The sequence below is a fragment of the Croceibacterium aestuarii genome (genome assembly GCF_030657335.1).
Taxonomy (GTDB): Bacteria; Pseudomonadota; Alphaproteobacteria; order Sphingomonadales; family Sphingomonadaceae; genus Croceibacterium_B; species Croceibacterium_B aestuarii.
Window position 1 is genome coordinate 1399421 of the sequence record NZ_CP131039.1, and the last position, 40580, is coordinate 1440000.

Genomic DNA, 40580 nt, shown 5'->3' on the forward strand with positions numbered 1-40580 from the left:
GGAGCAGGGAAGTCTCCAACGCCGAGTACGCTCGGGGTCTGGCCCGGGCTGCTGCGGGGGCGCTTATTTTCAGCTTCCCGCTGATCATGACCATGGAAATGTGGTGGCTGGGCTTTTACCTCGACCGTGTGCGGCTGCTCCTGTTGCTGGTCCTCACGTTTGCCCTGCTCGTTCCCCTATCCCGGTTGGTGGGTTTCGAGAGGACCAACTCGGTCGCGCACGACGTCATCGACGCGCTGGCGGCCTTCGCGATCGGCGGGATCACCTCGGCGGTGCTGCTGGCCGTTTTCGGAATCGTCGACGCCTCGATGCCGACATCCGAAATAGTGGGCAAAATTGCATTGCAGACTGTGCCCGCGAGCATCGGCGCGCTTCTCGCCCGCGGCCAGTTGGCTGGCGAGTCCGATGGGGAAGGAGAAAGGAACAAGGGCGATTATGCCACCGACCTGTTCATCATGCTGGTGGGTGCGATATTCCTGGCTTTCAACGTCGCCCCGACGGGTGAAATGATCCTGATCGCTTTCAAGATGAGCTATTGGAATACGCTGGTCCTGATCTTCCTGTCGATCGCCCTCCTGCACGCCTTCGTTTATGCGCTCGGCTTCGCGGGGCAAAAGGACGCCCCCGAAAACACCAGCTTTATTGCCTCCGTCGTCCGATACAGCGTGGTCGGTTACGGCATCGCCGTCCTGGTCAGCCTCTATGTGCTCTGGACGTTCGGCCGCATCGAGGGAGCGGCGCTGGAGCAGATAGCGACAATGACCGCCGTGCTCGGGTTCCCTGCCGCTCTGGGCGCGGCCAGCGCCCGACTGATCATCTAGGAGATTCGCGCTTCATGACCGAACAGACCGGTTCCTATACTTCACGACCCCTGCTGGAATGGGTCGCGGTTGCCATCGGCTCGCTCGTGACCGCGGCCCTGGTTGGCTACATCGGCTGGAAGGCCGCAACCTCGGACCAGGAAACGCCCCCCATGGTGGCGGTCGAACAGGGCCAGACGACACCATACGAGGGCGGCTGGGTCGTCGAGGTTCGGGCGCGGAACCTGTCGCCTTCGACGGCGGCCAACGTCGAAATCGAAGGAACGCTGCATAGCGGCTCGTCGGAGACGACCGCCACGACCACAATCGATTACGTGCCTGGGGATTCAGTCCGCAAGGCCGGGCTGTTCCTGCCAAGCGATCCTGCGCGAGGCGTCCTGGAACTTCGCGCCAAAGGCTACGCCGCTCCGTGATCCTGTGTATCGGCTAACGGGAGCGGGCCGCGAGCTTCTCGCCCGCGCCCCGCTCCCATCGTCCGATGGAAAGAAAACCCCCGCGAACCTTGCGGTCCGCGGGGGTCGTTTCAATGTCAGTCGTCGTCCTTGAGGAACGCCGGCAGGTGGTCGGGGTCACCCCCTTCCGCCTTGGGCCCGCGGTCGTCGCGGTCGCGGCGCGGACCGCGATCGCGGCCACCGCCGCCGCCTTCACGGCGCGGGCCACGGTCGCGACCGCCACCGCCTTCACGGCGCGGGCCGCGATCGCCACGGTCACCGCGCGGTTCGCGGGGAGGACGCGTGTCCTCGAGTTCCGCTCCGGTTTCCTGGTCGACGACGCGCATCGACAGGCGAACCTTGCCGCGGTTGTCGATCTCGAGGACCTTGACGTAGACCTCCTGGCCTTCCGACACGACGTCGGTCGGCTTTTCGACCCGCTCGTTCTTCATTTCGGAGACGTGGACGAGACCGTCCTTGCCGCCCATGAAGTTCACGAAGGCGCCGAAGTCGACGATGTTGACGACCTTGCCCTTGTAGACCTTGCCGACTTCGGCTTCCTCGACGATGCCTTCGATCCACTTGCGAGCGGCTTCGATCTGGCTGACGTCCGAAGACGAGATCTTGATCAGGCCTTCGTCGTCGATGTCGACCTTGGCGCCGGTCTCGGCGACGATCTCGCGGATCACCTTGCCGCCGGTGCCGATGACGTCGCGAATCTTCGCCTTGTCGATCTGCATCGTCTCGATACGCGGCGCATGGGCCGAAAGCTCGCTCCGCGCGGAGCCCAGGGCCTTGGTCATCTCGGCCAGGATATGGGCGCGGCCGCCCTTTGCCTGCTCGAGCGCCTTGCCCATGATCTCCTTGGTGATGCCGGCGATCTTGATGTCCATCTGCAGGGACGTGATGCCCGCTTCGGTGCCCGCCACCTTGAAGTCCATGTCGCCGAGGTGATCCTCGTCGCCGAGGATGTCGGACAGGACCGCAAAGTCGTCGCCTTCGAGGATCAGGCCCATGGCGATGCCCGAGACCGGGCGTTCGATCGGAACGCCGGCGTCCATCATCGACAGGCAGCCGCCACAGACCGTCGCCATCGAACTCGAGCCGTTGGACTCGGTGATGTCCGACAGGATGCGGATGGTATAGGGAAAGTCGTCCTTGCTCGGCAGCACCGGATGCAGCGCGCGCCAGGCGAGCTTGCCGTGGCCGATTTCGCGGCGGCCCGGGGCGCCGAAGCGGCCCACTTCGCCGACCGAGTAGGGCGGGAAGTTATAGTGCAGCATGAAGTTCGAGTAGGAGAGGCCCTCCAGCCCGTCGATCATCTGCTCGCTGTCCTTGGTGCCCAGCGTGGTGGTGCAGATGGCCTGCGTTTCGCCGCGGGTGAACAGCGCCGACCCGTGGGTGCGCGGCAGGAAGCCGACCATCGCCTCGATCGGGCGGACCTGGTCGAGCTTGCGGCCGTCGATACGGCTGCCGTCCTTGAGGATCGCGCCGCGAACGATGTCGGCTTCGATCTTCTTGACGAGCTTGTTGGCGGTCATGCCGGTCTGGCCGTCGGCCTCGGCGTAATGCGCCTTCACCTTCGCACGCGCCTCGTTGAGGGCGTCCGAGCGGGCCGACTTGTCGGTCAGCTTGTAAGCCTTGGCGATGTCGTCGCCGACGAGCTTCTTGATCTCGGCCTTCATCTCCGAGTTGTCGGTGATGTTGAGTTCCCAAGGATTCTTGGCAGCCTTCTCGGCAAGGTCGATGATCGCGCCGACAACTTTCTTGCATTCGTCATGCGCAAACATGACCGCGCCGAGCATCTCGTCCTCGGTCAGTTCCTTGGCCTCGGACTCGACCATCATCACGGCGTCGTGGGTAGCGGCGACGACGAGGTCGAGGCGGCCTTCTTCCAGCGCGGTGGTCTGCTTCGGGTTGAGTACATACTCACCGTCGATGAAGCCGACGCGGCAGCCGCCGATCGGGCCCATGAAGGGCACGCCGGAAATCGTCAGCGCGGCCGACGCGGCGATCATCGCCACCATGTCCGCTTCGGTCTCACCGTCGTACGACAGGACCTGGCAGATCACGTTGATCTCGTTGTAGAACCCTTCCGGGAACAGCGGGCGGATGGGGCGGTCGATCAGGCGGCTGGTCAGCGTTTCCTTCTCGGTCGCCCCGCGTTCGCGCTTGAAGAATCCGCCCGGGATGCGCCCGGCGGCAGAGAATTTTTCCTGGTAGTGGACGGTGAGCGGGAAGAAGTCCTGCCCTTCCTTCACCGACTTGGCGGCCGTGACGGCGCACAGCACAACGGTTTCGCCATAAGTGGCAAGGACCGCGCCGTCAGCCTGACGGGCAATGCGGCCGGTTTCCAGAGTGAGGGTCTTGCCGCCCCACTCCAGCGATACGCTTTTCGTGTCGAACATTGGTTTTCCTTCGTGAACCCGCCGGGCCGTATTGCGCAGGCGGGGCCTCAGTGCCGGGTAATCCGTCCCGGTCCGGTGCGGGGCCTTTCGGTGCCCCAAGGCCCCTCCACCGAATTGTGAAGGAAGACCATACGAAAAGGCGGCCCGCTCTGGAGCCGCCCTCGCAAACTCTTATTTGCGCAGACCGAGCTTCTGGATCAGGCTGTTGTAACGCTCTACGTCCTTCTTCTTGAGGTACGCGAGCAGGCTGCGGCGCTTGTTGACCATCATCAGCAGGCCGCGGCGCGAATGGTTGTCCTTGTGGTGATCCTTGAAGTGCTCGGTCAGGTTGCGGATGCGCTCGGTGAGGATCGCGACCTGGACTTCGGGAGATCCGGTGTCGCCCTTGGCCTGGGCGTTGTCCTTGATGACCTCTTGCTTCTTTTCGGCGGTAATCGTCATTCATTTCACTCCGCGGTATCGGGCAGGTTGAAGCCCCTGACGACTTTCGCCGTCCCGTCCGAAATCTCGATCAGCGCCACGGGGACGTTGCGGTCCTTGGCGAGATGGAGCCCATCGGGTTGGGGCAGTCCGGAAACGACACGGCCGTGGCGGACCGCCTGCGCGCTTTCCGGATCGAGGGTGAGGGCCGGGATACCGTCCAGCCCCGCCTCCAGCGGCAGGAGTATTGCGTCGAGCGCCGCGCCCTTGCCGATCTCGTTCAGTTTGTCCAGCGAAATCGCCTGAGACTCGGTGAACGGACCGGCCTTGGTACGGCGCAGGTAGGTGACGTGTCCCACGGTTCCAAGGGCGTGCGCGATGTCCCGTGCCAGGCTGCGGACGTATGTGCCCTTGCTGACGTTCGCCGTCAGCGTGACAGCATCGGCGAGTTCGAGCGGCGGCTCGGGATCGAACGGGTCGGGCCGTCCGGCGGTGTTCGCGAAGGCGGAATCGAGCGACTCGCGCGCCCCATCCCCGCCAGACAGCGTCAGCGAGTGCACTGTTACCTTGCGGGTTTCGAGCCGCACGTCCTCCCCGGCGCGGGCGAGGTCGTAGGCACGCCGGCCCTCGACCTTCAGCGCGGAATACTTCGGCGGCACCTGCTCGATGTTCCCCGTGAAGTGCGCGAGGATTGCCTCGACCGCAGCGAGAGGCGGGCGCCGCTCGCTGGTGGCGACGACCGCACCCTCGGCGTCGAGCGTGTCGGTCTCGCTGCCGAACTCGATCGTGAAGACATAGGTCTTGTCGGAATCGAGCATCCGACCTGCAAGCTTGGTCGCCTCGCCGAGCGCGATCGGCAGCACGCCTTCGGCCAGCGGGTCGAGCGTACCGCCGTGGCCGATCTTGGTCTTGGGGTACCCGGCTTCGCGCAGGTTGCGCTTGACCGCGGCAACCGCCTGTGTCGAGCCGAGGCCGCGCGGCTTGTCGAGGATGATCCAGCCGTTGGCGACGCCAATCACGCAGCGAACGCCAGCTCGCGGCCGTGACGGCGGACCGCCTCGGGCCAGTCGTAGGTGAAGTGATCGTATCCCACCGGGTTGCCGGCGTAGATTTCGCGCACCGCGTCTTCGAATTTCGGCAAGTCGCCCGCCATCACGCTCAGGAAGCGGTATGCGGCATCGCGGCATTCTTCCGTGGTCCGCCCCTGTTTCATCGCTTCTTCTACCAGCTTGCGCAGCGTTGCCGAAGCGCCTCCGCGACGTCCTCTGAGCCAGTTCCAATGCCGCGGCAGGAGGGTGACCTCCTTCGAAACGACCCCGAGCGAGGGGCGCCCGCGCGGGCGGGCTTTTTGCGCGGATGCGCGCAAGTCGAAATCGACCTGCCGCCCCGACTGGTCGTCGAACGCGAGCAGGTCCGACGCCCGCTCGGGAGGGCCGATTTCGCGCATCGCCGCGACCACGTCGGCCTCGCTCCCGCGCGACAAGACCTCGCCCTTGTAGAATGCAGTGTAGGCCATGCGGCGAATCCCTTCGCCGCTGCCAATATTACCCGGATTAAATTAAGTCAATAAAACCCGGGTTAAAAAGCCCGACTGCCCTCAGCCGCGCCGAGCTTCGTGCGCGGGCGGACCTTCGACGCGGACGAGCGACTGCAACGGATAGCGCTGGCCCTCGACCACGACGCTCGAGAAATGGTCCAGGCGGTCCATCGGCCCCACGTCGAAGCCGATCGCCCAGGCATAGGGCGGCTCGAACGCGGGACCCATCAGCTCTGCCTTGTACCACTGGCGATGCCGGTCCTGCAGGTAGAGCGTGCTGCCGCCCTCGCTGCGCCAGTCGCGAATGCCGCCGTGGTTCACGAACGGGATGCTTGCCTGCTGTTCGCGCGCCTGGGGAGGGGTGTCGGCCGTCGCCGGCGAAGCCGCCAGGCCGAGCGCCGCAAGCGGTGCCAGCCAGGCCATGCGTTGGATGTTCAAAATGTGTTTCATAATGCAACCTTTATCCCACGGCGGGGTTGAACAAAGGCTGAACTTTCGGCGCGCTCCGCCGTCAGCCGCGCAGGGCGGCGATCGACTGGGCGAGGCTCAGATACTTGCCCAGCACCCATTCGGCGATCGGCCAGATGGTGTTCTGCAGCACGCCGAGCTGCGGCGCGAACCAGCTCAAGGCGATCAGCCCGAAGAACAGCAAGAACCCGTAGGGGCGCAGCTTGCCGTAAGCCTGCGCCAGCTTCGGCGGCAGCAGGCCCTCGACGATGTGCGAGCCGTCGAATGGCGGAATGGGCAGCAGGTTGAAGATCGCCAGGAAGACGTTGATCAACACGAAGAACAGGAGCGAGGAACCGACGAGGTTCGGCGCCTGGTCGGCGCTCATGATCATCGGCAGGCCGCTCGGCGACATGTCCAGGTAAGACCCGCCGGGGATGACGATACCGATCAGAATCGCGGCCAGCGCGGCAAGGATCAGGTTCGTGCCCGGGCCGGCGGCGGCGACGGCCATCATGCCGTAGCGGGGATTGTCGAGCCGGTACTTGTTGACCGGCACCGGCTTGGCCCAACCGAACACGGGCGCGCCCGAAAGCGCGAGCATTCCGGGCAGGATCAGCGTACCGAAGGGGTCGACGTGACGCAGCGGGTTGAGGCTCAGCCGGCGCTGTTCACGCGCGGTCGGGTCGCCGAGCGCCAGCGCGGTCCACCCGTGCGCCACCTCGTGAAAGACGATCGCGAAGACCAGCGCCGGGATCAGCGCCAGGGCCGTGAAAAGCGTTTCGTTCATTGCGGGTAGATAGGAAGCGCGCTGTCAGCCCGCCAGCGCCTCGCGGAAATGTTTGCGGCACAGCGCGACGTAACGGTCGTTGCCGCCGATTTCGGTCTGCGCCCCCTGCCGGACGGCCTGGCCCCGCGCATCGACCCGCAAGTTCATCGTCGCTTTGCGGCCGCACTCGCAAACCGCCTTGAGTTCGACGAGCTGGTCGGCGATGCCGAGCAGCACCGCCGACCCGGGGAACAGGTCGCCCCGGAAATCGGTCCTGAGCCCATAGCACAGCACCGGGATACTGGCCTCGTCGGCGAGCCGGGCGCATTGCCAGGCCTGGTCGGCGGTGAGGAACTGGGCCTCATCGATCAGCACACAGGCAAGCGGCGTCTGTTCGTGCTGGGCCAGCGATTCACGGTAGATATTCGTCCCCGGGGTAAAGCGCCGCGCGTCGGCTTCCAGGCCGATGCGGCTGGCGATCGGCAGGCCCTCGCTGCGGTTGTCGAGCGCCGCGGTCCACAGCATCGGCTCCATGCCGCGTTCGCGATAGTTGAAGGCCGCCTGCAGCAGGGTGGTCGATTTCCCCGCGTTCATGCTCGCGTAGTAGAAATAGAGTTTCGCCATGAGCGGACTTTGCGCGGCGAACGTTTCCCGGCAAGCTCAGGTCGTGCGGAATCGGTGGAACACTTCACCCGATCGGGTGGAGGCTAATCGGAGGAGATCGGGCTCTTCGAATCGATCTGCGGCGGCGCCGGGCTGCGGTGGATTGCGTCTATCCGGCAAGAGAAATGCATCGTTCCGCCGCCCGGGCTGACCAACACCTTGGTGAAGTGGTCGATGCGATTGAAACCGTCCGAATACCCGAATGCGAGCGTGAAATCGCGCCGAGTGTTCTTGAGGCAGCCATCATTCAGGTCGAGACGGTACCAGCGCGCGGCGCGGTCTTGCACGTAAAGAACGTCGCCCTTGCCCCGGAAATACTGTACAACTTCACCGCCAGGGATCGAAGGCACTTCTTCGCCGAAAACGGCTGCTTGCGTCGTGTCATCCGGCGCAGCCGCCAGCGGCGTTGCGGTCGCGGCGACAGTCAAGACGACCGCAGTTTTTGCCCATCTATTCATGATCTGAATTTGGCTTATCGATATTTACTGGCGCTGAATGCCCGCGCTCAGCCCTCTCCGAGATCGCGCGCGACCTTGGGGTCGCCGAGCAGCTTCTCGATGCGTTCGGCCTCGTCGAAGCTTTCGTCGGGCTTGAACTGCAGCTTGGGCGCGAACTTGAGGCCGAGGCGCTTTGCCACCTCGCGCTGGAAGAAGGCGGTGTTTGAGCGCAGCGCCTTGAGCACCGCATCCTCGTCTTCGCCGAGCAGCGGCTTCACATAGGCGGCCGCGTTGCGCAGGTCGGGCGTCATGCGCACTTCGGTGACCGAGACCGCGTGCGCGGTCAGCGTCTCGTCGTGCGCCTCGCCGCGGGCGAGCAACTCGGACAGGATGTGCCGAACGCGCTCGCCGACCTTGAGGACGCGGACCGATTGCTGTTCAGGAGTGGAGCTGGTGCGGGCCATGGGCGCACAGGTGGGGCGCTCAGCCCATCTTGTCCAGTATCCGGCGCAGCGAGTTGATGTTGCGCGCGGTGGCGCGGCCGCCAACCTTGGCTTTGTTCATTGCCTGGCCGAGCTTCGAATCCCCAACTCCGGCGCAGAAATCGACGAAGATCTCGCGCGTCCCGGCGGCGAGGCGTTCGGGCCCTTCGTAGTTCTCGGCAAACGCCTCGAACGCCTTCACATCGAGCGGTTCGGCTAGGAACAGCGTGTGCACCTGCTTGGGCTCGCCGTCGTGGGCGAACGGGTTGTCGGCGACGGCTGCCGCCAGTTCGTCGCGGCTGCGCACGGCTGCGAACGTTCCGAAACCGAAGCGGTCCTTCACGACGTGTGCGATCTTTTCGCCGAGTCCGTCGGACGGACGCTCCTCGTGCGAAAACAGCACGTTCCCGCTGGCGACGACCGTCTCGACATCGGCGAAGTCCTCGCGTTCGAGAGCATCGCGCAAATCCGCCATCTTGAGCCGGTTTCCGCCGACGTTGATTGAGCCGAGCAGGGCGACGTAGCGGGTCATTTGGGGCCGGCAGCGGCCGCCCGGACAACGAGCACGATAGCCATCCGGCCGAGGTCCCTCTCGGCGAACTCAGCTAGGCCATAAGGCCGGTGTCCGTCGTCATGCCGGCTCACAGCACCCGTTCGCGTTCCTCGACTTCGTACACCTCGAGCTGGTCGCCCGGCTTGATGTCGTTGGTGTCGGCCAGCACGACGCCGCATTCCAGCCCTGCGCGAACTTCGTCGACATCGTCCTTGAAGCGGCGCAAGCTCGAGATCGTGGTTGCCGAAACGATGACGTCGTCGCGCGTGAGGCGGGCATGGAGGCCTTTGCGGATGACGCCTTCCTCGACGAGCAGCCCGGCCGCCTTGTCCTTCTTGCCGGACTTGAAGACTTCCTTGACCTGGGCGCGGCCGATGACGTTCTCGATCTTGAGCGGGCCGAGCACGCCGGCCATTTCCTTCCCGATCTCGTCGGTCAGGTGATAGATCACGTCGTAATACATCATCCGCGTCTTGTTGCGGGCGACCAGTTCGCGCGCCTTGGGATTGGGGCGTACATTGAAGCCGATGATCGGCGCGCCACTGGCCGCGGCCAGCGTCACGTCGCTCTCGGTGATGGCGCCGACGCCCGAGTTCAGCACGCGGACCTTGATGTCGTCGTTCGAGAGGTTGTGCAGCGCGCTGACGATGGCTTCGGCGGAACCCTGCACGTCCGCCTTCACGACGACCGGGAATTCGACGACGTCGGACTGCAGGTTGTTGAACATCGTGTCGAAGTTCGTCGGGGCCAGCGCGGTGCGCTGCTCGGTGGCCTTTTCCTGGCGATATTGCGCAACTTCGCGGGCGCGCTGCTCGTTCTCCACCACGGTCAGCTGGTCCCCTGCCTGGGGCACGCCGCCGAGCCCAAGGACCTCGACCGGGAAGGCAGGGCCGGCTTCCTTGACCTGCTTGCCCTGGTCATCGACCAGCGCGCGCACACGGCCGCTCTCGGTGCCGACGACGAAGGTGTCCCCGCGCCTCAGCGTCCCGCGCGTAACAAGCACGGTAGCGACCGGGCCGCGGCCCTTGTCGAGCTGCGCCTCGATCACTGTCGCCTCGGCGTCGCGATCCGGGTTGGCTTTCAGCTCGAGCAGTTCGGCCTGCAGTTCGATCTTCTCGATCAGGTCGTCGAGCCCCGCCCCGGTCTTGGACGAGACCTCGACGTCCTGCACGTCACCTGACATTTCCTCGACAATGACTTCGTGTTCGAGCAGGCGTTCGCGCACCCTCTTGGCGTTGAATTCCGGCTTGTCGGACTTGGTGATCGCGACGATCATCGGGACGCCGGCGGCCTTAGTGTGATTGATGGCCTCGATCGTCTGCGGCATGATCGCATCGTCGCCCGCCACGACCAGGATCACGATATCGGTCACGTTGGCACCGCGTGCGCGCATCTGCGTGAACGCTTCGTGGCCCGGGGTGTCGAGGAAGGTGATCTTCTTCTTGTCCTTGGTGGTGATCTGATAGGCGCCGATGTGCTGGGTGATGCCGCCCGCTTCGCCCTTGACGACATCGGTGCCGCGCAGCGCGTCGAGCAGACTGGTCTTGCCGTGGTCGACGTGCCCCATGATCGTGACCACCGGGGGCCGCGGCTTCAGCGTCTCCTCGGGATCGGTGTCGGTCGAGCTGTCGATGTCGACATCGCTCTCGGAAACGCGCTCGATGTTATGGCCGAATTCCTCGACCAGCAGTTCGGCGGTATCCTGGTCGATCGTCTGGTTGACGGTAACCATCATGCCCATGTTGAACAGCGCCTTCACCAGGTCCGCGCCCTTTTCGGCCATGCGGTTGGCCAGTTCCTGAACGGTGATCGCCTCGGGAACAATGACATCGCGGACCTGCTTTTCGCGCGGCTTGTTGGAGCCGCCGCCGTGCAGACGGCGTTCCTTCTCGCGGGCGCGCTTGAGCGCGGCGAGCGAACGGGCGCGAGCGCCCTCGTCGTCGTTGAGCGCGGTCTTGACCGACAGCTTGCCGCCACGGCGCTTGTCGCCGCGATCGGGCCCGCGGGCCTCGGCGCGGCCCGGCTTCTTGTCGTCGCGCTTCTTGGGTTCGGGCCGCTTCGGCTCGGGCCGAGCGACCGGGGTGAAACGGCGCGGAGCGGGGGTCGCATCGTCGGCCGCCGGGGCGGGAGCCTCGGTCTCACCCGCCTCAGCTTCGGGCGCAGGCTTCGCTTCGGCCGCGGGAGAGGTCTCGGCTTCCACCTCCGCTTCCGCTTCGGACTTGCGGTTGACCTCGGCGCGGCGCTTTTCCTCTTCAGCCGCCTGCCTGGCTTCCTCTTCCTCACGCTTGCGCGCTTCCTCGGCCTGGCGAAGGCGATCTTCCTCGGCTTCGCGCTGCAGGCGGGCGACCCGTTCCTGCGGCGTCTCGTTCGAGGCAGGAGCCTTCCTGGCCGGCGCCTTCTTCGGTTCGGGCGCCGGCGCCGGTGCGGGCGCGGGTGCCGGTGCGGGAGCGGGCTGGGGTTCGGGCGCCGTCGCTTCGCCGGGCTTGGTCAGCTTGCGGCGGCGCTTGACCTCGACCGCGACCTTGTTGGTGCGGCCGTGGCTGAAGGTCTGCTTGACCTCGCCCGCGTCAACCGACCGCTTCAGGCCGAGCGGCTTGCGGGTGCGGGGGGTGTCGTTGCTATCGCTCATGTGCGTTTATTAGTCCTTCAAAATCAATCGGTCGTCGCGGCCTTGCAGCCACAGTCTTCGTTCGCCTCGGCGGCGCCCAGAAAGGTCAGCAGGCGCTGGAGCGGCGCGGCAATCCGCTCGGCCGACCGTGGATCGGCCAGCGCCAGGTGGACGACATTGTCGCGGCCCAATGCCACAGACAGTGCCGCGCGGTCCAGTGGCAGTCGGACGCCGCAAAGGCCAGTGCCTTCCGCCTCCTGCCCAACGCGCCAGGCCTGGTCGAGCTTGCGGCTCCCGTCCTCGCTGGCGTCCGCCGCATGGTAAAGTGCCGCCACGCCGCCGGATCGTGCTTCGCCCGCTATCCGGTCGGAGCCCAAGATAAGGCGTCCCGCGCGCATTTCGAGGCCCAAACGGTCGCAGAACGCGCGCCGCAGGGCAATTTCCGTCTTCTCGGCCAGATCTGCGGGGATCGCCAGCGGCGTACCCTTGAAGGCGCGTGCGAGCGCGCCCTTGAGTTTGCCGTTGTCGATGGCCGCTTGCAGCTCGGCCCGGCCGACCCCGATCCAGGCACCGCGTCCCGGGGCACGGGCGAGGGCGTCGGGAAGGACTTCACCTTCGGAAGAGATCGCCAGCCGCACGAATTCATCGCGCGAACCGGTCCGGCCGGTCAGCACGCAGCGCCGTTCCGGCCCCGATGCGGGACCGGCCGCGCCGGCGGTGTCAGGATCCCCTAGCGGCTCATTGCGAGGATTCCGCATCAGCGGCCTCCTCTGCTTGGGCCGGCGCCTCGGCGGTTTCGGGGGCGGAGTCTTCGTCCTCGAACCAGTGCGCGCGCGCAGCCATGATGATCTCGTTGCCCTGCTCTTCGGTCAGCCCGAATTCGCCGAGCACGCCGCCCTTGTCGTCGGGACGCGGGCGATCGCGGCGCAGCGGCGGGCCGTCGGTCGGCTGCTGGCGGCGGCGCGGTGCCTCACGCTTCTTGGCGATCAGCTCGTCGGTCGCGAGGTCGGCGAGATCGTCGAGATCCTTGATCCCGGCCTTGCCCAGCACCACCAGCATCTGCTCGGTGAGGTGCGGGATTTCGGCCAGGGCGTCGTCGACGCCCAGTTCCTTGCGTTCGGCGCGGTGCGCCGCTTCCTGCCGCTCGAGCGCTTCGAGCGCGCGGTTCTGCAGTTCCTCGGCCAGCTCGTCGTCGAAGCCTTCGATCGCAGCCAGCTCGTCGAGTTCGACGTAGGCCACTTCCTCGAGCTCGGCGAAACCTTCGGCGACGAGCAGCTGCGAGAGCGTCTCGTCGACGTCGAGCTCTTCCTCGAACATCTTCGAGCGTTCGGCGAACTCGCGCTGGCGCTTCTCCGAGGCTTCCTCCTCGGTCATGATGTCGATCTGGCTGTCGGTCAGCTGGCTGGCGAGGCGCACGTTCTGACCGCGGCGACCGATCGCCAGCGACAGCTGGTCGTCGGGAACCACCACCTCGATGCGGCCCTCGTCCTCGTCGAGTACGACGCGGCTGACGGTCGCGGGCTGGAGCGCGTTGACGACGAAGGTCGCAGTGTCCTCGCTCCACGGGATGATGTCGATCTTCTCGCCCTGCAGCTCCTGCACGACGGCCTGCACGCGGCTGCCCTTCATGCCGACGCAGGCGCCGACAGGGTCGATGCTGCTGTCATGGCTGATGACGCCGATCTTCGCACGGCTGCCCGGATCGCGCGCGGCGGCCTTGATCTCGATGATGCCGTCGTAGATTTCGGGCACTTCCTGCGCGAACAGCTTCTTCATGAATTCGGGGTGCGCGCGGGTCAGGAAGATTTGCGGGCCGCGATTGTTACGCTCGACCTTCATGATCAGCGCGCGGACCCGCTCGCCGACGCGGGCGGCCTCGCGCGGGATCTGCTGGTCGCGGCGGATCACGCCCTCGGCACGCCCGAGATTGACGATCACGTGGCCGAATTCGACCGACTTGATGACCCCGGTGATGACTTCGCCGGCGCGGTCCTTGAATTCTTCGAACTGACGCTCGCGTTCGGCATCGCGGACTTTCTGGAAGATCACCTGCTTGGCGCTCTGCGCGTCGATGCGGCCGAGATCGACCGGCGGCAGCGGATCGACGATGTAGTCGCCAACGACGGCGCCCGGCTGGAGCTTCTCGGCCTGCTTGAGGTCCACCTGCTTGAAGTAGTCCTCGACCTCTTCGACCACCTCGACCACGCGCCACAGGCGCAGGTCACCGGTGACCGGATCGAGCTTGGCGCGGATGTCGTTTTCGGCGCCGTAGCGGTTGCGCGCGCTCTTCTGGATCGCTTCTTCCATCGCCTCGATGACGATCGCCTTGTCGATCATCTTTTCCGAGGCGACCGAATTGGCGATCGCAAGCAGTTCGGCCTTGTTGGCGGAAATCGGACTGGCCATCAGTCTTCGACCTTCTCTTCGTCTGGTGTTTCTTCGAATTCGTCGGCACCGCTCATATCGAGCGGCTTGGTGGCGGCGATCAGCTCGTTGGTGAGGACCAGCTTCGCCGAGTGAACAATGTCGAGCGGGGCGGCGATGCGGCCGAACTTGCGGTCCTCCACTACCACCTCGCCATTCTCGAGGCCGAGCAGACGCCCGCGCAACTTGCGGTGGTCGCCGACCTTCTCCGTCAGGGCAATATTTACCTCATGCCCGGCCCAGTTGGCAAAGTCCTTCGGCCGGGTCAGCGGGCGGTCGATTCCGGGGCTGCTGACTTCGAGGTGATAGGCGCCTGCGACCAACTCCTCGCCGGAGTCCTCGACCGCGTCGATCGCGGCGGAAATGCGCCGCGAGAGGGCCATGCACTGCTCGACGATCAGCTGCCCGGTCGCCGGGTCCTCCGCCATGACCTGCAGCGTGCGTTCCTCGTCGCTGCCGGTCATCTTCACGCGCACGAGTTCGAAGCCGAGGGCGGTTGCCTCGGGTTCGATCACTTGCGTCAGGCGCGCGATATCGGCCATGCATTCTCCAACCGGGGGACATTGGGACTTGAACCGGGTTCGGGCCGGCCCCCGGAGGCGCCAGCACCAGACTCTGTTACCAATGTCGGGATGACGGCCAGATAGGCGCGAGGCGGGAGGAAAGCAAGATGCGTATTGGCATAACGGCAATTTGCGCTGCGAGCCTGGGACTGGCCGGGTGCAGCGGTGGCGGGAACGAGACGGCCGGCGAGGCCAATCAGGCAGAGGCGGTGCCCGCAGGCCCGCGCGTCGGCGAGGCGCAACTGCCCGAAGGAGGTCTGCCGCCTTTCGGCGAGCGCGCCGCGCTGAAGCGCGCCTCCGGCTCGTGGGACCAGCGACTCGAACCGCAGGCGAACCCGCTGTGCTCTTTCACCGAGCATCCGGTGTCGGAACGGCCGCGGGGATGGGTCGTAACGGCGTGGAGCGGCAACACGGACCTTTACACCGACGGCTACGTGCTCGGGAAAGACCCCTCGGCGCGCTGGATCGAGGCGATGTTCATGCGCGACAAGCCGGTCATCGCCGCGCGCGAAGGAATGTCCGACGTGTGGATCGAGCCGCAGGGCGACTACGGCCAGACCCTGCTGGTTATCGACGACAGGCGCTTCACTTGCACGGGGCTGCCCAAACCGCGCTGAGCGGGTTAGGATTGCTGCGCAAACCGCTCTGCGGTCCGGCGGATCAGCGCCATCATGTTGGGCACGCCCTGGGTGCGGTTGGAGCTGAGCTGGTTCCTGAGGTCGAAGGGCTCGAGCGCGGCGGCCACGTCCATCTGCGCCACCTCGGCGGCGGGCTTGTCCTGCACCGCCGACAAAACCAGCGCAACGATGCCCTTGGTGATCGCGGCGTTGCTGTCGGCCAGCCAGTGCAGAGCCTCGCCCTCTTCGACCGGATAGATCCACACTTGCGCCGAGCAGCCCCGGACCAGCGTGGCGTCGGTCTTGAGCGGCGCCGGCATCGGCTCGAGTTCGCGGCCGAGTTCGATCAGCAGGCGGTAGCGTTCGTCGGCATCGAGGAAGTCGTATTCCTCGGCAATGTCTGAAAGCGGGCGCATGGCGCGCCAGATGGCAGTGCGCAGGCGCTGCGTCCAGTCCGCGTTAGCCGGAGATCCCGCCCGGCCGCGTGATGGCGTAGTAGATCACGTAGAACCACGAGAAGATCCCGTGGATGATGGCCCAGACGATCGACTTGTTGACGCTCCACGAGATGGCCACCGCAATCGCGCTGCCCAGCCCGATGCCGGCGCGCGTGGCGTGCCCGGTGGCATTGTTCACAGGTCGACCCCGCTGGCGATCGCCTCGAGCTTGCGGATGCGTTCCTTGAGGTCGGCGATTTCGATCCGCGCCGCGCCTTCGCCGGCGCCGCCTTCAATCTCGCGGCCGGCACGGTTCTGCGGCTTGTGCAGCTCGAGTTCGCGGTCCTTGAGGGCGAGCCAGCCCTGCCAACCCTTGAGCAGGGTGGCGGCGATCACGAGCAGCCCGATGAGCGAGCTTCCGGCGATGAGAACTTCCTGATCCAGCATGGTGTGAATCCTTTCCGCAATCACTTGTCGCGCAATTTGTCGATCTCGTCGGCCAACAGGCGCGAGCCGCGGTCGTCGGTCGCAATGCGCTCGAGCACCTTGACCCGTTCGCGCAGGTCCTCGACCTCGCGCTGCAATTCCTTCTCGCGGGCCGAAGACTGCGCCAGGCGTTCGGCCTGCTCGACGTCGTAACCACGATCGCGCCGGCCGTAGCGGCCGTAGCCGTGCTTTATCTTCCAGGCGCTCAAGCCCATCCCGGCCAGGACAATGATCAGAATGAATTCGGGCGGGTTCACTGAAAGTTCTCCTTGTCGCGCAAGCGGTCGATTTCGTGGCCGAGCTGGTAGCCGCTGTCGGTGACGATCCGTTCGACGATGGCCAAACGGTCCTTCATCGAGCCGAGTTCGGCGCGCAGCTGGGCGTTTTCCTGCGTGACGAGCTTGACCCGCTCGTTCGCCTCGTTGGTCAGCTGCGGGTGCATCGGCTTGCCCCACATGCTTTCGAGCGGATAGCCGTTCTTGATCTTCTGCCGGGTGTTGTAGACCCAACCGGCGATGCTGATGCCGACGATCGCTACGGTGCCGGTGATGCCCAGCATGATGATTTCCATGATGTCGTTCGGGCTCATTGGTCCATCTCCGTCTCGTGCGCACCGGCCGGAAGCGCAACGCGGCCCCGCAGCGCCTCGATCTCTAGGGCCACGTCCTGGCCGCGATCGGTGACGATGCGTTCGAGCACACGGACGCGCTCTTCGAGCAGCTCGTGGTAGGCTTCGCCGCGATCCGAAGACGCCGCGCCGCGGGCCTGCAGTTCAAGGTCGGCGCGGTGGCGCTTGTAATCGATCCACTTGTGCAGCGTGGTGCCGATCGTGATCAGCACGCCGACCGCGACACCGGCGATGGCGACCATCGCGATCGTTTCACCGGGTCCCATCAGGCGTTCTCGCGGCGGTCGCGCAGCTGTTCGATTTCGCTGGCGAGGTTGTAGCTGTTGTCGGTGACGATCCGTTCGAGCACGCGGACGCGGTCCTCGCAGGATTCGAGCCGGTTGGTCAGGCGGGCGTTGTCCGCGCGCAAGTCGGCGATCAGCCCGGCGTTTTCGTCGCGCATCAGGGCAATCTCGGTTCCGCGGACCTCGCGTCCGGCGCGGCGGGAATGCGGTTCCTCCATACCGTGCCGGGCGCGGATCGAGGTCTTGAGCACCCCGGCGAACATCGCCATGGCAACGATCGAAAGAACGAATTCGGGGCTGCCGAAATCCATCTAGGTTCTCCTCAGTTGCGCGACGGTTCGCGCAGGTCGTCCAGCCGCTCCTCGATCCGGCGCTGATCGCGCAGCGCCTCGATCTGTGTGGCGACGTCGTAGCCCTTGTCGGTGACAATTCGCTCGAGCACGCGGACGCGGTCCTCCAGCTCCTTCACGTGGCCGACGTACTGGGCGGCACGTTCGGCAGTTTGTTGCGCGGTCGTGTCGACCTGCATTTCCGCGAGCCGCTGCTGGTGCTTCGCCCAGATGGCGACGATCGGAATGCCGCAGCCCATGACGATACTGACGATTGCAACGAGTTCACCCACGTTATTCCTCCATCAAACCCTGTTTCGTCTCACCGCGTGCCGGTGCGGTCTTCGAGTCGCTCCTCAACGCGGCGCTGGTCGCGTAGCGCCTCGATTTGCGTCGCGACATCGTATCCCTTGTCGGTGATGACGCGTTCCAGGACCCGCAGACGATCTTCCATCGCAGCCATCCGCGTGGCGTAGTGCGTCGCCTTCTCGGCACTGTCCTGGGCGGTGATGCTCATGCGCTTCTCTTCCAGCCGGTTCCGGCCTTTGATCCAGACGATCCCGAGGACCATCAGAAAGGGAGCAAGCATGGGAAGAATATCGTCGAGCACCTGAATTCTCCTCAGCGCAGCCGTTCGATTTCGGCGGACAGACGCGGGTTGCTGGAGACGTAGTAGGATTCGACCTCGGCCAAGCGGCGGTCGACGTCGCGGAAGCGAGCGCGGATCTCGCGTGCGGTGCGCTGAGGCGACTGGCGCACGCGCTGCCAGTATTTCTGCTCCTGCGCGTCGACGTAGAGATGCGCGGGCTTCTTGCTCAGCAGCAGGCCGGCGAAGAAGTAGAGCGGAATGCCGAACCCGGTCGCCAGGGTGAGCAGGATCGCGCCCAGCCTGACCCACAGGACATCGATGCCGGTATAGTCGGCGATCCCGGCGCAGACGCCCATAAGCTTGGCGTTCTGCTTGTCGCGATAGAGCGTGGTGTGCTTGCTGGTCACTTGCGGTCTCCCCGTTCGGCCAGCAGGCGATCCAGCTCGCGCAGCGGCTCGTTGTCGATTTCCTTGTCATGCTGGATTCGCGCCGGCTTGAAGTCGGGATTGTCGCTGGCGACCAGCCGCTCGACCGTGTCCATCCGCTCGTCGAGGCGCTTGGCGAGGCTGTAGAGTTCCTCGAGCAGCACTTCGTCGTCGCTGGTAATGGTCGCCGCGGTCTTCCAGCGGGTGATGTAGTGGAGGATGATCCACGGCAGCCCGATGAAGATGGCTGCTACAACGAATACAGTGTCCACGGCTTAATCCTCCTGCTTGTCTTCGGTGCCCGTCATGCCGAGCGCACGTTTCATGGCCTCGAGCTCGGCATCGACCTTGTCCGAGCCTTCGAGCGCGGAAATCTCGTCGGCCAGGCTGGGCTTGCTCGTGCCGTCGGCGATCGACAGCGCGTCGGCCCGGCCTTCGGCATAGTCGACCCGGCGTTCGAGCTGGTCGAACCGGGCGAGCGCGTCGTCGACTCGCTCGTTGGTCATCAGGCTGCGCAACTTGACACGGTTTTCCGCGCTTTCCAGCCGGGCGGCAATCTGCGTCTGCCGGCTGCGCGCCTCGCGCAGGCGGTTCTGCAGCTTGGCGATGTCCTGTTCGTAGGCGCGCAGCGCATCGTCGAGTACGGCGATTTCCTGCTTGAGCTGGTCGGCCATGTCGGCGGCGCGCTTCTTCTCGAGCAGCGCGGCGCGGGCAAGGTCCTCGCGGTCCTTCGACAGCGCCAGTTGGGCCTTGTCCGCCCAGTCGGCCTGGAGCTTCTCCAGCTTGACCGTGTGACGGTGCATTTCCTTCTGGTCGGCGATTGTCCGTGCCGCACTGGCGCGGACTTCGACCAGGGTTTCCTCCATCTCCATGATGATCATGCGGATCATCTTGGCCGGGTCGTCTGCCTGGTCGAGAAGTTCGTTGAAATTGGCCGCGATGATATCGCGGGTACGCGAAAAGATACCCATCCAGACGCCTCCGGAAGCAAAGGAATTAGAAGTTGGTGTGGGGCTGGTGCGCAGCCGTTCGATCTCGCGGTCGAGACGCGAGGCCTCGGCGCGGGGTCGTGGGATCGGCCGCAGCGGGCCGTTGTCCTCGCTCATGCCAGCACCACCAGCGGGAGACCCAGGGCCGATCCGGCAGCGGTCGCCGCCGCCGGGGCCGCCGCGACATGCTGGATGTTCAACGCATAGACGTTGAAGATCACCATCATGGCCGCGCTTACCAGCGCGGCGATGCCGAGCTTGCTGGTGAAGAAGTTGCGGTCGAACATGGTCGTTTTCTCCTGAGCCAAACCTTGTTCATTGTATAGCAACCTGCGTGCCAATCCGAGAAAAAGACCTAATATCAATGCTATATTAGGCTTTCCGCAAGTCTACAGAGGTGCATATTGCCATGACTTGGCAAAATTCGCTAAAGGTTGGTCAATGGATCGGGAAAAGCAGTTCGTGGGCCAGTCGGGAGCGTTCCTCGATGCGGTGGAGCGCGCCAGCCGCGCCGCGCCGATGCGCCGTCCCGTCCTGGTCGTGGGGGAGCGCGGGACCGGCAAGGAACTTATCGCCGAGCGCCTGCACCGCCTGTCCAACCGCTGGGAAGAGCCGCTCGTCACGATGAACTGCGCGGCGCTGCCCGAAACGCTGATCGAGGCCGAGTTGTTCGGCCACGAGGCCGGAGCCTTCACCGGCGCTACCAGATCGCGCGAGGGGAGGTTCGAGCAAGCCGACCGGGGCACGCTATTCCTCGACGAACTGGCGACTTTGTCGATGGGCGCGCAAGAGCGCCTGCTGCGCGCGGTCGAATACGGCGAGGTGACGCGGATCGGTTCCAACCGCCCGGTTCGGGTCGATGTTCGGATCGTCGCTGCGACAAACGAGAATCTCCCCCGGCTGGCGGCCGACGGACGGTTCCGCGCCGACCTTCTCGATCGCTTGAGTTTCGAGGTGATTACGCTTCCGCCGCTGCGGGTGCGCGAGGGCGACGTGCTGGTGCTGGCCGACTACTTCGGCCGCCGCATGGCCGCCGAGATCGGCTGGGATCGCTGGCCCGGCTTCGCCGACCATGTGCGCCGCGAGCTCGACGAGTATTCGTGGCCCGGCAACGTGCGTGAGCTGCGCAATGTCATCGAACGGGCGGTTTACCGCTGGGACGAATGGGACGAGCCGATCAGCCACGTCCAGTTCGACCCCTTCGACAGCCCGTGGATTCCCCAGGGGGAAGCGTCGCACAAGGTGACGCAGGAGGACCACAAAGCGTCCCAGCGCGCTCCCGCGGGCCCCGACTACGCCTCGGTCGAGGACCTGCGAGCGGCGGTCGATAATTTCGAGAAGTCGATCGTCGAGCATCACCTCGGCGCCAATCGCTGGAACCAGCGGCAGACCGCCAAGGCGCTTGGGCTGACCTACGATCAGCTGCGCCACTGCATCAAGAAGCACGGGCTGACCGACGACAACTGACCGTTCCCGGTCTCCGGCGGACGAATCGAGCGCGTCATTCGCGCCCTTGCGTCACGCCCGCAGGCTCTCCAGCCGCTTGAGGTATCGCGCCACCGTGTCGATTTCGAGGTTGACCTCGGCCCCCTCTTCCAGCGCGCCGAGGGTAGTGACCTCGGCGGTGTGGGGGATGATGTTGAGCCCGAAGCGGACAGAACCGTCGGCCCGGTCCTCCACCGAATTGACCGTCAGCGAAACCCCGTCGACCGTGACCGATCCCTTTTCGGCGAGGAACGGGGCAAGCTCACTCGGCGCTTCGATCGCGAAGCGGACCGAATCCCCTTCCGCCGCCTTCGCCACCACCGTGCCGACCGCGTCGACATGGCCCGAAACGATATGCCCGCCGAGCTCGTCGCCGAGACGCAGCGAGGGTTCGAGGTTGACGCTGGCCCCGGCGGCCCAGGCGCCCTTCGCGGTGCGCGAGAGGGTTTCTGCGGAAAGATCGACCGCGAACCACGCGGAACCGGCCTCACCGCCCTTCTCGACCACGGTCAGGCACACCCCCGCGCAGGCCACGCTGGCGCCGATGGCGATGGCGGCCGGGTCCCACGGACAGGCGATGCGCAGCCGCAGGTCGCCGCGCTCTTCGCGCGCTTCGATGGTGCCGATGGCGGTGACGATCCCGGTGAACATGGATGCTCCCTAGCGTGCCGGCTCGAGGATTTCGAGAGTATCGCGACCGAGATTGCGCTGTCCGGTCACCCGCCACCCGGCGGGCAGCCCATAGGGGAAGGGCGCAATGCCTGCGCCGAATGTCACCGGGGCGCGGTAGAGCATGATCCGGTCGACCAGCCCGGCATCGAGGAACGCGCGCGCGACCTCGGCGCCGCCTTCGATCATCAGATACTGCGCGCCTTCGAGGTCGCCGATCGCCTCGGGCGAGGCAATCGCCCGCCAGCCTTCGGGCGCCGCGCCGCGGGTGAGCACCAGCCGCTGGGGGCTGCGCGCCTCGAGCCCGGGCAGGCGCACGTCGAGCCGCGGGGCGTCGGCGCGCAGCGTGCCGCCGCCGACGAGAATGGCATCGCTGCGCGCCCGTTCGCGGTGGGCGTGTGCGCGCGCCACTTCCCCGGTGATCCACTTGCTCGAGCCATCGCTCCGGGCGATGAATCCGTCGGCAGTCAGCGCCAGCTTGAGCGTGACGAAGGGCCGCGCCGAATGCGCCCGGGCGAGGTACCCGGCGAGGCTCGCGCGGCACGCCGCGTCATCCGCCAGGTCGACCGCAATGCCCGCTTCGCGCAGGCGGGCGATGCCGCTGCCGGCCGTGCGCGGATCCGGATCCCCGACGCCGACGACCGCGCGGCCGATGCGCGCCTGGACGAGCAAATCCGCGCAGGCCGGTCCGCGCTCGCTGCGATGGGCGCAGGGTTCGAGCGTCACGTAAATCGTTGCGCCGCGCGCCAGCTCGCCGGCCCGCTGCAGCGCGAGCGCCTCGGCATGGGGGCGGCCGCCAGGCTGCGTCCAACCGCGGCCGAGGACGATCCCGTCCTTGACGACGATCGCCGCGACGGCCGGGTTGGGCCGGCTCAGCGGGCGCGCGCGCTCGGCCAGCGCGGCTGCGGCGGAAAGCCAGCGCGAATCTGCGTCAGGTGCCGGCGGGGTCATTCACCCGGGGCGGACTGGATCGGAAGCGGTGCCTGACCGGCGGCCTCGCGCCGGGCTTCCAGCGCTTGCTCTTCGCGCGCTCTGGCGGCGGCCCTGGCGGCTTCTTCCTGCTTGGCCTCGCGCTCCATCTTGTCGACGTCGAGCCCGGTGGCACGGCCCAGTTCGCGGTAGAATTCCTTGCGGATCGCGTCGCGCTTGGCCTGTTCGGCCTGCAGTTCTTCCTTGCGCTGCTGGTTGGCGATGTTGGATGCGACGATTTCGGCTTCGCTGCGTCCGTCCTGCCAGGTCGTGATGTAGGTGATGTCCGGCTTCTCGGGGGGAGCCCGCTCGCTCTTGGGGATGAGCAGCATCATCAGCGCAAAGGTCGCCGCCACCGAGACGCCGAAAATCTGCCAGCGGTAAGGCTGCGGTCGGCGCCATTCCTCGACGAAATCGGTCACGGCGCGGCGCGGGGAGATCATCCGCCAGAACTTCATGATCGCAAGATAGGGACCGGCGCCGCGCTGCGCCAGCCCGATACGATGTAACGTCAGAAATAGTTGACGCGGATCGGGATCCTGCCGCGGAACTTCCCGCCCGTGGCGTTGTGGGAATCGAGCTTGGCGCCGAAAGAGAATTCGAGCCGGCCGTCGGCGTCGAGCAGTGCGACACCGGGCAGGTCGGTGGTGAATTCGGTGAGCCGCGCCTGCGAGCCGTCCGGGCTGTGCAGTACCACCTGGGTCGGCAACTCCACTCGGATCGGCCGGAGCGGCTGGCCGGTAATCACCGCCTTGCCCTGGAACGAAAGGCCGCCGAGGTTAATCATGTTCGGCCCCGGGCGAGTCTCTCCGCTCACCGGGTCGATCAGAGCGTCGCCGTCGACCGGACCGCGCAGCGCCAGCAACGAGAAGCGGATCCCGGCGTCGATGGAAATCGCCAGTGGCGCGGCGTTGCCCTTGCCCTTGCCATTCCCGTCGGTCGGGGCTCCGAAGGCGGTGAGCGGGGTGTCGAGGCCGTGCGCCGCGCCGCCATCATCGGTCGCGGCGGCCCTATCGGATTCGCGGGCATCGGCTTCCGCTTCGAGAGGCGGAACGCCGGCCAGCAACACGGCGGCCGCAAGAAGGACGAAACGCGCCATGTGCCCGTCTTGCCAAATCAGGGTTAACAGGTGGTTAGGGCGAATCCCGTAACGGTGTCGGGCCGGGCGGCGGGACGGACCGCCCGGCCCGAGTGCTAGTCTTGCGCGGGGGTTGCGGGTTCCGCCGGCGTAGCCGGGTCCGCGGGCGTAGCCGGCTCGGCCGGGATTGCCCCACGTTCGCCGCCGCTCTGCCCGGTTGTACCGGGCTCGCCATCACCGTCTGGGTCGGCCGGGTCCGCGCCCTTGTCGCCGTTTTCGTCCCAAAGATCGGCCTTGCGATCGCCATCCCGATCCCATGCGCTGGAATTGCTGGTCGACGGCGGGACTTGTGGCGGCGCCTTGTCGGTCGAGGCGGGCGGCGGCGGGGTTGCAGCTTCGCTGGGCGGGGCGGGCGGCGCATCCGCCGATTGCGCCGCGGCGACGGCGGGCGCTCCCATCAGGGCGGCGGCGAGCGCCAGTGTAGAGATCGTCTTGGTCATCGGTCATCTTCCAATTCAGGCAATCCCCTGTCGCACGCGATCCTGTGAAATCGGCGGGGTCGCACCACGACAATGCGACCACCCGCCCGATACGCAATGACGAGATGAAAACGCGCAGCAGCCTGTCTTTCAAAGAGAACCGGCCATCGGGCCGGCAATTCTCGGAGAGCGTTGCAGAGCCGGAGCGAATCGCGCCTCCGAAGCGGTCGGGCCGGGGATCAGTCGACCAGGCTCGAAGGCCAGCCGACGCGGACCAGCAGGTCGTCCGGGCCGGCGAGGCCGACTTCGTAGAGCCCCCACTCGCGGTGCCGCAGCACGCCGCCGGGACGAATTACCCTGTCTTCCATCCGCGCGGCAATCTCTGCGACGTGCGGCGTACGGATGAAGACTCCGAACGGGTTGTTCGCGGGAACGTCCCACGGCGGCGGATCGGCGGGACGCAGGTGAATTTCACAATCCCACCCGGTCATGATGACGTAAGTCGGCTCGCCGCCGGTGCGCGCGAATCCCATCTGCTCCCAGAACGCGATGGCACCGGCGAGATCGCCGGTCGGGACGATGGCGAAGGCGCCGGCAGGTGGAGCATCGGGCATCTGCTTGGCCTATCCGAACGCCGCGTAAAGCTCGCGGCCACGCTCCTTCAGCCAGCGGTCTGCCGCCTTGATGTCGCCTTCGTAGAGGCGCGCCAGTTCGGCATGGAAAGCCGGCGAATGGTCGAAGTGGGCGAGGTGGGCGACTTCGTGGGCGACGACCGAGCGGCGCACGTGGTCCGGGGCCTGCACCAGCCGCCAGTTGATGCGAATCGTCGCCCTATCCGAGCACGAGCCCCAGCGGCGTTGGGCGCGCGACAGGCGGATCTGCGGCGTGCTACGGCCGGCCCGCGCGCAGTAGAAGGCGAGATCTTCGGCGCACAGGCGCTCCGCCTCTTTTTCCAGCCAGCGCCGGAGCCGGACTGCCAGGCTCTGTTGCAGCCCGCCGACCAACAGGCTGGCACCGTCCAGTCTCGGCGCGCGGCGATGCCCCGTGTCCCAAACTATGGCGAGCTCGGTACCGCGATAGCGTAGCGTGCCGCCGGGCGCGGGAGGCTCGCTACGCGGCACCGCGGCGAGCTGGCGCTCGAGCCAGTCGCTGCGGGCATGGGCGAAGACCAGCGCGTCGGCGGTTCGGCACCAGCGCGGCAGGGTCACGCGGACCTCGCTCCCGTCGGGCGCCAGCCGCATGGTCAGGCGCTTGGCGCGGGCATGGCGGCGGATGGCGAGGGGCAGTGCTCGTCCGCCGACCTCGATGACGGGGTCCTCGGCCGGGCCGCGCAGCCAGTCGATCACGCCGGCTCCTCCCATTCGACGACGTGGTTTTCGAGATCCCCGGCCTCGCGTTCCGAGACGACCTTGCCGGCCACGCTCGCTTCAGCCGCGATCATCGCCTCGCGGCTCCCGGTCAGCAGCGGATGCCATTCGGGCAGCGGGCGGTTCTCCGCCCGGCGGCGATAGGCGCATGTCTCGGGCAGCCACGGCACGGTGTAGACCAGCTTCAGCGTCAGCCGCAGGCAATCGGGCACGAAGGCTTTTCGGTGCCGGTAGTCGGTACAGCGCGCGGTCTCGGTGTCGAGCAGCTTGCAGGCGACGTTGGTGTGATGGATTTCGCCGGTGTCCTCGTCCTCCAGCTTGTGCAGGCAGCAATGCCCGCACCCGTCGCACAAGGCCTCCCATTCCTCGCGGTCGAGATCGGCAAGCGGATGTTCCCAGAAACGGTCTCTCAATGCACCCACTTGGCCAGTTCCGCAGCGATCGCCGTTCCATCGTCGACGGTCTCGACCGGCAACAGCGCGATCGGTTCGCCCTTGCGGCCCATCAGATATGCAGCCGACGAATGGTTGACGAGGTATCCGCCTTCCTCGTTGGCTTCGCCCTTCTCGACGTAGACCGCGAATTCCTTCGCCGCCTGGTCGACTTGCTCCTGCGTGCCCGTCAGGCCGATCAGATCGTCGGAAAAGGCGTTGGTGAATTCTCCAACCACCGCGGGCGTGTCGCGCGCCGGGTCGACCGAGATGAACAGCGGCACGACCTGCTTGGCCAGTTCGGGCTTTTCGGCCTTGAATTTGGCATAGCCGCGCATGATCCGGCCGACGTCGGTCGGGCACACGTCGGGACAATAAGTGTAGCCGAAATAGACGACCCGATACTTGCCGTCGAAGTCGCTCCAGCGCACGGTGTCGCCTTTGCTGTCGACCAGCGTGAACGGCCCGCCGATGGCCGCGCCGGCGAGCGGGGGTGCCCCGCTGGCCGAGTCCTGGGCCTGGCAGGCGGCGAGGGCGAGGGGCAGAAGCGCGGCGGCGAGAAAGGTACGAAGCATGGCGCATCGGTTCATGCTCTGCTAACCGCCGTGCGGCAAGGGTCGGCTGCGTCAGGGGCGCGGCTGTCCGCTGGAAAATTTGGAGGTAAGGTCAAGGTGGCTCTGGTCCATCGCATCAGGCGGGCGGGTCTCGCCCTTTCATTGGCGTTGGGATTTGCGCTGGCGACGACGCCGGCGGCGGCCCAGCTCTATTCGGACGGTTTCAAGTTTCTTCAGGCGGTCGAAAAGAAGGACCGCAACACGGTCGTCGAGCTGTTCAACAAGAACCAGACGATCATCGATTCGCGCAACCTTTCGACCGGGCGCACGGCGCTGCACATTGCCGTCGAACGGCGCGACTTGCCGTGGATCGACTATCTGCTCGGGCTCAATGCCAATCCCAACATCGCCGACAAGAAGGGCGTGACCCCGCTGATGCTCGCCGCGCAAATGGGCTATATCGAGGGCGTCCAGCTTCTGGCCCAGAAGGGGGCCGAGGTCGACGTGGCCAGCAGCACCGGGGAAACCCCGCTGATGTCGGCGGTTCACCGGCGCGACATCGGCTTGCTGCGGGCGCTGCTCGCCGCCGGGGCCGATCCCGACCGGACCGACAACTCGGGTCGTTCGGCGCGGCAATACGCGGCGCTCGACGGGCCCAGCAACGCGGTCCTCGCCGAAATCGACCGGCGCGACAAGGACGGCGACAATACGGCGAAGAAGCCGGCCAAGGTCTATGGACCGTCGTTCTGACAATGGCCGGCGCTGACGATCCGACGCTCGACGAAATGCGCATCGCCCTCGCGCCGCGAATTGCCACCGCGGCGGTCTTCGACGGCTGGAGCGATACCGCGCTGGTTTCGGCGGCGGCCGCGGCGGGCGTGGATCCGGCCGTGGCACGGCTCGCCTATCCGGGCGGTTCGATGGACATGATTGCTGGGTGGATCGGGTGGGTCGATGCGCGCATGGCCGAATCCTTCAAGCCCGAAGTTCTCGCCCAGATGCCGGTTCGCGAACGGATTCGCGCGCTCGTCTGGTTCCGCCTCGAAGCTGTCGCCGGTCTCGAAGAGGCGCTGCGCCGCGCGTTGGCCATCGAGGCCATGCCGCAGAATCTGGCCCGCACCGCCAGGCTCGGCTGGTCGAGTGCCGACGCGATCTGGCGCCTCGCCGGCGATACTGCGACCGACTACAACCATTACACCAAGCGCGCGATCCTCGCTTCGCTCTACGCCGCGACGCTGGCGGTGTTCGTCGGCGACGAAAGCGAGGACAAGGCCGAGACCAGGGCTTTTCTCGACCGGCGGATCGAGGGGGTGATGAAGTTCGAGAAGGCCAAGGCCCGCCTGCTGCGCGACCGCGATCGCTTCGACGTCATGCGGTTCTTCGGCCGGTTGCGCTATCCCGCCCGGTAAATCCTAATGAGAACCAGTTGCAAAAAGCGCGCGGTTCTGTCACCGGGCCCATGATGACGCTCGACCAATTGCCTCCGCGACGCCGCGCGACGATTGTCAAGATCGACTGGGCCGTCCTCGCGCCCGAGGAAGCCAAGCGGTTGCGTGCGCTGGGGATCGACGAGGGCGCGCATGTCGCGATTGCCCATCGCGGTATGTTCGGCGGCCGCGACCCGATCGCGCTGCTGGTCGGCCGCATGACGCTGGCGCTGCGCCGATCGCACGCCCTGGCGATTCAGGTGCAAGAGGCCTGACCGCATGACCCGACTGCGGACCGCGGCCCTCGTCGGCAATCCGAACTGCGGCAAGAGCGCGCTGTTCAACGTGCTGACCGGCGCGCGCCAGAAGATCGCCAATTACGCCGGGGTGACCGTCGAGCGTAAGTCCGGAAGGATGATCCTGCCGAGCGGCGAGCCGCTCGAACTGGTCGATTTGCCGGGCTCCTATGCGCTTGACGCCAGCAGTCCCGACGAGGAAGTCACGCGCCGCGTGGTGCTCGGCGAATTTGCCGGCGAGGCGCAGCCCGAAGTGCTGATCGTCGTGCTCGATGCGGCGAACCTCGAGCAGCATCTGGTGTTCGCGCAGGAGCTGATCGAACTGGGCCGCCCGGTCGTCGTCGCGCTCAACATGGTCGATCTCGCCGAGCGCGACGGGCTGGTGCTCGATGCGCGGGCCCTGGCGGAATCGCTCGGCGTGCCCGTCATCCCGACCGTCGCTGTGCGCCGCAAGGGCATCAGCGAGCTTGTCGCCGCAGTCGACAAGGCCGAAGCCACCGCAGAGCTCGACCAGCACGCGCACCGCCGCCCGCATCTGACCCTGCCCGAGCGGCGGCTCGCGGCGCAGAACATCGCCAAGGGCGCGATTCTCTCCGAAACCGCGCGCCATCGGCTGCACGCCCGGCTCGACAAGCTGCTGCTGCACCCCTGGCTCGGCCCCGTGATCCTGTTCGGCCTGCTGTTCGTCATCTTCCAGGCAGTCTTTGCCTGGGCGACGCCCTTTGCCGACGGTATCGACAGCGCCATCACCGCGTTGATTGGCGCGGCCAAGGCCAACTTGCCCGCCGGCGTGCTGCGCGATCTCCTGACCGACGGCGTGCTGACCGGCGTCGGTTCGGTCATCGTCTTCCTGCCGCAGATCATCACTCTGTTCGCCTTCATCCTGGTGATGGAGCAATCGGGATACATGGCCCGCGCGGCTTTCATCATGGACCGGCTGATGGCGCAGGTCGGGCTGTCGGGCCGCAGCTTCATTCCTCTTCTTTCGAGTTTCGCCTGCGCCATTCCGGGGATCATGGCGACGCGCGCCATCGCCGATCCGAAGGACCGGCTGACCACGATACTCGTCGCTCCGTTGATGACCTGCTCCGCGCGGCTGCCGGTCTACGCCGTGATCATTTCCGCCTTCATCCCGAACCGCGCCGTCGTGCCGGGGGTGGGGCTGCAGGGACTGGTGCTGTTCGGGCTCTATGTCGCCGGGATCGTCGGCGCGTTCTGCGCCGCGCTGGTGCTGCGCCGCACGGTGACGCGCGGCGACGCATCGGGCTTCATCATGGAACTGCCGAAATACCAGTGGCCGCCGCTGCGCGACGTGCTGCTCGGCCTGTGGCAGCGTGCCTGGGTGTTTCTGCGCCGGGCCGGCACGATCATCTTCACTGCCACTGTGGTGCTGTGGCTGCTGCTGAGTTTCCCGCGCGCGATGCCCGGCGAAAGTCAGAGCGAAGCCAGCTTTGCCGGCAAGATCGCCAGCGGGCTGCATGTCGTCGTCGAACCGATCGGCTTCAACAAGGAGATCGCGCTCGCCCTGATCCCGGCGATGGCGGCGCGCGAAGTCGCCGTGTCGGCCCTCGCCACGACTTATGCCGTCGATGCCCCCGACGACGATGCTGCGGCGCAGGGCCTCATGCCCAAGCTCCGCGCCAGCTGGAGCTTGCCGACGGCGCTCGCGTTCCTCGTCTGGTTCGTATTCGCCCCGCAGTGCCTGTCGACCATTGCCGTCGCCCGGCGCGAGACGAACGGCTGGAAATGGCCGGCCTTCATGGTCGGATACCTGTTCGCCCTGGCCTACATTTTCGCCGGACTCACCTTCTGGCTTGCAACCGCGCTCGGACTCTGACGCTTGTGGAAATGGCCGCGCGGGGCTGGCGACTCTGTCCCGCATTCGATAGGCCGCTGTTCAAGCTAGAGAGGAATCGAAGACATGGCCGGCAGCCTGAACAAAGTGATGCTCATCGGGAATCTCGGGGCCGACCCGGAAATCCGCAGCTTCCAGAACGGCGGCAAGGTGGCCAACCTGCGCATCGCCACCAGCGAGACGTGGAAAGACAAGAATACCGGCGAGCGGCAGGAGCGGACAGAGTGGCACAGCGTGGCCATCTTCTCCGAAGGTCTCGTCGGCGTGGTCGAGCGGTATCTCCGCAAGGGCTCGAAGGTCTACATCGAAGGCTCACTACAAACGCGCAAGTGGCAGGATAACAGCGGCAACGACCGCTATTCGACCGAAGTCGTGCTGCGCGGCATGAACGGCACGCTGACGATGCTCGACGGCGCACCCGGCGGCCAGGGCGGCGGCGGTGGCAGTCGCGGGGGCGGCGGCGACTGGGGCTCGGGCGGTGGCTCTTCGGGCGGCGGCAGCCGCGGCGGCGGCAACGATTGGGGATCGAGTGGCGGCGGGTCGAGCATGGGCGACGACCTCGACGACGATATTCCGTTCTAGGATCGGGTGGATTAGCCCTTCTTGAGGGCCGAGAGCGCTGCGGCAAGCGGACCCTCGGCCGGCTCGTCGTCCAGCCCCACTTCCTCCCGCACGCGGTCGGCATTGGGGCCGGTGGCGTAGGGGTCGACGGCCAGCGCCAGGGTCTGCGCGACGGCCTCGCCAAGGTCGAATACGTTGCCGCTGAAGACGATCTCGTCGAGTTCGTCCTCGTCCAGCTCGATTTCGTCGCCCTCGCCATAGTTGGCGTCCGTGTCTGCAACGAACCGCAGCGTGAGGCTCTCGTCGATGTCCGCCGGCAGATCCTCGCCGGTCACCGCGCAGCTCTGGACGATGGCCGCTTGCAGCCTGCCGTCGGCGTCGATCCCGCCGCCCTCGGCGGTCAGTTCGACATCGGCGACCAGCCGGTCGATCGAAACCAGGCCGAAGCGTTCGGCCAGGGCTTTGCGCTCGGCCTCGTTGGCCTCGAGGTGCAGCGGTCCGGCCGGGAGATGGCGCCGGTCGACCGGTCGGGGAAATTCTGCCCGGCTCATCGCTCGATCCGTCCGGCGACAAGATCATCGGGCGCGGTCGCATCGAGCTTGGCGGCCAGTTCGCGAATTCGCCGGGCCAGCGGGCCGGGTTCGGCGCCGTCTGTAAGCGTGACGTTGCGGGACAGGGTCGCGGCCAGCGCGCCGCCGCCGGCATCCTCCATTGCGCCGCGATAGGCGCCGAGACGCCCTCCGAGAGCCTCCATCAGCCGTCCGACGCGTTTGCCGACGACCAGATCGCCGACCCCGCTCTCGCGCAATTGGCCGTCCATGTCCTCGACGAACAGCTCGGTGAGCAATGCCGTTTCGCCCGTCTTTCCCGCCGCCTCGAGCCGCATCAGGACCAGCGAGAGCACCAGGGTGATCATGTCGAAACGGCCGCCCACCGTGTCGGCCACGCCGCATTCGGAATACCACTCGCGCTGGCGCGAGACGAGCACCGTGCTGTGCCACAGGGGGCGCAGCGCGTCGCGGGGATCGGGTGTTCCCAACAGGCGGGCGAGCAGGCTCATCGGCGGGCAACTGTCCATTCAGCGGCGGTTCAACGCCCCGGGGCAAAGCGCGACGTTGCACAGCGGCGCGCCAGCCCCTAAGGCCAGCGCCGATATAGTCGCACAGGCCACGCTGGCAATGTGCGCAGGAATGTTCGGAGATCGTTTCGCCCATGACGGTAAAGCTTTGCACGGCGCTGTTGCTGGGGACGCTGGCGCTTACCGCTGGATGTTCGACCATCAACGAGCATCGTGGCTACATTATCGACGAAACTCTGGTCCAGGCTGTCCAGCCGGGCATCGACAATCGCCAGTCGGTCGAGGCGACGCTGGGCCGGCCGACCTTCACCAGCATGTTCGGCACGCCGACCTGGTACTACGTCTCCAATCTCAGCGCGCAGAAGCCGTTTACCGATCCGAAGATCAGGCAGCACACGGTGCTCGCCGTCACTTTCGATGAAGCGGGCAATGTGACCGCTGCCGACCGTTCCGGCATGGACGCGATCGTGCGGATAGATCCCGAAGGCGACAAGACGCCCACCCTGGGCCGCGAACGGAACTTCCTGCAGGACCTGTTCGGCAACATCGGTCAGGTCGGAGCAGGCCCGGGCGCTGCCGGCGGCGGCCAAGGGCAATAATCCGCCCCGCTTCTTGGCTTGAAGCCATTCCGTGCGGGCCCCATATCGCGCGGCATGGACGGACAATCTGACAGCCACGGCGCACCGCGCTGGCACGGGACGACGATCATAGGCGTGGCCAGAGGCGGCAAGACCGTGATCGCTGGCGACGGCCAGGTCTCGATGGGCAACACGGTGATGAAACCGAACGCCCGCAAGGTGCGGCGGCTCGGCAAGGACGAGAAGGTCATCGCCGGTTTCGCCGGCGCGACGGCCGACGCCTTCACCCTGTTCGAACGCCTCGAAAAGAAGCTCGAACAGTACCACGGCCAATTGATGCGCGCCGCGGTCGAGCTGGCCAAGGACTGGCGCACCGACAAGTACCTGCGCAATCTCGAAGCGCTCATGATCGTCGCCGATAAGGACGTGATGCTGGTGCTTACCGGCAATGGCGACGTGCTCGAACCGGAAGGCGGGATCGCCGCGATCGGCTCGGGTGGCAACTACGCGCTGTCCGCCGCGCGGGCGCTCGACCCTTACGAAGACGATGCCGAAAAGATTGCCCGCAGGGCAATGGAAGTGGCCGCCGATGTGTGCGTCTTCACCAACGACCGTGTCACTGTCGAAACAATCTGAGTCTCATGGAAAACCTGACCCCCAAAGCCATCGTCGCGGCGCTCGACGAGCACATCGTCGGACAGAAGGACGCCAAGCGCGCGGTGGCCGTGGCGCTGCGCAATCGCTGGCGCCGCCAGCGCTTGCCCGAAGCCTTGCGCGACGAGGTCACGCCCAAGAACATCCTGATGATAGGACCCACCGGCTGCGGCAAGACCGAGATCAGCCGCAGGCTGGCGAAGCTGGCCGAGGCTCCCTTCGTCAAAGTGGAGGCCACCAAGTTCACCGAAGTCGGCTACGTCGGCCGCGATGTCGAGCAGATTGCGCGCGATCTGGTCGAGGACGCAATCCGGCTCGAGAAGGAGCGCCGCCGCGAGGCGGTGCGCGAAGCGGCCAGCACTGCGGCGATGGACCGGTTGCTTAAGGCCCTCGTCGGAGAGAATGCCAGCGAGGCAACCCGCGAGAGCTTCCGCGAGCGTATCGTCCAGAATGCGATGAACGACGTGGAGGTCGAGATCGAGATCGAGGATGCTCCGGCAGGTCCGATGATGGACATCCCGGGCATGGGCGGGGCGAGCATGATCGATCTGACCCAGATGATGGGCAAGGCCTTCGGCAAGCAGAACCTCAAGCGGCGCAAGCTCAAGGTGCCCGACGCCTGGGACAAGCTGGTCGACGAAGAAGCCGAGAAGCGGATGGACCAGGACGACGTCGCGCGGGTGGCGCTGCAGAATGCCGAAACCAACGGCATCGTCTTCCTCGACGAAATCGACAAGATCGCGGTCAGCGACGTGCGCGGCGGTTCGGTTAGCCGCGAGGGCGTCCAGCGCGACTTGTTGCCGCTGATCGAAGGAACCACGGTCGCGACCAAATACGGCCCCATGAAAACCGACCACGTGCTGTTCATCGCCTCGGGCGCATTCCACGTGGCCAAACCTTCGGACATGCTGCCCGAACTGCAGGGCCGCCTGCCGATTCGCGTCGAACTGCGCTCGCTGACCGAAGAGGACTTCGTGCGCATCCTGAGCAAGACCAAGGCCAACCTGGTCGAACAGTATTGCGCTTTGCTCGCGACCGAGGAGGTAACGCTGGAGGTGTCCGAGGATGCTGTGAGCGAGGTGGCGAAGATCGCGGCGCAAGTGAACGAGAGCGTCGAGAACATCGGCGCCCGCAGGCTGCAGACGGTGATGGAGAAGCTGCTCGAGGAACTGAGTTTCGAGGCCGAGGATCGCAAGGGCGAGACCGTGCCGATCGACGCCGCTTACGTTCGCGAACGCCTCGCCGATCTCGCCGGCGACAGCGATCTCAGCAAGTACATTCTCTGATCGGCCGCAACGAGGGGCCCATTCCAAGGCCGGCGCGAGGGAGGCCGGGAAGTTGGTCCGGCGACGCGGGCGCCGAGGTTACTGCGCGACGTACCAATACTTCTCGTGGCACGACTGGCAGGCCCCGTCGAAGGACATAAGCCGGTCGGATATCGCGGCCTTGTCGCCAGATTCGATCGCTTTGAGGATGCCGTCGGCCTGGTCGCCCATGACCGCGGCATAGGCGCGGAAGCCGGCCGGATTGGCATCGATGGCAGCCTGGATCTGCTCGCGCGTGGCGACGCCCTCCGGAACCTTGCCGCCGACGAGGTCCGGGCCGGATGCGCGCAGATCCCTCGCAAGCGCAAGACGACGGGCCCCTTCGCCCAGGAGCGTGGCGCCCTCCTTGAGATCCTTCAGCGCAGCGGAGTCGAGCTTGGAGGGGTCGGGCGCGCCGTCATCGTCGAGCGCGTCGTTGCCCACGGCCCAGATCTGCAGCGCCGCTGGATTGACGCTGTCGATCATGGCCTTGCGCACACCGAGCGTAGCCGGTTCGGGCGCGGCCGAGGAAGGAGGGACGGTCTGGCAAGCCGCGAGGACCGTCACAAGCAGTCCCCCGGCGATGGCAATCTGTTCGATCTTCATGTCCGCTCCTTAGCCTTGTCTTCCCGTCAGGTGGTGGGATCGTCGCCGTTCTTCTGGCGGATCGATTGGACCAGCGCCTTCTGTTCCGGATACCAGAATTCGAGGTGGCAACTCTCGCACACGCCGTCGAGCTGGTCCACCAAGGGTGTCGCCGCGGCGGCATCGTGGTTCTTGGCGGCGGTTGCGAGGTCGGCCATGTGCGCTTCGAGGACGCCGGCAAACTGGCGGAAATCGTCGGGCGCGGCATCGAGATGCGCCTGGACCTTCGCGGGTGTCGAGCCGCCCTCCACATCCTGGTCGGAAATCTTCTCGCCCGGTTTGATCAGCACCAACTTCTTCATCTCGGCAAGAGTCTCCGCACCGGCCTTGACGGCGAGGGCGCGCTTTTCGACTTCGGCCCACTGTTCGTCGGTCATCTTCGCGGGATTGATCGCCGCGCTATCGTCCAACGAAGCGTTGGTGATCTCCCAAATCGGATCGGCATTGCCGTCAATCTGCTTGACCATGACGTCGTGCACCGTGAGCGGCTCTTCTTCCTTGGCGCCTTGGGAACAGGCGGCGACCAGGGCCAGGGCGGGGAGCAGGGCGATAGCTTTCATCGGATCATCCTCGAGTTGTGGTGGCAGTTCGCTGCGGTGCTGTTCCTCGCCGCCGGCACAGGCAAGCGATTTACCGTAACGCCCGCGCGACCTATCGTTACATGCCTACTCCGCGGCCTCCTCCAGTGCTTCCTGCTCGTGCGCCTGGCGCGCCCACATCTCGGCGTAAAGCCCGTCACGGCGCAACAATTCGCCATGGCTACCTTGCTCCGCCAGCCGGCCCTCGTGCATGACATAGATCAAATCGCTATCGGCAATCGTCGACAGGCGGTGGGCGATCGACAGGCTGGTGCGGTGCTGCGACACCCGTTTCAAGGTTGTCAGGATGTCCTGTTCGGTGCGGGTGTCGAGCGCGCTCGTCGCTTCGTCGAGCAGCAGGATCGGCGGGTTCTTGAGCAGCGTGCGGGCGATTGCGACGCGCTGCTTCTCGCCGCCGGAGAGCTTCAGCCCGCGCTCACCGACCTCGGTGTCGAAACCTTTCGGGAGTTTCTCGATGAAGGGCAGAATCGCGGCATCGCGCGCGGCCGCGATCACGTCTGCCTGGCCGGCACCATCGCGGCCATAGGCGATGTTGTAGCCGATCGTCTCGTTGAACAGCACCGAGTCCTGCGGGACGATGCCGATCTGCTTGCGCAGCGATTCCTGCGTCACCTGCGCGATATCCTGTCCGTCGATCAGGATGCGCCCGCTCCAGGGATCATAGAAGCGGAACAGCAAGCGGCCGATTGTCGATTTGCCCGCGCCCGACGGGCCGACGATAGCGACGTGGCCTCCGGCCGGGACCTCGAAACTGAGCCCGTGCAGGATCTCGCGATCGCGGTCGTAACCGAACACCACGTCGTCGAACACCACGGTCGGCCGGCTGACAACCAGCGCCGGGGCGCCGGGCGCATCCTTCACCTCGATTTCGGTATCGATCAGCTTGAACATCTGCGCCATGTCGATCAGGCCCTGGCGGATCGTCCGGTAGACCCAGCCGAGCATGTCGAGTGGGCGGAACAGCTGCATGAGATAGGTGTTGATCAGCACCAGGTCGCCCGGGCTCAGCCTTCCCTTGCTCCAGCCCCAAACGGTAAAGGCCATGGCGCCGCCCATCATCAGGTTCATGACGACCGCCTGCGCGATGTTGAGCAGGCCCAGCGAGTTCTCGGACTTGATCGCCGCTTCGGCATAGGCGCGCGCGGCCGAGCCGTAGCGCTGCAGCTCGCGATCTTCGGCGCCGAAGTATTTGACGGTCTCGTAATTGAGGAGCGAATCGACCGCGCGCGAGAGCGCCGTTCCGTCGAGTTCGTTCATCTGTGCCCGCAGTTTGGTGCGCCACTCGGTAATGGTCCGCGTCATCCAGATATACACCGCCACGGTCAGCGCGGTGGCGGCGACCATCACCCAGCCGAACTTGGTATAGAAGATGACCGCGACGACCAGCAGCTCGACGATCGTCGGCATGATGTTGAACAGCAGGAAGTAGATCATCGAGTTGATCGACTTGGTCCCCCGCTCGACGACCTTGGTCACTTCGCCGGTGCGGCGAGAAAGGTGGAACCTGAGGCTCAACCGGTGAAGCCGGGCGAAAACGTCCTCGGTCAGGTGCCGGACCGCATCCTGGCCGACGCGTTCGAATACCATGTTGCGGACGTTGTCGAACGCGACGGTGGCAAAGCGGCCCGCGGCATAGGCGATGACCAGCGCCAGAGCCGCCGCGACGTTCGGATCGCCTTCGGCCGCCATGGTATCGACCGCGCGCGCGTAGGCGAACGGCAAGGTCAATACGACGATCTTGGCCAGCAAGACGAAGAGCGCCGAAAGCACGATGCGGCCGCGCAGATCGCGGCGTCCTGCCGGCCAGAGATAGGGCAGGAAGCGGCGAACGGTCGCCCAGTCCGCCGGGTCGGGCTTTGTGGCCCTATTGTCCGATTGTCCCGCCGTCATCGGCTCCAGATGGAGACTATTAGGCCAAACGGCAATCGCCCCGGATCGTCCTTTAGCCGATGATCCCGCCGATCACCGCATTTTGCCCTCGCACGTCGTGCGGCAAGTCGAACAGGATCTTCTGATTACTGAAATCGATCGCCACCCGGCGGAACAACTTCAGTTCAGTGATTCCGAGGATGAGAGCCGGTCTCTCGTGCATGCCAAGCGATTCGAACGGCGGTGCGTCGGCAAAAATAATTGGGAGGTTGCTTATCGACATTCTGTCTATTTCGAGCTTCCGGACAACCTTCACATTGCCAGTCAGCTGTTCGCCGTTGACATCGGTGATCGTGTTGTCCGGCAATGCGCGCGCGCTCCGGAGCCGCTTGAGCAGCGCCATGTTGCCGAGGCTGCTTTGCGATCCCGTGTCGACGATAACATCGGTATCGATGCCGTTGATCCTGGCCCCAGTGATAATCAGTTGGCCAAGCTTGCGACGGGCTTTGACGATAATTTCATAGCCGACGTTGCCACCGAGCGTATCGGAGTCGGCAACCAGGATCCGTTTCTTGACGAAATCGATCAGCACTCGTTGGTTTTGCAGACTGTCGAGCCCGAGAATACCGTCGGCCAGCCCAAGGTTCTCTTGGGGAACGATCGGTGCCGTCTGAATATGGAACTCGCGGCTCCCGAGCGTGAACTGCGGAACTTCAGCCGTTTCGACGTTGGCTTTGCTTGCCATTCCCACCAGTACGGCAGCCCTGCGTTCATGCAGCCCGACTTCATCGGCGACTCGCGTCGAGACGACGGTCGCTTGCGCGCCGGTATCGACCATGAACTTGTAGGGCCCGATTCCCATGAGATGCACGGGGACGGTGACGCGGTCGTAATATTCCTTCTGGAGAGCAATTTGCTCAACATCGGATACTGAATCAGGCTCTTCGGGTTGTGCTGGTGGAGGCGTCGACGCCACGGAGGCCAAGGCGACCACCGCAGCCATCATCCGGGAAATTGACATTGGTTCTCTCCCAATTTCGCCCGGGCCCCCGGCGAGCGATGGGAAGATTATAACACGAACTGCCGCAATCGAGAAATATGCTTAGGCTGTGGCGGGCGCCGGCGGTTTACGCCGCACAACCATTGCGTAAAGTTCGCGCACGGTCTCGCGAGAGGTCGCCAACAGGATCGCGACATAGACGAGACCGCCGAACGCCACTTCGATCGCGAGCCGCTCCCACGGCGCGAAACCGGCGAGGCGCTCGCCGACTTCGCGCACCGCCATCGCCATGGCAGCAGCCGATAGCAGGCCCGGCGCGATCGCGGCGACAAAGCGGCGCAGGTTCAGATGCAGCAGCTTGCGCGCCATCAGGAAAGTGAACAGCGGCAGCAGCGGAGCCGCTACCAACCACGAAATGGCCAAGCCTTCGGCGCCCCACTGCATGCCGATATAGAAGGCAATCGGCATCACGAGCGCTCCGAAAATCGAGGTACGCATTGTAATGCCGACTCGGCCTGTGGCGTTGATCGCGGGCGCAAACAGGATGTGCAACGTCAGCGCCGGCATGGCGAAGCCGAGAATTGTCACCAGCCCGGCCATGGCGACCCACTTGGCGCCCAGGACCAAAGCGATGGCATCGGGCGCGACCACCGCGAGCCCGAAATAGAGCGGGCAGGTCAGCAGCAGAACAAGGCGTACGGCTTTGAGAAAGGCGGCGCCAAGCTGCTCGCGATCGTGCTGAAGCCGGGCGTAGGCGGGGAACGCCACGTCGTTGAGCGGGGGCACAAACTTCGTCGCCACCAGCGAAGTCAGGAAGAAGGCCTCGGTATAGAGGCCGAGGTCATGCGCGGTCAGCTGCCGCGCTGCGAGAAAGGCGTCGGCCTTGCTCATGACGATCCAGCAGAACTGCACGAGGACCATGGCCAGCCCGAAATTGAACATATTGGCGGCGCCAGCGAAGCGGAAGCTCGGCCGCACGACGATGCGAGTAGCAAAGACAAGGCCGATCGCTTTGGTCCAGAACAGCGCGATGGGTGCGTAGATCAGCGTCCACACGCCGTATCCGGAGAGGGCACAGCCGAGCGCGACCGCGGCGGATACGACCGTCGCGGCGATATTCACGATCGCCTGGGTGCGAAAGTCCATGCGCCGCATGAGCATGACTTCGGGCAGGGCGATGAAAGGCGTGGCGAGGAAGATCAGCGCTTGGGTGCGGAGCAACTCGGCAACGATGGGCTGGCGGTAGTACTCGGCCGCCAGCGGGGCGAGCGCAACCTGGAGCAGTGCCAGGGTGCAGTTGACCAACAGAAGCACGCCGAACGCCTGACGCAGCTTGGTCTGGGTCACCTCTTCTTCCTTCACCAGGGACCCGGCAAAGCCATAGCCGTTGAGGAACATCAGGAAGACCAGCACGACCTCGGCCATGGCGAACAGGCCGTAGTCGGCCGGATTGAGAATGCGAATGACCGCCAGGGTCGAGGTCCAGGCCACGAGCTGGGAAAAGATCTGGCTGCCCGAACGCCATAGTACGGCGCGGCGCACGCTCTCGCCGAGTTCACCGCTCATCGTGCACCCCCCGCGTGGGCAGGCGTGGGCGCAGGGGCTCGGCCCAGGGCCATTGAAGCGGGCGGGATCATGGGGGCGGGATTAACCACGCCGCGATAAGATTTGGTTTAAGGCCGTCGCGGCGCCTTGGCGGCCTTGCGGTTCCCGCCTGAAAACCCATATTCTACAAGCGCTTCGGCAAGTTTTTTTGGGTTCGTGAAATAAAATTGCAAAAAGGCTGTTGACCCGAATCAAGGCCGCCCATATATGCCGCTTCACCGACGGGGCGCAGACGGTTTCACCGCCGAGCTTCGTTGGTCGCCAACAGAAACGGACAACCGGTCCCCCGGTGTAAATCGGGGAGCCATTGTTGTCCGCCACTTTTGTTGGATGGCTCTTTGACATTGTCGGTTTTTGATGAAGGGACATGTGGGCGACGGCGCCCGGTCCGGGGACCTCAAGGCTCCGGTAACCGGTTACTTATGCCGACGCCACATCCGGTGTGGACACCACGTCTGCATTGGGTGATGCATGTTCATTCGTATCCATTACGTTTGACAGTGCAGGTATCGGCTCCTTGAAGCTCATGCCTTGCGGGTTAGCGGATTTCGATCCGTGCTTGCTTGGTGTGTGACACAAACTTGAGAGTTTGATCCTGGCTCAGAACGAACGCTGGCGGCATGCCTAACACATGCAAGTCGAACGAACCCTTCGGGGTTAGTGGCGCACGGGTGCGTAACGCGTGGGAACCTGCCTTTAGGTTCGGGATAACAGTTAGAAATGACTGCTA

At 65.6% G+C, this 40580-nt stretch carries 55 protein-coding genes and 1 rRNA gene (2 of these 56 running past the window's edge); 13 read left to right on the plus strand and 43 right to left on the minus strand.

Annotated elements, in window-relative coordinates:
• On the plus strand, positions 1-821 hold the 3' portion of the coding sequence (locus Q7I88_RS06730) for a TIGR02587 family membrane protein (RefSeq protein WP_439648368.1). Its footprint begins 13 nt before the window's first position; the window shows 821 of its 834 coding nt (coding positions 14-834); its start codon lies off the left edge, out of view; it ends in the stop codon at positions 819-821.
• 14 nt (positions 822-835) lie between these two features.
• Positions 836-1234 (plus strand): hypothetical protein, encoded by a 399-nt coding sequence (locus Q7I88_RS06735; protein ID WP_305098275.1) that lies wholly within the window; start codon positions 836-838, stop codon positions 1232-1234.
• Positions 1235-1350: 116 nt separating this feature from the next.
• Here the strand turns inward: Q7I88_RS06735 and pnp are convergent, their stop codons facing one another.
• The 14 genes from pnp to rimP all read right to left on the minus strand — a co-directional run bounded on the left by pnp (position 1351) and on the right by rimP (position 14542).
• Entirely contained in the window at positions 1351-3660 is a 2310-nt protein-coding gene (gene pnp, locus Q7I88_RS06740; protein ID WP_305098276.1) for a polyribonucleotide nucleotidyltransferase, read from the minus strand.
• 171 nt (positions 3661-3831) lie between these two features.
• Positions 3832-4101 carry a 30S ribosomal protein S15 gene (gene rpsO / locus Q7I88_RS06745; RefSeq protein WP_305098277.1) on the minus strand — a complete coding sequence of 90 codons (270 nt, stop codon included), beginning with the start codon at positions 4099-4101 and terminating at the stop codon, positions 3832-3834.
• Between the two features lie 5 nt (positions 4102-4106).
• Positions 4107-5099 (minus strand): tRNA pseudouridine(55) synthase TruB, encoded by a 993-nt coding sequence (truB, locus tag Q7I88_RS06750; protein ID WP_305098278.1) that lies wholly within the window; start codon positions 5097-5099, stop codon positions 4107-4109.
• Positions 5096-5596 carry a DUF2239 family protein gene (locus Q7I88_RS06755; protein ID WP_305098279.1) on the minus strand — a complete coding sequence of 167 codons (501 nt, stop codon included), beginning with the start codon at positions 5594-5596 and terminating at the stop codon, positions 5096-5098. Before Q7I88_RS06755 ends, truB begins: the two co-directional genes overlap by 4 nt.
• An 81-nt stretch (positions 5597-5677) precedes the next feature.
• Positions 5678-6067: a DUF6491 family protein gene (locus tag Q7I88_RS06760; protein WP_305098280.1), complete on the minus strand. Its 390-nt coding sequence runs from the start codon at positions 6065-6067 to the stop codon at positions 5678-5680.
• Positions 6068-6128: 61 nt separating this feature from the next.
• Positions 6129-6854: a site-2 protease family protein gene (locus Q7I88_RS06765; RefSeq protein WP_305098281.1), complete on the minus strand. Its 726-nt coding sequence runs from the start codon at positions 6852-6854 to the stop codon at positions 6129-6131.
• Positions 6855-6878: 24 nt separating this feature from the next.
• Entirely contained in the window at positions 6879-7457 is a 579-nt protein-coding gene (locus tag Q7I88_RS06770) for a thymidine kinase (RefSeq protein WP_305098283.1), read from the minus strand.
• An 83-nt stretch (positions 7458-7540) separates the two neighbouring features.
• Complete coding sequence (locus Q7I88_RS06775; protein WP_305098284.1) at positions 7541-7954, minus strand: hypothetical protein; 414 nt, start codon at positions 7952-7954, stop codon at positions 7541-7543.
• Between the two features lie 47 nt (positions 7955-8001).
• Complete coding sequence (gene rbfA, locus Q7I88_RS06780) at positions 8002-8397, minus strand: 30S ribosome-binding factor RbfA (RefSeq protein ID WP_305098285.1); 396 nt, start codon at positions 8395-8397, stop codon at positions 8002-8004.
• Between the two features lie 19 nt (positions 8398-8416).
• Positions 8417-8947: a DUF1697 domain-containing protein gene (locus tag Q7I88_RS06785; protein WP_305098286.1), complete on the minus strand. Its 531-nt coding sequence runs from the start codon at positions 8945-8947 to the stop codon at positions 8417-8419.
• 109 nt (positions 8948-9056) lie between these two features.
• Positions 9057-11597 (minus strand): translation initiation factor IF-2, encoded by a 2541-nt coding sequence (infB, locus tag Q7I88_RS06790; RefSeq protein ID WP_305098288.1) that lies wholly within the window; start codon positions 11595-11597, stop codon positions 9057-9059.
• A gap of 23 nt (positions 11598-11620) precedes the next feature.
• Complete coding sequence (locus tag Q7I88_RS06795) at positions 11621-12334, minus strand: DUF448 domain-containing protein (protein WP_305098289.1); 714 nt, start codon at positions 12332-12334, stop codon at positions 11621-11623.
• Positions 12315-13982 carry a transcription termination factor NusA gene (gene nusA, locus Q7I88_RS06800; RefSeq protein ID WP_305098290.1) on the minus strand — a complete coding sequence of 556 codons (1668 nt, stop codon included), beginning with the start codon at positions 13980-13982 and terminating at the stop codon, positions 12315-12317. The genes Q7I88_RS06795 and nusA overlap by 20 nt, the downstream gene beginning before the upstream one ends.
• On the minus strand, positions 13982-14542 hold the full coding sequence (gene rimP, locus Q7I88_RS06805; protein WP_305098291.1) for a ribosome maturation protein RimP: 561 nt from the start codon (positions 14540-14542) through the stop codon (positions 13982-13984). The genes nusA and rimP overlap by 1 nt, the downstream gene beginning before the upstream one ends.
• A gap of 128 nt (positions 14543-14670) precedes the next feature.
• Between rimP and Q7I88_RS06810 the strand changes: the two genes are divergently transcribed.
• The gene (locus Q7I88_RS06810; RefSeq protein WP_305098292.1) at positions 14671-15180 is read left to right on the plus strand and encodes a hypothetical protein; all 510 of its coding nucleotides are present in this window, start codon (positions 14671-14673) and stop codon (positions 15178-15180) included.
• A gap of 5 nt (positions 15181-15185) precedes the next feature.
• Here the strand turns inward: Q7I88_RS06810 and Q7I88_RS06815 are convergent, their stop codons facing one another.
• From Q7I88_RS06815 to Q7I88_RS06875, 13 genes are all read right to left on the minus strand, one after another.
• On the minus strand, positions 15186-15596 hold the full coding sequence (locus Q7I88_RS06815) for a SufE family protein (protein WP_305098293.1): 411 nt from the start codon (positions 15594-15596) through the stop codon (positions 15186-15188).
• A gap of 43 nt (positions 15597-15639) precedes the next feature.
• On the minus strand, positions 15640-15816 hold the full coding sequence (locus tag Q7I88_RS06820; protein ID WP_305098294.1) for a hypothetical protein: 177 nt from the start codon (positions 15814-15816) through the stop codon (positions 15640-15642).
• Positions 15813-16064: a hypothetical protein gene (locus Q7I88_RS06825; RefSeq protein ID WP_305098295.1), complete on the minus strand. Its 252-nt coding sequence runs from the start codon at positions 16062-16064 to the stop codon at positions 15813-15815. The genes Q7I88_RS06820 and Q7I88_RS06825 overlap by 4 nt, the downstream gene beginning before the upstream one ends.
• A gap of 20 nt (positions 16065-16084) precedes the next feature.
• Positions 16085-16360: a hypothetical protein gene (locus Q7I88_RS06830; protein ID WP_305098297.1), complete on the minus strand. Its 276-nt coding sequence runs from the start codon at positions 16358-16360 to the stop codon at positions 16085-16087.
• Entirely contained in the window at positions 16357-16692 is a 336-nt protein-coding gene (locus tag Q7I88_RS06835; protein WP_305098299.1) for a hypothetical protein, read from the minus strand. The genes Q7I88_RS06830 and Q7I88_RS06835 overlap by 4 nt, the downstream gene beginning before the upstream one ends.
• Entirely contained in the window at positions 16689-16997 is a 309-nt protein-coding gene (locus Q7I88_RS06840; protein WP_305098300.1) for a hypothetical protein, read from the minus strand. Before Q7I88_RS06840 ends, Q7I88_RS06835 begins: the two co-directional genes overlap by 4 nt.
• Positions 16997-17326 carry a hypothetical protein gene (locus tag Q7I88_RS06845; protein WP_305098301.1) on the minus strand — a complete coding sequence of 110 codons (330 nt, stop codon included), beginning with the start codon at positions 17324-17326 and terminating at the stop codon, positions 16997-16999. Before Q7I88_RS06845 ends, Q7I88_RS06840 begins: the two co-directional genes overlap by 1 nt.
• Positions 17327-17337: 11 nt before the next feature.
• Positions 17338-17604 (minus strand): hypothetical protein, encoded by a 267-nt coding sequence (locus Q7I88_RS06850; protein ID WP_305098569.1) that lies wholly within the window; start codon positions 17602-17604, stop codon positions 17338-17340.
• A 62-nt stretch (positions 17605-17666) separates the two neighbouring features.
• Entirely contained in the window at positions 17667-17954 is a 288-nt protein-coding gene (locus Q7I88_RS06855) for a hypothetical protein (RefSeq protein ID WP_305098302.1), read from the minus strand.
• An 11-nt stretch (positions 17955-17965) separates the two neighbouring features.
• Entirely contained in the window at positions 17966-18340 is a 375-nt protein-coding gene (gene pspC, locus Q7I88_RS06860; RefSeq protein WP_305098303.1) for an envelope stress response membrane protein PspC, read from the minus strand.
• Positions 18337-18630, minus strand: coding sequence for an envelope stress response membrane protein PspB (gene pspB, locus Q7I88_RS06865; protein WP_305098304.1), 294 nt, complete (start codon positions 18628-18630; stop codon positions 18337-18339). The genes pspC and pspB overlap by 4 nt, the downstream gene beginning before the upstream one ends.
• A 3-nt stretch (positions 18631-18633) precedes the next feature.
• On the minus strand, positions 18634-19329 hold the full coding sequence (pspA, locus tag Q7I88_RS06870; protein WP_305098305.1) for a phage shock protein PspA: 696 nt from the start codon (positions 19327-19329) through the stop codon (positions 18634-18636).
• 131 nt (positions 19330-19460) lie between these two features.
• Positions 19461-19634 carry a hypothetical protein gene (locus tag Q7I88_RS06875; RefSeq protein ID WP_305098306.1) on the minus strand — a complete coding sequence of 58 codons (174 nt, stop codon included), beginning with the start codon at positions 19632-19634 and terminating at the stop codon, positions 19461-19463.
• Positions 19635-19788: 154 nt separating this feature from the next.
• Here Q7I88_RS06875 and pspF point away from each other — a divergent pair, with 154 nt between their 5' ends.
• Entirely contained in the window at positions 19789-20814 is a 1026-nt protein-coding gene (gene pspF / locus Q7I88_RS06880; protein ID WP_305098307.1) for a phage shock protein operon transcriptional activator, read from the plus strand.
• Between the two features lie 51 nt (positions 20815-20865).
• Here the strand turns inward: pspF and Q7I88_RS06885 are convergent, their stop codons facing one another.
• The 9 genes from Q7I88_RS06885 to Q7I88_RS06925 all read right to left on the minus strand — a co-directional run bounded on the left by Q7I88_RS06885 (position 20866) and on the right by Q7I88_RS06925 (position 26400).
• Complete coding sequence (locus Q7I88_RS06885) at positions 20866-21483, minus strand: riboflavin synthase (RefSeq protein ID WP_305098308.1); 618 nt, start codon at positions 21481-21483, stop codon at positions 20866-20868.
• 9 nt (positions 21484-21492) lie between these two features.
• Positions 21493-22452, minus strand: coding sequence for a bifunctional diaminohydroxyphosphoribosylaminopyrimidine deaminase/5-amino-6-(5-phosphoribosylamino)uracil reductase RibD (ribD, locus tag Q7I88_RS06890; protein WP_305098309.1), 960 nt, complete (start codon positions 22450-22452; stop codon positions 21493-21495).
• On the minus strand, positions 22449-22928 hold the full coding sequence (locus Q7I88_RS06895) for a hypothetical protein (RefSeq protein ID WP_305098310.1): 480 nt from the start codon (positions 22926-22928) through the stop codon (positions 22449-22451). Before Q7I88_RS06895 ends, ribD begins: the two co-directional genes overlap by 4 nt.
• Before the next feature lie 53 nt (positions 22929-22981).
• Positions 22982-23569, minus strand: coding sequence for a DUF4402 domain-containing protein (locus Q7I88_RS06900; protein WP_305098311.1), 588 nt, complete (start codon positions 23567-23569; stop codon positions 22982-22984).
• Positions 23570-23664: 95 nt separating this feature from the next.
• Positions 23665-24048, minus strand: a complete 384-nt coding sequence (locus Q7I88_RS06905; protein ID WP_305098312.1) for a hypothetical protein — start codon at positions 24046-24048, stop codon at positions 23665-23667.
• 218 nt (positions 24049-24266) lie between these two features.
• The gene (locus Q7I88_RS06910; protein ID WP_305098313.1) at positions 24267-24641 is read right to left on the minus strand and encodes a VOC family protein; all 375 of its coding nucleotides are present in this window, start codon (positions 24639-24641) and stop codon (positions 24267-24269) included.
• 9 nt (positions 24642-24650) lie between these two features.
• Complete coding sequence (locus Q7I88_RS06915; RefSeq protein WP_305098314.1) at positions 24651-25373, minus strand: M48 family metallopeptidase; 723 nt, start codon at positions 25371-25373, stop codon at positions 24651-24653.
• Complete coding sequence (locus Q7I88_RS06920) at positions 25370-25816, minus strand: YcgN family cysteine cluster protein (RefSeq protein WP_305098315.1); 447 nt, start codon at positions 25814-25816, stop codon at positions 25370-25372. Before Q7I88_RS06920 ends, Q7I88_RS06915 begins: the two co-directional genes overlap by 4 nt.
• Positions 25804-26400 carry an SCO family protein gene (locus tag Q7I88_RS06925; protein ID WP_305098316.1) on the minus strand — a complete coding sequence of 199 codons (597 nt, stop codon included), beginning with the start codon at positions 26398-26400 and terminating at the stop codon, positions 25804-25806. Before Q7I88_RS06925 ends, Q7I88_RS06920 begins: the two co-directional genes overlap by 13 nt.
• 96 nt (positions 26401-26496) lie before the next feature.
• Between Q7I88_RS06925 and Q7I88_RS06930 the strand changes: the two genes are divergently transcribed.
• The 5 genes from Q7I88_RS06930 (at position 26497) to ssb (ending at position 30539) form a co-directional block, all read left to right on the plus strand.
• Positions 26497-27129, plus strand: a complete 633-nt coding sequence (locus tag Q7I88_RS06930; RefSeq protein ID WP_305098317.1) for an ankyrin repeat domain-containing protein — start codon at positions 26497-26499, stop codon at positions 27127-27129.
• A 2-nt stretch (positions 27130-27131) separates the two neighbouring features.
• Complete coding sequence (locus tag Q7I88_RS06935) at positions 27132-27788, plus strand: COQ9 family protein (protein ID WP_305098318.1); 657 nt, start codon at positions 27132-27134, stop codon at positions 27786-27788.
• 53 nt (positions 27789-27841) lie between these two features.
• The gene (locus tag Q7I88_RS06940) at positions 27842-28081 is read left to right on the plus strand and encodes a FeoA family protein (protein ID WP_305098570.1); all 240 of its coding nucleotides are present in this window, start codon (positions 27842-27844) and stop codon (positions 28079-28081) included.
• Positions 28082-28085: 4 nt separating this feature from the next.
• Positions 28086-29939, plus strand: coding sequence for a ferrous iron transporter B (gene feoB, locus Q7I88_RS06945; RefSeq protein ID WP_305098319.1), 1854 nt, complete (start codon positions 28086-28088; stop codon positions 29937-29939).
• A gap of 84 nt (positions 29940-30023) precedes the next feature.
• Complete coding sequence (ssb, locus tag Q7I88_RS06950) at positions 30024-30539, plus strand: single-stranded DNA-binding protein (protein WP_305098320.1); 516 nt, start codon at positions 30024-30026, stop codon at positions 30537-30539.
• Between the two features lie 11 nt (positions 30540-30550).
• On the opposite strand, the gene Q7I88_RS06955 is transcribed toward ssb, so the two are convergent.
• A complete protein-coding gene (locus Q7I88_RS06955) occupies positions 30551-31069 on the minus strand; it encodes a YceD family protein (protein WP_305098321.1) in 519 nt (172 codons plus the stop codon).
• On the minus strand, positions 31066-31596 hold the full coding sequence (locus tag Q7I88_RS06960; protein WP_439648369.1) for a ubiquinol-cytochrome C chaperone family protein: 531 nt from the start codon (positions 31594-31596) through the stop codon (positions 31066-31068). Before Q7I88_RS06960 ends, Q7I88_RS06955 begins: the two co-directional genes overlap by 4 nt.
• A 134-nt stretch (positions 31597-31730) precedes the next feature.
• On the opposite strand from Q7I88_RS06960, the gene Q7I88_RS06965 reads away from it, so the two are divergent.
• The 3 genes from Q7I88_RS06965 to hslU are packed head-to-tail and all read left to right on the plus strand — an operon-like array spanning position 31731 to position 34114.
• Positions 31731-32195, plus strand: coding sequence for an outer membrane protein assembly factor BamE (locus tag Q7I88_RS06965; protein WP_305098322.1), 465 nt, complete (start codon positions 31731-31733; stop codon positions 32193-32195).
• Between the two features lie 54 nt (positions 32196-32249).
• Complete coding sequence (gene hslV, locus Q7I88_RS06970; RefSeq protein ID WP_305098323.1) at positions 32250-32810, plus strand: ATP-dependent protease subunit HslV; 561 nt, start codon at positions 32250-32252, stop codon at positions 32808-32810.
• Between the two features lie 5 nt (positions 32811-32815).
• Entirely contained in the window at positions 32816-34114 is a 1299-nt protein-coding gene (hslU, locus tag Q7I88_RS06975) for an ATP-dependent protease ATPase subunit HslU (RefSeq protein ID WP_305098324.1), read from the plus strand.
• 78 nt (positions 34115-34192) lie between these two features.
• Here hslU and Q7I88_RS06980 read toward each other — a convergent pair whose 3' ends face one another.
• The 5 genes from Q7I88_RS06980 to Q7I88_RS07000 all read right to left on the minus strand — a co-directional run bounded on the left by Q7I88_RS06980 (position 34193) and on the right by Q7I88_RS07000 (position 39811).
• Complete coding sequence (locus Q7I88_RS06980; RefSeq protein WP_305098325.1) at positions 34193-34738, minus strand: cytochrome c; 546 nt, start codon at positions 34736-34738, stop codon at positions 34193-34195.
• 26 nt (positions 34739-34764) lie between these two features.
• Positions 34765-35337 carry a cytochrome c gene (locus Q7I88_RS06985; RefSeq protein ID WP_305098326.1) on the minus strand — a complete coding sequence of 191 codons (573 nt, stop codon included), beginning with the start codon at positions 35335-35337 and terminating at the stop codon, positions 34765-34767.
• Positions 35338-35442: 105 nt separating this feature from the next.
• Positions 35443-37266 (minus strand): ABCB family ABC transporter ATP-binding protein/permease, encoded by a 1824-nt coding sequence (locus Q7I88_RS06990; protein WP_305098327.1) that lies wholly within the window; start codon positions 37264-37266, stop codon positions 35443-35445.
• 52 nt (positions 37267-37318) lie between these two features.
• Positions 37319-38266, minus strand: coding sequence for an aspartyl protease family protein (locus Q7I88_RS06995; RefSeq protein WP_305098328.1), 948 nt, complete (start codon positions 38264-38266; stop codon positions 37319-37321).
• 81 nt (positions 38267-38347) lie between these two features.
• Entirely contained in the window at positions 38348-39811 is a 1464-nt protein-coding gene (locus Q7I88_RS07000) for a lipopolysaccharide biosynthesis protein (RefSeq protein ID WP_305098329.1), read from the minus strand.
• Positions 39812-40427: 616 nt separating this feature from the next.
• Here Q7I88_RS07000 and Q7I88_RS07005 point away from each other — a divergent pair.
• Positions 40428-40580: ribosomal RNA gene (locus Q7I88_RS07005) — 16S ribosomal RNA — on the plus strand; it runs 1338 nt beyond the window's last position.

What these genes read in the sequence shown, in the direction of transcription:
- Q7I88_RS06735 (WP_305098275.1), top strand. Translation starts at nt 836, where the DNA reads ATGACCGAACAGACCGGTTCCTATACTTCACGACCCCTGCTGGAATGG.
- pnp (WP_305098276.1), bottom strand. Translation starts at nt 3,660, where the DNA reads ATGTTCGACACGAAAAGCGTATCGCTGGAGTGGGGCGGCAAGACCCTC.
- rpsO (WP_305098277.1), bottom strand. Translation starts at nt 4,101, where the DNA reads ATGACGATTACCGCCGAAAAGAAGCAAGAGGTCATCAAGGACAACGCC.
- Q7I88_RS06755 (WP_305098279.1), bottom strand. Translation starts at nt 5,596, where the DNA reads ATGGCCTACACTGCATTCTACAAGGGCGAGGTCTTGTCGCGCGGGAGC.
- Q7I88_RS06760 (WP_305098280.1), bottom strand. Translation starts at nt 6,067, where the DNA reads ATGAAACACATTTTGAACATCCAACGCATGGCCTGGCTGGCACCGCTT.
- Q7I88_RS06765 (WP_305098281.1), bottom strand. Translation starts at nt 6,854, where the DNA reads ATGAACGAAACGCTTTTCACGGCCCTGGCGCTGATCCCGGCGCTGGTC.
- Q7I88_RS06770 (WP_305098283.1), bottom strand. Translation starts at nt 7,457, where the DNA reads ATGGCGAAACTCTATTTCTACTACGCGAGCATGAACGCGGGGAAATCG.
- Q7I88_RS06775 (WP_305098284.1), bottom strand. Translation starts at nt 7,954, where the DNA reads ATGAATAGATGGGCAAAAACTGCGGTCGTCTTGACTGTCGCCGCGACC.
- rbfA (WP_305098285.1), bottom strand. Translation starts at nt 8,397, where the DNA reads ATGGCCCGCACCAGCTCCACTCCTGAACAGCAATCGGTCCGCGTCCTC.
- Q7I88_RS06785 (WP_305098286.1), bottom strand. Translation starts at nt 8,947, where the DNA reads ATGACCCGCTACGTCGCCCTGCTCGGCTCAATCAACGTCGGCGGAAAC.
- infB (WP_305098288.1), bottom strand. Translation starts at nt 11,597, where the DNA reads ATGAGCGATAGCAACGACACCCCCCGCACCCGCAAGCCGCTCGGCCTG.
- Q7I88_RS06795 (WP_305098289.1), bottom strand. Translation starts at nt 12,334, where the DNA reads ATGCGGAATCCTCGCAATGAGCCGCTAGGGGATCCTGACACCGCCGGC.
- nusA (WP_305098290.1), bottom strand. Translation starts at nt 13,982, where the DNA reads ATGGCCAGTCCGATTTCCGCCAACAAGGCCGAACTGCTTGCGATCGCC.
- rimP (WP_305098291.1), bottom strand. Translation starts at nt 14,542, where the DNA reads ATGGCCGATATCGCGCGCCTGACGCAAGTGATCGAACCCGAGGCAACC.
- Q7I88_RS06810 (WP_305098292.1), top strand. Translation starts at nt 14,671, where the DNA reads ATGCGTATTGGCATAACGGCAATTTGCGCTGCGAGCCTGGGACTGGCC.
- Q7I88_RS06815 (WP_305098293.1), bottom strand. Translation starts at nt 15,596, where the DNA reads ATGCGCCCGCTTTCAGACATTGCCGAGGAATACGACTTCCTCGATGCC.
- Q7I88_RS06825 (WP_305098295.1), bottom strand. Translation starts at nt 16,064, where the DNA reads ATGCTGGATCAGGAAGTTCTCATCGCCGGAAGCTCGCTCATCGGGCTG.
- Q7I88_RS06835 (WP_305098299.1), bottom strand. Translation starts at nt 16,692, where the DNA reads ATGAGCCCGAACGACATCATGGAAATCATCATGCTGGGCATCACCGGC.
- Q7I88_RS06840 (WP_305098300.1), bottom strand. Translation starts at nt 16,997, where the DNA reads ATGGGACCCGGTGAAACGATCGCGATGGTCGCCATCGCCGGTGTCGCG.
- Q7I88_RS06845 (WP_305098301.1), bottom strand. Translation starts at nt 17,326, where the DNA reads ATGGATTTCGGCAGCCCCGAATTCGTTCTTTCGATCGTTGCCATGGCG.
- Q7I88_RS06850 (WP_305098569.1), bottom strand. Translation starts at nt 17,604, where the DNA reads ATGGGCTGCGGCATTCCGATCGTCGCCATCTGGGCGAAGCACCAGCAG.
- pspA (WP_305098305.1), bottom strand. Translation starts at nt 19,329, where the DNA reads ATGGGTATCTTTTCGCGTACCCGCGATATCATCGCGGCCAATTTCAAC.
- Q7I88_RS06875 (WP_305098306.1), bottom strand. Translation starts at nt 19,634, where the DNA reads ATGTTCGACCGCAACTTCTTCACCAGCAAGCTCGGCATCGCCGCGCTG.
- pspF (WP_305098307.1), top strand. Translation starts at nt 19,789, where the DNA reads ATGGATCGGGAAAAGCAGTTCGTGGGCCAGTCGGGAGCGTTCCTCGAT.
- Q7I88_RS06885 (WP_305098308.1), bottom strand. Translation starts at nt 21,483, where the DNA reads ATGTTCACCGGGATCGTCACCGCCATCGGCACCATCGAAGCGCGCGAA.
- ribD (WP_305098309.1), bottom strand. Translation starts at nt 22,452, where the DNA reads ATGACCCCGCCGGCACCTGACGCAGATTCGCGCTGGCTTTCCGCCGCA.
- Q7I88_RS06895 (WP_305098310.1), bottom strand. Translation starts at nt 22,928, where the DNA reads ATGAAGTTCTGGCGGATGATCTCCCCGCGCCGCGCCGTGACCGATTTC.
- Q7I88_RS06900 (WP_305098311.1), bottom strand. Translation starts at nt 23,569, where the DNA reads ATGGCGCGTTTCGTCCTTCTTGCGGCCGCCGTGTTGCTGGCCGGCGTT.
- Q7I88_RS06905 (WP_305098312.1), bottom strand. Translation starts at nt 24,048, where the DNA reads ATGACCAAGACGATCTCTACACTGGCGCTCGCCGCCGCCCTGATGGGA.
- Q7I88_RS06910 (WP_305098313.1), bottom strand. Translation starts at nt 24,641, where the DNA reads ATGCCCGATGCTCCACCTGCCGGCGCCTTCGCCATCGTCCCGACCGGC.
- Q7I88_RS06925 (WP_305098316.1), bottom strand. Translation starts at nt 26,400, where the DNA reads ATGCTTCGTACCTTTCTCGCCGCCGCGCTTCTGCCCCTCGCCCTCGCC.
- Q7I88_RS06935 (WP_305098318.1), top strand. Translation starts at nt 27,132, where the DNA reads ATGGCCGGCGCTGACGATCCGACGCTCGACGAAATGCGCATCGCCCTC.
- Q7I88_RS06940 (WP_305098570.1), top strand. Translation starts at nt 27,842, where the DNA reads ATGACGCTCGACCAATTGCCTCCGCGACGCCGCGCGACGATTGTCAAG.
- feoB (WP_305098319.1), top strand. Translation starts at nt 28,086, where the DNA reads ATGACCCGACTGCGGACCGCGGCCCTCGTCGGCAATCCGAACTGCGGC.
- ssb (WP_305098320.1), top strand. Translation starts at nt 30,024, where the DNA reads ATGGCCGGCAGCCTGAACAAAGTGATGCTCATCGGGAATCTCGGGGCC.
- Q7I88_RS06955 (WP_305098321.1), bottom strand. Translation starts at nt 31,069, where the DNA reads ATGAGCCGGGCAGAATTTCCCCGACCGGTCGACCGGCGCCATCTCCCG.
- Q7I88_RS06960 (WP_439648369.1), bottom strand. Translation starts at nt 31,596, where the DNA reads ATGGACAGTTGCCCGCCGATGAGCCTGCTCGCCCGCCTGTTGGGAACA.
- Q7I88_RS06965 (WP_305098322.1), top strand. Translation starts at nt 31,731, where the DNA reads ATGACGGTAAAGCTTTGCACGGCGCTGTTGCTGGGGACGCTGGCGCTT.
- hslV (WP_305098323.1), top strand. Translation starts at nt 32,250, where the DNA reads ATGGACGGACAATCTGACAGCCACGGCGCACCGCGCTGGCACGGGACG.
- hslU (WP_305098324.1), top strand. Translation starts at nt 32,816, where the DNA reads ATGGAAAACCTGACCCCCAAAGCCATCGTCGCGGCGCTCGACGAGCAC.
- Q7I88_RS06980 (WP_305098325.1), bottom strand. Translation starts at nt 34,738, where the DNA reads ATGAAGATCGAACAGATTGCCATCGCCGGGGGACTGCTTGTGACGGTC.
- Q7I88_RS06985 (WP_305098326.1), bottom strand. Translation starts at nt 35,337, where the DNA reads ATGAAAGCTATCGCCCTGCTCCCCGCCCTGGCCCTGGTCGCCGCCTGT.
- Q7I88_RS06990 (WP_305098327.1), bottom strand. Translation starts at nt 37,266, where the DNA reads ATGACGGCGGGACAATCGGACAATAGGGCCACAAAGCCCGACCCGGCG.
- Q7I88_RS06995 (WP_305098328.1), bottom strand. Translation starts at nt 38,266, where the DNA reads ATGTCAATTTCCCGGATGATGGCTGCGGTGGTCGCCTTGGCCTCCGTG.
- Q7I88_RS07000 (WP_305098329.1), bottom strand. Translation starts at nt 39,811, where the DNA reads ATGAGCGGTGAACTCGGCGAGAGCGTGCGCCGCGCCGTACTATGGCGT.